44 protein-coding genes are annotated in these 49,644 nt (G+C 70.2%); 20 read left to right on the top strand and 24 right to left on the bottom strand.

Annotated elements, in window-relative coordinates; all coding sequences use genetic code 11:
* Window positions 1-61 precede the first annotated feature (61 nt).
* The 5 genes from ppdK to Q8S40_RS05205 all read right to left on the bottom strand — a co-directional run bounded on the left by ppdK (window position 62) and on the right by Q8S40_RS05205 (window position 6,528).
* Entirely contained in the window at window positions 62-2,734 is a 2,673-nt protein-coding gene (gene ppdK, locus Q8S40_RS05225) for a pyruvate, phosphate dikinase (protein WP_304814078.1), read from the bottom strand.
* Window positions 2,735-2,800: 66 nt separating this feature from the next.
* The gene (glyS, locus tag Q8S40_RS05220; protein ID WP_305669552.1) at window positions 2,801-4,942 is read right to left on the bottom strand and encodes a glycine--tRNA ligase subunit beta; all 2,142 of its coding nucleotides are present in this window, start codon (window positions 4,940-4,942) and stop codon (window positions 2,801-2,803) included.
* Window positions 4,942-5,331 carry a type II toxin-antitoxin system VapC family toxin gene (locus tag Q8S40_RS05215; protein ID WP_305669551.1) on the bottom strand — a complete coding sequence of 130 codons (390 nt, stop codon included), beginning with the start codon at window positions 5,329-5,331 and terminating at the stop codon, window positions 4,942-4,944. Before Q8S40_RS05215 ends, glyS begins: the two co-directional genes overlap by 1 nt.
* A complete protein-coding gene (locus tag Q8S40_RS05210; protein ID WP_304814081.1) occupies window positions 5,328-5,591 on the bottom strand; it encodes a type II toxin-antitoxin system VapB family antitoxin in 264 nt (87 codons plus the stop codon). Before Q8S40_RS05210 ends, Q8S40_RS05215 begins: the two co-directional genes overlap by 4 nt.
* A 52-nt stretch (window positions 5,592-5,643) precedes the next feature.
* The gene (locus Q8S40_RS05205; RefSeq protein WP_304814082.1) at window positions 5,644-6,528 is read right to left on the bottom strand and encodes a glycine--tRNA ligase subunit alpha; all 885 of its coding nucleotides are present in this window, start codon (window positions 6,526-6,528) and stop codon (window positions 5,644-5,646) included.
* Window positions 6,529-6,611: 83 nt separating this feature from the next.
* Here Q8S40_RS05205 and Q8S40_RS05200 point away from each other — a divergent pair, with 83 nt between their 5' ends.
* Window positions 6,612-7,016, top strand: a complete 405-nt coding sequence (locus Q8S40_RS05200) for a ketosteroid isomerase-related protein (protein WP_305669550.1) — start codon at window positions 6,612-6,614, stop codon at window positions 7,014-7,016.
* Here Q8S40_RS05200 and Q8S40_RS05195 read toward each other — a convergent pair.
* The 3 genes from Q8S40_RS05195 to Q8S40_RS05185 all read right to left on the bottom strand — a co-directional run bounded on the left by Q8S40_RS05195 (window position 7,001) and on the right by Q8S40_RS05185 (window position 10,504).
* Complete coding sequence (locus Q8S40_RS05195) at window positions 7,001-7,705, bottom strand: alpha/beta fold hydrolase (RefSeq protein ID WP_305669549.1); 705 nt, start codon at window positions 7,703-7,705, stop codon at window positions 7,001-7,003. The two genes, Q8S40_RS05200 and Q8S40_RS05195, sit on opposite strands and share 16 nt — an antisense overlap.
* Window positions 7,706-7,867: 162 nt before the next feature.
* Window positions 7,868-9,151 (bottom strand): nitrogen regulation protein NR(II), encoded by a 1,284-nt coding sequence (locus Q8S40_RS05190; protein WP_305669548.1) that lies wholly within the window; start codon window positions 9,149-9,151, stop codon window positions 7,868-7,870.
* Between the two features lie 534 nt (window positions 9,152-9,685).
* Complete coding sequence (locus Q8S40_RS05185) at window positions 9,686-10,504, bottom strand: S49 family peptidase (protein WP_305669547.1); 819 nt, start codon at window positions 10,502-10,504, stop codon at window positions 9,686-9,688.
* Window positions 10,505-10,599: 95 nt separating this feature from the next.
* On the opposite strand from Q8S40_RS05185, the gene Q8S40_RS05180 reads away from it, so the two are divergent.
* Both Q8S40_RS05180 and Q8S40_RS05175 read left to right on the top strand, forming a co-directional pair.
* A complete protein-coding gene (locus tag Q8S40_RS05180; protein ID WP_305669546.1) occupies window positions 10,600-11,799 on the top strand; it encodes an NAD(P)/FAD-dependent oxidoreductase in 1,200 nt (399 codons plus the stop codon).
* Window positions 11,796-12,419, top strand: coding sequence for an isochorismatase family protein (locus Q8S40_RS05175; protein WP_371136806.1), 624 nt, complete (start codon window positions 11,796-11,798; stop codon window positions 12,417-12,419). Before Q8S40_RS05180 ends, Q8S40_RS05175 begins: the two co-directional genes overlap by 4 nt.
* 3 nt (window positions 12,420-12,422) lie before the next feature.
* Here Q8S40_RS05175 and Q8S40_RS05170 read toward each other — a convergent pair whose 3' ends face one another.
* Entirely contained in the window at window positions 12,423-13,259 is an 837-nt protein-coding gene (locus Q8S40_RS05170; protein ID WP_305669545.1) for a folate-binding protein YgfZ, read from the bottom strand.
* A gap of 84 nt (window positions 13,260-13,343) precedes the next feature.
* Between Q8S40_RS05170 and Q8S40_RS05165 the strand changes: the two genes are divergently transcribed.
* Genes Q8S40_RS05165 through asnB form a run of 3 tightly spaced genes read left to right on the top strand, consistent with a single transcriptional unit; the run spans window position 13,344 to window position 17,067 of the window.
* Complete coding sequence (locus tag Q8S40_RS05165; RefSeq protein WP_305669544.1) at window positions 13,344-14,258, top strand: glycosyltransferase family 9 protein; 915 nt, start codon at window positions 13,344-13,346, stop codon at window positions 14,256-14,258.
* A 14-nt stretch (window positions 14,259-14,272) separates the two neighbouring features.
* Window positions 14,273-15,304, top strand: coding sequence for a glycosyltransferase (locus Q8S40_RS05160; protein ID WP_305669553.1), 1,032 nt, complete (start codon window positions 14,273-14,275; stop codon window positions 15,302-15,304).
* Entirely contained in the window at window positions 15,304-17,067 is a 1,764-nt protein-coding gene (gene asnB, locus Q8S40_RS05155) for an asparagine synthase (glutamine-hydrolyzing) (RefSeq protein WP_304814095.1), read from the top strand. Before Q8S40_RS05160 ends, asnB begins: the two co-directional genes overlap by 1 nt.
* 87 nt (window positions 17,068-17,154) lie before the next feature.
* On the opposite strand, the gene Q8S40_RS05150 is transcribed toward asnB, so the two are convergent.
* Window positions 17,155-18,762, bottom strand: a complete 1,608-nt coding sequence (locus Q8S40_RS05150) for a hypothetical protein (RefSeq protein ID WP_305669543.1) — start codon at window positions 18,760-18,762, stop codon at window positions 17,155-17,157.
* Between the two features lie 9 nt (window positions 18,763-18,771).
* Window positions 18,772-19,431: a hypothetical protein gene (locus Q8S40_RS05145; RefSeq protein ID WP_305669542.1), complete on the bottom strand. Its 660-nt coding sequence runs from the start codon at window positions 19,429-19,431 to the stop codon at window positions 18,772-18,774.
* A 353-nt stretch (window positions 19,432-19,784) separates the two neighbouring features.
* Between Q8S40_RS05145 and Q8S40_RS05140 the strand changes: the two genes are divergently transcribed.
* Entirely contained in the window at window positions 19,785-21,107 is a 1,323-nt protein-coding gene (locus Q8S40_RS05140; protein ID WP_305669541.1) for a dihydroorotase, read from the top strand.
* A gap of 1,480 nt (window positions 21,108-22,587) precedes the next feature.
* A complete protein-coding gene (locus Q8S40_RS05135) occupies window positions 22,588-23,244 on the top strand; it encodes a hypothetical protein (protein WP_305669540.1) in 657 nt (218 codons plus the stop codon).
* A 6-nt stretch (window positions 23,245-23,250) separates the two neighbouring features.
* Here the strand turns inward: Q8S40_RS05135 and Q8S40_RS05130 are convergent, their stop codons facing one another.
* The gene (locus tag Q8S40_RS05130) at window positions 23,251-23,571 is read right to left on the bottom strand and encodes a hypothetical protein (RefSeq protein WP_305669539.1); all 321 of its coding nucleotides are present in this window, start codon (window positions 23,569-23,571) and stop codon (window positions 23,251-23,253) included.
* Window positions 23,572-23,713: 142 nt separating this feature from the next.
* Between Q8S40_RS05130 and Q8S40_RS05125 the strand changes: the two genes are divergently transcribed.
* From Q8S40_RS05125 to der, 3 genes are all read left to right on the top strand, one after another.
* Entirely contained in the window at window positions 23,714-24,364 is a 651-nt protein-coding gene (locus tag Q8S40_RS05125) for a tetratricopeptide repeat protein (protein WP_304813439.1), read from the top strand.
* A gap of 8 nt (window positions 24,365-24,372) precedes the next feature.
* On the top strand, window positions 24,373-25,689 hold the full coding sequence (locus Q8S40_RS05120; RefSeq protein WP_305669538.1) for a PQQ-binding-like beta-propeller repeat protein: 1,317 nt from the start codon (window positions 24,373-24,375) through the stop codon (window positions 25,687-25,689).
* A 162-nt stretch (window positions 25,690-25,851) separates the two neighbouring features.
* A complete protein-coding gene (gene der, locus Q8S40_RS05115; RefSeq protein WP_304813436.1) occupies window positions 25,852-27,189 on the top strand; it encodes a ribosome biogenesis GTPase Der in 1,338 nt (445 codons plus the stop codon).
* An 18-nt stretch (window positions 27,190-27,207) separates the two neighbouring features.
* Here the strand turns inward: der and Q8S40_RS05110 are convergent, their stop codons facing one another.
* Together Q8S40_RS05110 and Q8S40_RS05105 are read right to left on the bottom strand one after the other, a co-directional pair.
* Window positions 27,208-28,068, bottom strand: a complete 861-nt coding sequence (locus tag Q8S40_RS05110; RefSeq protein WP_305669537.1) for an oxaloacetate decarboxylase — start codon at window positions 28,066-28,068, stop codon at window positions 27,208-27,210.
* Window positions 28,069-28,187: 119 nt separating this feature from the next.
* A complete protein-coding gene (locus tag Q8S40_RS05105; RefSeq protein WP_305669536.1) occupies window positions 28,188-29,765 on the bottom strand; it encodes a Do family serine endopeptidase in 1,578 nt (525 codons plus the stop codon).
* A 111-nt stretch (window positions 29,766-29,876) separates the two neighbouring features.
* Between Q8S40_RS05105 and Q8S40_RS05100 the strand changes: the two genes are divergently transcribed.
* A complete protein-coding gene (locus Q8S40_RS05100) occupies window positions 29,877-30,551 on the top strand; it encodes a response regulator transcription factor (RefSeq protein ID WP_304813431.1) in 675 nt (224 codons plus the stop codon).
* Entirely contained in the window at window positions 30,541-31,881 is a 1,341-nt protein-coding gene (locus Q8S40_RS05095; RefSeq protein ID WP_305669535.1) for a HAMP domain-containing sensor histidine kinase, read from the top strand. The genes Q8S40_RS05100 and Q8S40_RS05095 overlap by 11 nt, the downstream gene beginning before the upstream one ends.
* Window position 31,882: 1 nt before the next feature.
* On the opposite strand, the gene Q8S40_RS05090 is transcribed toward Q8S40_RS05095, so the two are convergent.
* Window positions 31,883-32,752: a branched-chain amino acid aminotransferase gene (locus Q8S40_RS05090; RefSeq protein WP_305669534.1), complete on the bottom strand. Its 870-nt coding sequence runs from the start codon at window positions 32,750-32,752 to the stop codon at window positions 31,883-31,885.
* Between the two features lie 117 nt (window positions 32,753-32,869).
* Between Q8S40_RS05090 and Q8S40_RS05085 the strand changes: the two genes are divergently transcribed.
* From Q8S40_RS05085 to Q8S40_RS05075, 3 genes are read left to right on the top strand one after another with little or no spacing between them, the layout of a single operon-like run.
* Window positions 32,870-33,154, top strand: a complete 285-nt coding sequence (locus tag Q8S40_RS05085) for a UxaA family hydrolase (protein WP_304813427.1) — start codon at window positions 32,870-32,872, stop codon at window positions 33,152-33,154.
* 13 nt (window positions 33,155-33,167) lie between these two features.
* Window positions 33,168-34,343 (top strand): UxaA family hydrolase, encoded by a 1,176-nt coding sequence (locus Q8S40_RS05080; RefSeq protein WP_304813425.1) that lies wholly within the window; start codon window positions 33,168-33,170, stop codon window positions 34,341-34,343.
* A gap of 55 nt (window positions 34,344-34,398) precedes the next feature.
* Window positions 34,399-34,983: a hypothetical protein gene (locus tag Q8S40_RS05075; RefSeq protein WP_305669533.1), complete on the top strand. Its 585-nt coding sequence runs from the start codon at window positions 34,399-34,401 to the stop codon at window positions 34,981-34,983.
* A gap of 63 nt (window positions 34,984-35,046) precedes the next feature.
* Here Q8S40_RS05075 and Q8S40_RS05070 read toward each other — a convergent pair whose 3' ends face one another.
* From Q8S40_RS05070 to Q8S40_RS05055, 4 genes are all read right to left on the bottom strand, one after another.
* On the bottom strand, window positions 35,047-35,880 hold the full coding sequence (locus Q8S40_RS05070) for a universal stress protein (protein WP_305669532.1): 834 nt from the start codon (window positions 35,878-35,880) through the stop codon (window positions 35,047-35,049).
* A 65-nt stretch (window positions 35,881-35,945) separates the two neighbouring features.
* On the bottom strand, window positions 35,946-36,080 hold the full coding sequence (locus Q8S40_RS05065; protein WP_304813420.1) for a hypothetical protein: 135 nt from the start codon (window positions 36,078-36,080) through the stop codon (window positions 35,946-35,948).
* Between the two features lie 75 nt (window positions 36,081-36,155).
* Complete coding sequence (locus tag Q8S40_RS05060; RefSeq protein ID WP_305669531.1) at window positions 36,156-37,373, bottom strand: MFS transporter; 1,218 nt, start codon at window positions 37,371-37,373, stop codon at window positions 36,156-36,158.
* Window positions 37,374-37,377: 4 nt separating this feature from the next.
* A complete protein-coding gene (locus Q8S40_RS05055; protein WP_305669530.1) occupies window positions 37,378-38,787 on the bottom strand; it encodes an FAD-binding oxidoreductase in 1,410 nt (469 codons plus the stop codon).
* Window positions 38,788-39,066: 279 nt separating this feature from the next.
* Here Q8S40_RS05055 and Q8S40_RS05050 point away from each other — a divergent pair, with 279 nt between their 5' ends.
* The 3 genes from Q8S40_RS05050 to Q8S40_RS05040 all read left to right on the top strand — a co-directional run bounded on the left by Q8S40_RS05050 (window position 39,067) and on the right by Q8S40_RS05040 (window position 41,521).
* Window positions 39,067-39,876, top strand: a complete 810-nt coding sequence (locus Q8S40_RS05050; RefSeq protein WP_304813415.1) for an O-methyltransferase — start codon at window positions 39,067-39,069, stop codon at window positions 39,874-39,876.
* 96 nt (window positions 39,877-39,972) lie between these two features.
* Window positions 39,973-40,728 (top strand): HpcH/HpaI aldolase/citrate lyase family protein, encoded by a 756-nt coding sequence (locus Q8S40_RS05045; RefSeq protein ID WP_304813413.1) that lies wholly within the window; start codon window positions 39,973-39,975, stop codon window positions 40,726-40,728.
* Window positions 40,729-40,900: 172 nt separating this feature from the next.
* Window positions 40,901-41,521, top strand: coding sequence for a trans-aconitate 2-methyltransferase (locus Q8S40_RS05040; RefSeq protein ID WP_305669529.1), 621 nt, complete (start codon window positions 40,901-40,903; stop codon window positions 41,519-41,521).
* 95 nt (window positions 41,522-41,616) lie between these two features.
* On the opposite strand, the gene Q8S40_RS05035 is transcribed toward Q8S40_RS05040, so the two are convergent.
* From Q8S40_RS05035 to Q8S40_RS05025, 3 genes are all read right to left on the bottom strand, one after another.
* Window positions 41,617-42,618, bottom strand: coding sequence for an SMP-30/gluconolactonase/LRE family protein (locus Q8S40_RS05035; protein ID WP_304813410.1), 1,002 nt, complete (start codon window positions 42,616-42,618; stop codon window positions 41,617-41,619).
* 181 nt (window positions 42,619-42,799) lie between these two features.
* Window positions 42,800-43,735: an ion transporter gene (locus tag Q8S40_RS05030; RefSeq protein WP_305669528.1), complete on the bottom strand. Its 936-nt coding sequence runs from the start codon at window positions 43,733-43,735 to the stop codon at window positions 42,800-42,802.
* A 31-nt stretch (window positions 43,736-43,766) separates the two neighbouring features.
* The gene (locus Q8S40_RS05025; protein WP_304813408.1) at window positions 43,767-44,672 is read right to left on the bottom strand and encodes a PfkB family carbohydrate kinase; all 906 of its coding nucleotides are present in this window, start codon (window positions 44,670-44,672) and stop codon (window positions 43,767-43,769) included.
* An 88-nt stretch (window positions 44,673-44,760) separates the two neighbouring features.
* On the opposite strand from Q8S40_RS05025, the gene Q8S40_RS05020 reads away from it, so the two are divergent.
* Complete coding sequence (locus Q8S40_RS05020) at window positions 44,761-45,444, top strand: RluA family pseudouridine synthase (protein WP_305669527.1); 684 nt, start codon at window positions 44,761-44,763, stop codon at window positions 45,442-45,444.
* Here the strand turns inward: Q8S40_RS05020 and pbpC are convergent.
* Both pbpC and Q8S40_RS05010 read right to left on the bottom strand, forming a co-directional pair.
* Window positions 45,389-47,305: a penicillin-binding protein 1C gene (gene pbpC, locus Q8S40_RS05015; protein WP_305669526.1), complete on the bottom strand. Its 1,917-nt coding sequence runs from the start codon at window positions 47,303-47,305 to the stop codon at window positions 45,389-45,391. The two genes, Q8S40_RS05020 and pbpC, sit on opposite strands and share 56 nt — an antisense overlap.
* 77 nt (window positions 47,306-47,382) lie before the next feature.
* The coding region (locus Q8S40_RS05010) for an alpha-2-macroglobulin (RefSeq protein WP_305669525.1) at window positions 47,383-49,644 on the bottom strand (2,262 nt) is incomplete at its 5' end.

Genomic DNA, 49,644 nt, shown 5'->3' with positions numbered 1-49,644 from the left:
GCGGGAGGGTGCAGGGAGGGCAGCGCCCTCCCTGCAATCACCAGCGCCGACTTCAGCCCTCTCAGGCCGTCCGGTCCCCACCCTGCCCTGTCAGTGCCGCCTGGGCCGCGGCGAGGCGGGCGACGGGGACGCGGTAGGGGGAGCAGGAGACGTAGTCGAGGCCGACGGAGCCGCAGAAGTGGATCGAGGCCGGGTCGCCGCCGTGTTCGCCGCAGATGCCGAGTTTCAGGTCCGGCTTGGTCTTGCGGCCTTTTTCGGCGGCGATCTGCACCAGGGCGCCGACGCCGTCGATGTCGATGGAGACGAAGGGGTCTTTCGGCAGGATGCCCTTTTCGACGTAGAAGGGCAGGAACTTGCCGGCGTCGTCGCGCGAGAGGCCGAAGACGGTCTGGGTCAGGTCGTTGGTGCCGAAGCTGAAGAAGTCAGCGGCTTCGGCGATGCTGTCGGCGATCAGGGCGGCGCGCGGCAGTTCGATCATCGTGCCGACCTGGTAGATGATGTGGTATTTCGTCTCGGCGAAGACTTCCTGGGCGACGCGATCGACCAGGGCGCGCAGGATTTCCAGCTCGCGGCGCAGCGCGACGAGCGGGATCATGATTTCCGGCACCGGCGCCTTGCCGGTTTCCTGGGCGATGGCGATGGCCGCTTCGAAGATGGCGCGGACCTGCATCTCGTAGATTTCGGGATAGGTCAGGCCGAGGCGGCAGCCGCGGTGGCCGAGCATCGGGTTGGCTTCCGAAAGGTCGGCGGCGCGGCGCTGCATGGCGGCGACATCGGCGCCGAGGCTGATCGCCACTTCGGCGATCTCGCTTTCCCGGTGCGGCAGGAATTCATGCAGCGGCGGGTCGAGCAGGCGGATCGTCACGGGCAGCCCCGCCATGATCCGGAACAGCTTGAGGAAATCCTCGCGCTGGAAGGGCAGCAGGCGGGACAGGGCGTCGCGGCGGCCGTCCTCGGTGTCCGCCATGATCATCTGGCGGACGGCGCCGATGCGCTCCGGGTCGAAGAACATGTGTTCGGTACGGCAGAGGCCGATGCCCTCGGCGCCGAACTTCCGGGCGGTCTCCGCATCCAGCGGGGTTTCGGCGTTGGCGCGCACCTTCATCTTGCGCACGCCATCGGCCCATTCCATCAGGGTCGCGAAGTCGCCGGAGAGTTGCGGCTCGATCATCGGCACGGTGCCGGCGAAGACCTCGCCGGTGGCGCCATCGAGCGTGATGGTCTCGCCCGCGTTCAGGCGCTTGCCGCCGGCGGTCAGCGTCTGGCCGGCATAGTCCACGGTGACGGAGCCGGCGCCGGCGACGCAGGGCCGGCCCATGCCGCGGGCGACCACGGCGGCGTGGCTGGTCATGCCGCCGCGGGTGGTGAGGATGCCCTTGGCGGCGTGCATGCCGTGGATGTCCTCGGGGCTGGTCTCGATGCGGACCAGGATGACCGCCTCGCCCTTCGCGGCGCGGGCTTCCGCCTCATCGGCCGAGAAGACGATAACGCCGCAGGCCGCGCCGGGGCTGGCGGGCAGGCCTTTTGCCAAGGCCTTGCGCGGCGCCTTGGGATCGAGGGTGGGGTGCAGGAGCTGGTCGAGCGCCTTGGGGTCGACGCGCTTGATGGCCTCCGTCCGGTCGATCAGCCCTTCGCGGGCCATGTCGACCGCGATCTTCAGGCTGGCGGCGGCGGTGCGTTTTCCGTTGCGGGTCTGCAGCATGTACAGCTTGTTCTGCTGCACGGTGAATTCGATGTCCTGCATGTCCGCATAGTGCTTTTCCAGCTTGGCGCGGACTTCGACGAGTTCCGCGTAAGCCTTCGGCATGACGGTTTCCATGCTGCGCTCACCTGGCTTGGCGCGGGATTCGGCCATGGGCTGCGGCGTGCGGATGCCGGCCACCACGTCCTCGCCCTGCGCATTCACCAGGTATTCGCCGTAGAAGAAATTCTCGCCGGTGGAGGGGTCGCGCGTGAAGCAGACGCCGGTGGCGCAATCCAGGCCCATATTGCCGAAGACCATCGCCTGGACGTTCACGGCGGTGCCCCATTTGGCGGGGATGTCGTGCAGGCGGCGATAGGTGTTGGCGCGCGGGTTCATCCAGCTGCCGAAGACGGCGCCGATCGCGGCCCAGAGCTGGGCGTGCGGGTCCTGCGGGAAGGGCTTGCCGATGACTTCCTCGACCATGTCCTTGTAGCCGGCAACCACGCGGTGCCAGTCCTGGGCGGTGAGGTCGGTGTCCTCGGTGACGCCGGCATCGAGCTTCACATGCTCGATGATCTCCTCGAAGCGGTGATGGTCCACGCCGAGCACGACGGAGCCGAACATCTGGATGAAGCGGCGGTAGCTGTCCCAGGCGAAGCGCGCATCGCCCGAAGCAGCCGCCAGGCCATCCACCGTCGCGTCGTTCAGGCCAAGGTTCAGCACCGTATCCATCATGCCGGGCATGGAGACGCGGGCGCCGGAGCGGACGGAGACCAGCAGCGGCTTGTGGTGGTCGCCGAATTTGGCGCCCACCGCCTGTTCCACCCGGGCCAGGGCCTCGGCGACGGCGCTGCGGAGTTCCGGCGGGTAGGACTGGCCGTGGTCGTAGTAGTAGGTGCAGACCTCGGTGGTGATGGTGAAGCCGGGGGGAACCGGCAGGCCGATGCTGGCCATCTCGGCCAAATTGGCGCCCTTGCCGCCCAGGAGATTCCGCATATCCGCGCGGCCCTCATTGTGGCCGGCGCCGAAGCTGTAGACCCATTGAGTCATGGAACGGCGTTCTCCTGTTTGGACTGTGACGGAGCCCCCAGGGGAGTGGGGGGAGGGCGCCGTGGCTCAGCCTTCGATCCTGGAAAAGTCTGCGACGGTATCCATGCCGCCCCTGAGCCGTGCGAGCAAGCGCAGCCGGTTGGCGCGGGTTGCCGGATCGGCGTCGTTGACGATGACCTTCTCGAAAAACGCGTCGAGCGGGGCGCGGAGTGCGGCCAGCGCCGACATGGCGGCGGCGAAGTTTTCGGCGGCCAGGGCCTGGGCGACGGCGGGTTCGGCCTGGCCGAGCGCGGCGGCGAGCGCCTGTTCCTCCGGCGCCGTCAGCAAGGCCGGGTCCACCGGGCCGACATGGGGACCGTCCTTCTTGTCCTCGATTCGCAGGATGTTGGCGGCGCGCTTGGCGGCGGCGAGCAGGTTGGGGCCATCCGCGCCTTCCACCAGCGCCTGCAGCGCCTCGGCGCGGGCCAACAGGCGCAGCAGGTCGTCCTCCTCCCCGCGCCCGAAGGCGGCGGCGACCAGGTCGTGGCGCGCACCCTCGGCGCGCAGCTGGACGCGGAGGCGTTCGGCGAGGAAGTCGAGCAGCCCGGCGGCAAAGGCGGCGACCATCGGCGGATGGGCGCCGCGGGGGGCGGGCTGCCAGCCGGTCTTCAGCTTGTCCTGCGCCACGGCCATGCCGAATTCCGGATTGGCGGTTTCGCCGAGCGCCTGGGGGAAGCCGAAGAAGGCCTCGGCCAGCGCATCCTCCAACCGCAGCCGCAGCCGGTTTTCCCGGATGATGCGGATGGTGCCGAGAGCCGCACGGCGCAGCGCGAAGGGGTCGCCGGAGCCGGTGGGGCGTTCATCGACCGCGAAGAAGCCGGCCAGCGTGTCCAGCTTGTCGGCCAGGGCGACCGCGATGGCGACAGGTTCCGCCGGCACCGCATCGCCCGGGCCCATCGGCCGGTACTGCGTGCCGATCGCCTCGGCCACCGCCGTGGTCTCGCCCTGGTGCAGCGCGTAGTAGCGGCCGATGGTGCCCTGCAATTCGGGGAATTCACCGACCAGGCCGGAGGCGAGGTCCGCCTTGGCCAGCTTCGCGGCGCGGGCGGCCAATGCCGGGTCGGCGCCCACATGCGGCGCCAGCCAGCGCGCCAGCCGCTCCAGCCGCGCCACGCGCTGTCCCTGGGTGCCGAGCTTCGCGTGGAACACCACGGAGTCCAGCTTCGGCAGGAAGTCCTCCAGCCGCTGCTTGCGGTCCTGGTCCCAGAAGAACCGCGCATCGGACAGGCGCGCCCGCAGCACGCGCTCGTTGCCCGCGATCAGCGTCGCGCCGCCATCGGTGGCGGCAATATTCGCCACCAGCCCGAAGAAGGGCGCCGCTCCGCCATCCGGCTTGACCAGCGAGAAGTAGCGCTGGTTCACCCGCATGGTGGTGCGCATCAGCTCCGGCGGCAGGTCCATGAAGGCGGCATCGATGCGGCCGAGCAGCGGCACCGGCCATTCGACCAGCCCGGCCACCTCCTCCAGCAGCCCGCGATCAGGCACCACGGCGACGCCCTGTTCGGCGGCGAGCTTGGCCAGGCCCTGTTCGATCAGCGCCATGCGCGCGGCGGCGTCCGGCTCCACGAAGCGGGCGCGCAGGCCGGCTTCGTAATCGGCGAGGCCGGTCACGGTGAAGACGCGGTCGGCCGCGGCCATGATGCGATGGCCCTCGGTGAGGTTGCCGCTCGTCATGCCCGGCAGCGCCTCGATGGCAAAGGGCACCACGGCGCCGTCGAGCAGGCACAGGATGCGATGCAGCGGGCGGACCCAGGTGAAGGGGCCGTTCCAGCGCATGGATTTCGGCCAACCGAAGCCGCCGATCAACCCGGGCAGCACCTGCGCCAGCAGCGTGGCGGCGGCGATGGTCTCGCCCGGCTTCTGCAGCACCCAGAAGCCGTTCTGCTCGACCAGCTGTTCCCGCGTGGCGCCGTGCTTGCGGAGGAAACCGTCCAGCGCGGCCGGCGGCGCGGCGGTGCGTGGGCCGCGTTCCTCCTTGCCTTCCGTCGTGACTTCGGCGCGCAGCGTGGCGGACAGGCCGATGCGGCGCGGGCCGTAGAACGGCTTCGGCGCGCCTTCCAGCAGCGGCGCGGCGGCGGAGGCGAAGGCCTTCGCCAGATCCTCGGCACCGCGCGCTTGCATGCGCGCCGGAATCTCCTCGGAGAAGAGTTCGAGCAGAAACTCCGGCATCAGATCGCGGCCTTCACATCGGTCTCGGAAAAATCGGTGCCCTTGAACAGCAGCGGCGCATTGCGCTCCCGCGCCAGGGCATAGGCGAAGCAATCGCCAAAATTCAGCGCGGCCTTATGGCGGCCCTTGCCGAAGCGGTGCCAGCCATCAAAAGCTGCCTGGGCGGCCCGCTCCGTCACCGGCACCACCTCGGCGCGGAGCTCAGCCAGAAGCCCCCGCAGATCAGCAGCCCCCTGGTCCCCATCACGGCCGGTCACCACGATGGTGGCCTCCACCAACGTCGCGGCGGATATCGCCACATGGTCAGCCTGCGTCATGGCATGGCCAAAGGCCTCGAAATCCCGCTCCTTGAAGAGCACCGCCATCAGCGCCGAGGTGTCGAGGATCACTTGGGCAGGCCATTCTCATCATAGAGATCGGAGTGATCGCTCGTGCGGAGATGGGCCGGCGTCCGCGCGGCCACGCGGTCGGCGATCGCCATGATGGCTGCGTAGCGCTGGCGCGCCCTGTCTTCCCTGGCCGCGCGTTCGCTGGCCAGGCGGCTCTGCACCGCCTCCCGCAGCGCCGCGGTGGTGCTGGTGCCCAGAAGCTCCGCCAGCGCCTTCGCATCGGCGATCAGCGCATCATCCTTGATGTTCAACTGGCCCATGGCGCCCTCATGGTAGAATGGCAGGGCATCATGGTAGAAAACGGCCTCAAAGTCACGCGGTCTCGCCCGCGACCCAGGCCTCGCAGCAGCCTTTTGCCAATGCCCGGACGCGGCCGATATAGGCGGCGCGTTCCGTCACGCTGATGGCGCCGCGGGCGTCGAGCAGGTTGAAGCGGTGGGACGCCTTGATGCATTGGTCGTAGGCCGGCAGGGCCAGCGGCGGGTCATAGGCCAGCAGGGACTGGCATTCCTTTTCGGCGTCCGCGAAATGCTGGAACAGCATGGCGGTGTCGGCGCCGGTGAAGTTGTGGTGGCTGTATTCGACCTCGGCGCGGCGGAACACCTCGCCGTACTTCACGCCCCCCCTGCCTTCAACGGCACCGTTGAAATCCAGTTCGTACACATCGTCCACGTCCTGGATGAACATCGCCAGGCGTTCCAGGCCGTAGGTCATCTCGAAGGACGGCACCTCGCAGGTGATGCCGCCGACCTGTTGGAAATAGGTGAACTGGCCCACCTCCATCCCGTCGCACCAGATCTCCCACCCCAGGCCCCAGGCGCCGAGCGTCGGGCTTTCCCAGTCATCCTCGACGAAGCGGAAATCATGCTTCATCGGGTCGAGGCCGAGGTCGCGATAGCTGGCCAGCAGCAGATCCTGCGCATCGGCCGGGCTCGGCTTCATGATGACCTGGTACTGGTAGTAGTGCTGCAGCCGGTTCGGATTCTCGCCATAGCGACCGTCCGAGGGCCGGCGGGACGGCTGCACATAGGCGGCCGACCAGGGCTTCGACCCCAGCGCCCGCAGCGTCGTCGCCGGGTGGAAGGTGCCGGCGCCGACTTCCATGTCGTAGGGCTGCAGGATCAGGCAGCCCTGCGCGCTCCAGAAATTATGGAGGCGCAGGATGATGTCCTGGAAGGAAGGGGGTTTTGCGGACATGCCGGGTACGGGTCTTGCCGGGGAGGTTGCGGCTGTTTCAATACCCCCGCGCCGCCTCCCCCGGCAAGCAAGGGACCCCCGCCATGACCGATGCCGAGCGCCTGATCCGCGCCTATTACGCCGCCTTCAATGCCGGCGACCGCGCCGCCATGCTGGCGTTGCTGACGGATGACGTGATCCATGACCCGAACCAGGGCGCCCGCCGCACCGGCAAACCCGCCTTCACCGCCTTCCTGGCGCAGATGGACGCGGCCTATTCCGAACAGATCGAGGATCTGGTGGTGATGCTGGACGCCACCGGCACCCGCGCCGCGGTGGAATTCACCGTTCGCGGCCAGTATCTGCGGACCGAGGACGGCCTGCCGGAGGCGCGCGGCCAGCGCTACACCCTGCCCGCCGGCGCCTTCCTGGCGATCCGGGACGGCCGGATCGCCCGAATCGCCACGCAGTACAACCTGCCGGAATGGGTCCGTCAGGTCTCCGCCTGAGGGACCGGCTGAGCCACGAAATCCAGGATCAGCCGGGCGAGTTCTCCCGGCGCCTCGATCGGCATCATGTGGCCGCTGCCCTCGATGACGTGCAGCCGGGCGCCGGGGATACCGGTGGCGAGTTCCTCGGATTCCGCCACGCTGCGCAGCGCATCCTGCGCCGCGGCCACCACCAGGGTGGGGCAGGTGATCTCGGCCAGGCGCGTGTCGAAGGCCGGGCGGGACAGATTGGACTGGCGCAGGAACACCGCGCCGCCCAGCCGGTTGCCCATGCCGCGAAGCCGGTCCACCAGCGCCGTGTCGCCGGCGCGGTCCGGGTGCAGGCCGCGGGCGATGGCGGCGCGGCTCATCCCCCGGAAGGCCTGGTCCGGCGCGCGGCCCGCAATGGCGTGGCGGCGGGCCTGCTGGGACGCGCTGTCGCCACGGGCGGAGGTGCCGACCAGCACCAGTGCCCGGACGCGCGCGGGCGCCATCCGCACCACCTCCCGCGCCACGAAGCCGCCCATGGAGAAGCCGATCAGGACGAAACGCTCCGGCGCCTGCGCCAGCACGCGGGCCGCCATGGCCTGCATCGAATCGTCCTGGAACAGGTCGCCATGGTGGATCGGGCCGAGCGGGGCGAGCAGCGGCGCCATCTCGTCCCACAACCCGGCATCCAGCATGAAGCCGGGCAGCAGAACCAGGCTCATGCGCCTGGCCGCTGAGGCTGGGCGGGGCCGGAGGGGAAGCGTGGGAACGTCATGCCCGAGATCATCATCCAATGCATTGCGGGCGGCACAACCGGCCAAAATCGCGGCCCGGTCAAGCGTTCGGGCTGCTGCATTTCGGCCCGGTATTTCAGCCCGGCGCATTCAACCCGGCGGATCGGCCTCCGGCACCCGCGGCAGGTACAGCGTCACGCGGGTTCCGGCGCCGGGGCTGCTTGCCAGTTCCATGCCGCCGCCGACCTCCCGCAGCATGCCATGGACCATGCTGAGGCCGAGCCCGCTGCCCTGGCTCGGCGGCTTGGTGGTGAAGAAGGGCTCCAGCGCCCGCGCCAGCACCTCGGCCGTCATGCCCTGCCCGTTATCGGCCAGATCGATGGCGACATGCGCGCCCGGCGCCACCCCCGGCACCGGCGGCGTGGTGACCTGAAGGTTGCGCGTGGTGATGGTCAGCTGGCCGCCCTGGGGCATGGCGTCGCGCGCATTGAGCGCCAGGTTCAGGATCGCGAGCTCCAGTTGATTACGGTTGGCCCGGGCCAGCCAGAGATCGGCCGCCGCCACGGTGATGACGCGCACGCCCCGGCCCAGGGTGCGGCCCAGCAGCGCCGCCATCTCCGCCAGCGACCGGTTCACATCCACCGGCTCCAGCGCCATCGGCTGTTGCCGGGCAAAGCCCAGCAGCCGGGCGGTCAGGGCGGAACCGCGTTCCACGCTGCGATGCGCCTCGGCCAGCAGGGCCATGGCGTCGGCACCGTTGGTCTGGCGGCCGAGCAGCCTGAGGCAGCCCGCCATGGCCAGGAGCACATTGTTGAAGTCATGCGCCACGCCGCCCGCCAGCTGGCCCAGCGCCTCCATCTTCTGCGCCTGCAGGAGGGAGGCTTCCAGCTGCCGGCGCTGCGTGATGTCCAGCGCCCGGCCGAGAATGCCCTGAACGGTGCCGTCCGCCCCCCGCAGCGTCAGATACACGGCCTCATAGGTCAGGGTTTCGCCGCCATAGGTGATGGTCGGCTCATAGGCATAAGGCTGGCCGCTGGCGCGCACGCGCTCCAGCCCCTCGGTGATGAGGCCGCCGAACGACTCACCCAGCACCTGCACCGGCGTCCTGCCGCGAACATCCTCGAGCCTGACCCCGACGCGGGCCAGTCCGGCCGGATTGATCGCCTCATAGACGAAGCTCCGGTCCGGCGTGACGCGGACCTGGAACAGGCATTCGGGCGAATGGTCGAAAAAGGCTTGCAGGGCGAGGTCGGTGGAACTGCCGTTCGCGGCCGGACCACTTGCCCCGCCCGGTGTCGAGGACTGCGCCCTCGGCCGCGGCGGCTTGGCGGGCCGGGTGGCCAGGAGTGGCCGGAAGGCCTGAAGCGGCCGGAACGCCTGGGGCGGCTGGGGGGCCTGGGGCGGCCGGACCAGCCGGGCCGCAGGCGGCGGCAAGGGTCGCTGCCCGGCTGGGCACCACCGGCCCTCGGCTTCGCAGGCGGCCCGCAACGCCTCCATCCTGGCGGGGGCGCCTGCTCCTTCCGAACCGATTCCCGCCGCATTGCCTGTGATGAGCCGGCGCATGGCGAAACCCGAAGACGTTGAGCAACGAAAGTAGCGTCGCTCCGTTACGATATAAGAATATAAACTTCAGCAGCCCGCCTCAAATTGTTGTGATTCGTACATGGTGCACCCTTCGCCGGACCGTCTTCCGTTCGTCCTGGAACACCGCCACGGGTCCAACTGTCTGTTCCGGCGTGTTTTCCGAGATGTCACGCGAATGTCCCTGGCTTGAACCTGTCCCGGCCGTGGCGGCCAGGGCGTCCGGCGGGGTCGTCTCCTCAACCCTGTAGCGGTCGTCCAGCGCCCCGCTGACCGGCTCAAAAACCTGGACTGTCTCGCCCGCGACCACTGTCTTCCTCTCGGATCAACTCAAGAGTGAACGAGACGTTAATGCGGCACAGGTCGCCGCAGACGGAATGGACCCGCCTACAGCCCCAGCCGCCCCCAGGCCGCCCGGTCCTCCACCGCCGCCATCGCGCCTTCCGCCAGTGCCGCGCCGGAGAATAGCCGCAGCGGCCAGGGCGGGCGGCGGGCGTCGATCGGGACGATCTGCGCCTTGTCGCCATGCCGCGCGCGCAGCTCCGCCGTCACCTCCCCAAGCCGGTCGGCCAGGCCGAGTTCCACCGCGCGCCGGCCGATCCAGAAGCGGCCGCTGAACAATTCGGCCTCCGGCGCCTTCAGCCTCGCCCCGCGCCGCGTGCGGACCCAGTCGCGGAACACCTCGTGCAGTTCGCCCAGCAGCGCCTCCAGCCGCGCCACATCCTCCGGCCGTTCGGGCCGGAACGGGTCGAGGAAGCTTTTCTCGGTGCCTGCGGTGTACATCCGCCGCTGCACACCGATGCGGCCGATCGCCTCCTCCAGCCCGAAGCCGGCGCTGATCACCCCGATGGAGCCCAGGATGCTGGCGGGGTCCGCCACGATCTCATCCGCCGCGCAGGCCAGCCAATAGCCGCCCGACGCCGCGGCATCCTCGACATAGGCGGTGACCTTCACCTTTTTCTTGTCCGCCAGCCGGCGGATGCGCTGCGCCACCAGGCTGGATTGCACCGGCGACCCGCCGGGCGAATTGATCACCAGCGCCACCTCCGCCAGGCGCTTCATGCCGAAGGCACGGTCGATCAGCGGGCCGCTGGCCTGGGCGCTGATGCCCTGGGCGGCGAAGGGGCTGGTGCCGCGGGCGGCGATGGCACCGGACAGGCGCAGCAGGGCGATGCGGGGCGGCTTGGACAGGAAGGGGAGGTTCATGCCCGATAGATGCGCCGCCGCGACAGCCACACAAGCGCCCCCTTCCAAGGGCGCCCCCCGCACGCCATTGTCCCGCCGACATCAGCGAGACACCGATGCCCAAGCCACTCCCCGTTCTGATTGCCGGCGCCGGCCCGGTCGGCATGGTCGCCGCCGCCTATCTGGCGGGGGAAGGCATACCCGTCACCATCGTCGAACAGGCCGAGGCGCTGCCGACCGATCTGCGCGCCTCCACCTTCCACCCGCCGACGCTCGACATGCTGGGCCGCTTCGGCGTGGTGGACAGCCTGATCGAACAGGGCCTGGTCTGCCCGCATTGGCAGTTCCGCGACCGCGCCACCGGCCCGATCGCCACTTTCGACATGGGCGTGCTCTCGGCCGATACGAACCACCCCTATCGCCTGCAATGCGAGCAGTGGCGGCTGACGCAGATGCTGCGGGACCGCATGGCGGCGAACCCGGATGTCACCTTCATCTACGATGCCCGCGCCGCGGATGTGGCGCAGGACGCCGACAGCGTGACGCTGACCATCGAGCGCATGGATGGCAGCACGGAAAGGCTGGCCGGGTCCTACCTGATCGGCGCCGATGGTGCGCGCAGCGCGGTGCGGCGCGCGGTCGGCACGGAGTTCCGCGGCCAGACGATTCCCGAAATCTTCCTGTCGCTGTCCACCACCTTCCCCTTCCATGAGGCGATCCCCGACCTCGCCGACATCTGCTACATCTCGGACCCGGAGGAATGGTTCGTACTGCTGCGCACCGCCTCGCTCTGGCGCGTGCTGTTCCCGACCGATCCGAATGAAACGGACGAGGCGATGACGGCGCCGGCGCGGATGGAGGCGCGGCTGCAGGCGGTGGTGCCGAACCCGAAGGGGTATGAGGTGGTGCACCGCACCGGCTACCGGGTGCATGAGCGCGTGGTGGACGAATACGTCCATGGCCGCGTCTTCCTGGCCGGCGATGCCGCCCACATCAACAACCCGCTCGGCGGCATGGGCATGAATGGCGGCATCCATGATGCCTTCAACCTGGCGGAGAAGCTGGCCGCGGTCTGGCGCGGCGCGCCGCTGGAGACCATGGGCCGCTACGGCCGCCAGCGCCGCAAGGTGGCGCTCGATGTCGTGCAGCAGCAGGCGCTGCGGAACCGGCAGATCCTCAACCAGCGCGACCCCGCCGCCCGCAGCGCCTTCCACGACGAGCTGCGCGCCACCGTCGCCGACCCGGCCCGGCACCGCGCCTATCTGCTGCGCTCCTCGATGATCCAATCCCTGGCAGACCTGGAGACGGTGGCATGAGCGGGCATCCCGAGGCCGAGATCTATCACCGCCAGGGCATGGGCCAGGCCGCCGGCATGGGGAACCGCCCGGCGCTGGTGATCGTGGATTTCGTGGTGGGCTTCGCCGACCCGGCGCATTTCGGCGGCGGCAACATCGCGCCCGCCATCGAACAGACGGTGCATCTGCTGGCCTTCGCGCGCCGCCACCGCTGGCCTGTGGCGCATACCCGCGTGGTCTATGCCGAGGATGGCTCCGATGCCGGCGTCTTCACCCTGAAGGCGCCGTCCCTGCTGAAGCTGACGGAGGCCTCGCCACTGTCGCAGATCGTGCCGGAACTGGCGCCGCGTGCCGGGGAGCATATCGTCCGCAAGCAGGGCGCCAGCGGTTTCTTCGATACCAACCTGGCCAGCTGGCTGCGCTTCCAGGGCGCGGATACGGTGGTTGTGGCGGGCTGCACGACCTCCGGCTGCGTGCGGGCGACGGTGGTGGACAGCCTGCAGCACAATTTCCGCACCATCGTCGCGACGGATTGCGTCGGCGACCGCGCGCTCGGCCCGCATGAGGCCAACCTGTTCGACATGGGCCAGAAATACGCGGATCTGAAGACCCGCGCCGAGATCGAGAAAGCGGCCGGCTGACGATCAGGCCGCGGAGGGCAGGTTCATCCAGCCCGGCACGCGCGGCGTCAGCACGGCACCACCGGCCGAGAGCGTGCCGCCGGCGGCCAGGATATCCAGCCGCAGCAGCGCCAGGCCATGGCCATCCCGGGCCGAGCGCATCTCGCCCACTTCCACGCCATCCCGCAACACGGGCGTGCCGGCCGGCGGCAGGCCACCCTCGACCGTCACCGGAATGATGCGCCGCTTGAGCAGGCCGCGGTATTTGGTGCGGGCCGTCAGCTCCTGCCCCATGTAGCAGCCCTTGGTCCAGGACACGCCGCCGAGCTCATCGAAGGGGCCTTCCAGCAGCACGGACTTCTCCGGCAGCAGGTCGCGCGAGCCATCGGGCAGCCCAAGGCGCAGCCGATGCAGATCGTAATCCGCCTCCGTCGCGTCGGTCAGCACCGATCCGCCGACCAGATGCGTCGCCACCAGCGCGCGCCAGCCGGCTTCCGGCAGCCGGGGGTCGCGCGCAGCAAGCGTGCCGGCTGGCGGGATCGCGCCGCCCCATCCGGCGAGCACCGACAGATCGCTGCAGGCATCGCGCAGCGTCACCTTGGCGCGCAGCTTGAAGCGCGACAGGCGCTGCACCAGCATCGGCACCTGCGCGGCCTCGGCATCCAGCAACAGGCGCTCATCCTCGGCCAGGATGAAGAAATCGGCCAGCCACTTGCCCTGCGGCGTCAGCAGCGCAGCCCAGACCGCCTGGCCCGGGCCGGCAGCGGTGACATCATTGGACACCAGGCCCTGCAGAAAGCCGACCCGGTCCGGGCCCGCCACTTCCACAACGCCGCGTCCGGTCAGGAGAGTGATCGGCATGTCCGCCACATGGGCAAGATGCGACGGCGTTGCAACCGGCATCCGCTTGGGGCGATTCCGGCCGCCGTGCTAGGCAGCGCCGGCATGCGCATCCTTTTCGTCACCGCCACCCGGATCGGCGATGCGGTCCTGACCACCGGGCTGCTCGACCATCTTCTGCGCGCCCATCCGGGCGCCCGCATCACGGTGGCCTGTGGCCCAGCCGCGGCCGGGGTCTTTGCCCGCATGCCGGGGCTGGAACGGCTGATCGTGGTGACGAAGAAGCGCTTCGAACTGCATTGGCTGGATCTTTGGTGGCAGGTGGCGCGCACCCGCTGGGATCTGGTGGTGGATCTGCGGGCCTCGGCGCTGGCCTGGATGGTGCCGGCGGGCCAGCGCCTGACCGGCAAGGGTGGCCGCCGGCCCGGGCACCGGCTGACCCATCTCGGCGCGCTGATGGGGCTGGCGCCGCCGCCGCTGCCCGTCGCCTGGACCGCACCGGCCGATGAGGCGCGCGCCGCCGCCCTGCTGCCGGGCGGGCCGTGGCTGGTGCTCGGGCCGACTGCCAACTGGTCCGAGAAGGTCTGGCCGGCGGAGCGCTTCATCCATGTGGCGCGGGCGCTGACCGCACCCGGCGGCGCGCTGGCGGGCGCGCGCATCGCCATCCTCGGCGGCCCGGGCACGATGGAGCGCGCGATGGCGGCCCCGCTGCTGGACGCCTTCCCGGATGCGGTCGATCTGGTCGGCAACCTGGCGCTGCCGGAGGTGGCGGCGGTGCTGCGCCGGGCGGCGCTGTTCCTCGGCAATGATTCGGGCCTGATGCACCTGGCCGCCGCCACCGGGGCGCCCACCATCGGGTTGTTCGGCCGCAGCAGCGCCGCCGAATACGGCCCCTGCGGCCAGCGCGCCGTGGCGGTGGAGGCCGATGGCCCGCGCTTCGAGGCACCGATGACCGCGCTGCCCGAATCGCGCGTGCTCGCGGCCGCGAACCGCCTGCTCGCCGCGCCGGTACCCGCGTGAGGGTCGCGCATGTCATGGCCGGCGCCGCGCAGGGTGGGGCGGAGGCCTTCTTCGAACGCCTGGTCCTCGCGCAGCATCGCACCGGCATGGAGGTGCTGGCGGTCATCCGGCGCGAACCCGGCCGCGCCGCAAGGCTGGCGGCGGGCGGGGTGACGCCCGTGCAGCTTGGCTTCGGCGGGCCGCTGGATTGGCTGACCGCCCCGCGGCTGCGTGCCGCGCTGCGCGGCTTCGGGCCGCAGGTGGTGGTGGCCTGGATGAACCGCGCCGCCGGTTTCGCCCGCGCCGCCAGCGACGCGCGCGATGGCTGGGCGATGACCGGGCGGCTCGGTGGCGCCTATGCGCTGAAGCACTACCGCGGCTGCGACCTGCTGGCCGCCAACACCCAGGGGCTGTGCGACTGGATCGCGCTTCAGGGCTGGCCGGCCGATCGGGTGCGTCTGGTGCCGAACTTCGCCGCCGACCTGGCCGACACGCCGCCCGCCACCCTGCCCTTCCCGCCAGGCGCGGTGCCCCTGCTGGCCATGGGCCGGCTGCACCCGAACAAGGATTTTTCCACATTGCTGCGCGCCATGGCGCTGCTGCCGCCGGCGGTTCATCTCGCCTTGGCCGGCGAGGGACCGGAGCGGGCGATGCTGGAGGCGCTGGTGCGGCAGCTCGGCCTCGGCGACCGCGTGGCCTTTCTCGGCTGGCGCCAGGATGTCGGCGCGCTGCTCGCCGCCTGTCGCCTGCTGGTGGTGCCGTCGCGCATCGAGCCGCTGGGCAATGTGGTGCTGGAAGGGTTTTCGGCCGCGCGCGCGGTGGTGGCGACCGCGGCGGACGGACCGCGGGAAGTGATGCGCCACGGCGAGACCGGCCTGCTGGTGCCGATCGGCGACCACGCCGCCCTGGCCGCCACCCTCGCACAGGTGCTGGACGACCCAGCACGGGCTGAGGCGCTGGCCACCGCCGGCCGCGCCGCCTTCCTGGCGCGGCATGCGGAAGCCCCGGTGCTGGCCGCCTGGGCACAGTTTCTCGGCGAAGCCGCCGCGCGAAAGGGACAGGCCTGATGTGCGGCATTGCCGGCCTCGCCCTGAAGCAGGGCCTGACGCCCGATCCCGCCATCCTGCACGCCATGCTCGCCGCGCTGGCGCATCGCGGGCCGGATGGGCAGGGCGTGCACATCGCGGACAATGTCGGGCTGGCGCATAACCGCCTGGCGATCATCGACCTGGCCACCGGCGACCAGCCGCTTTTCGCCGGCCCGACCACGCTGGTCGCCAATGGCGAGGTCTACAACTACCTGGAACTGCGGGAGGCGCATGCGCTGGTCTGCGCCACGGGATCGGATTGCGAACCGCCGCTGCACCTCTATCGCCGCGATGGCGCGGCGGCGACGGCGCTGGCGCTGCGCGGCATGTACGCCATGGCGCTGCATGACCGCGCCACGCGCCGCCTGGTGCTGACGCGCGACCCCTTCGGCATCAAGCCGATGTACCTGGCCGAGGTGCCGGGCGGCATCGCCTTCGCCTCGGAACCGCAGGCGCTGCTCGCCGCCGGGCTGGTGCGGCCGGTGGTGCGGGCGGAGGCGCGGGACGAACTGCTGCAGATCCAGTTCACCACCGGCGCCGAGACGATTTTTGCGGGCATCACCCGCGTGCTGCCGGGAGAAACGGTGGTGATCGCCGATGGCGCCATCGTCGAACGCCACCGTCGCGCCGCGCTGCCCGAGGGCGGCCCGGTGCCGGTGACGGAGGAGGACGCGCTGGCCCGCCTCGATGCTGCCTTCGAGGACAGCGTCCGCCTGCACCAGCGCAGCGACGTGCCCTATGGCCTGTTCCTGTCGGGCGGCATCGATTCCGGTGCCGTGCTGGCGATGATGGCCCGGCTGAACAGCCAGCCGGTGCGCGCCTTCACCGCCAGCTTCGACGTGCCGGGTGCCGCGGATGAACGCGCCGCGGCGGAAGCCGCCGCCAAGGCCCACGGCGCCATCCACACTACCATCACGGTGACCGAGGCCGAGGTCTGGCGCGAGTTGCCAAAAATCGTCGCGGCGATGGACGACCCGGCGGCGGATTACGCCATCATCCCCACCTGGTTCCTCGCCCGCCGGGCGCGGCAGGATGTGAAGGTGGTGCTGTCCGGCGAGGGCGGGGATGAGCTGTTCGGCGGCTATGGCCGCTACCGCAGCGCCATGCGGCCGCTCTGGCTGTGGGGCCGCCGGCCGCGCGCCACCGGCGCCTTCGACCATGTGAAGGATGTGCTGCGGGAAGCGCCGCGCGCCTGGCGGGACGGCATCGCCGCGGCCGAGGCCGCCACCGCCCTGCCCGGCCGCACCCGCCTGCAGGCCGCCCAGGCCGCCGATATCGCCGATTGGCTGCCGAATGACCTTCTGGCCAAGCTCGACCGCTGCCTGATGGCGCATGGGCTGGAAGGCCGCACGCCGTTCCTGGACCCGGAAGTCGCCGCCTGCGCCTTCCGACTGCCGGACAACCTGAAGGTGCGCCGCCGCACCGGCAAATGGCTTTTGCGCGCCTGGACCGCCCGGCATGTGCCGGGCGCGCAACCCTTCGCCGCCAAGCAGGGTTTTACGGTCCCCGTCGCTGCCTGGATTGGCGGCGTGGGGGAACGCCTCGGCCCGCTTGTGGCGGCGCAGCCGGGGGTGGCGGAGGTGGCGAAGCCCGACCGCGTGGCGGCGCTGTTCCGCCACGCCGGCGGCGACAAGCACCGCGGCTTCGCCGCCTGGCACCTGCTGTTTTACGCGCTGTGGCACCGTGCGCATGTGGAACGGCGGGATGTGGCGGGGGATGTGTGGCAGGTGCTGGGGGGGTGAGTGGGTGCCGCCGAATGCGGGGCGGAATGTCTCCTCTCGATCCAAATTGGACACCTGGAGATTGACATCAAACAACCGAAACCGGCGCTAGCCAGAGAGGTATTCGAGAACGGCCGCGACTGCTGCGTTCCGCATGCGTCGGGCGCGGACATCGCCTACATAGGACGCCTCTTTAAGCTTCTGCTCAGTCGCATTCAGAACATCCCCGATGGTGTGTAAGCTAAGCTCGAGAAGTTTCCCACGCTGCCACTCGGAAAGATCAAGAACCGAAATAGATTTCGCGAGCTGGCCGGCTAAGGCATATCCGCCGATCTGGGCCGGCGCTTTATCTACCTGCTCGACAAGAGATCTGTAATAAGCGTGATGAGCACCGAATTCGGTCATCCTCTTGGGGGTTAGGCCCCTAGCAATATCAAAAGCCGTCGACGCAGGAGCGGCCTCGAGCGAAAATAAACAACCTAGGTTCACAATGTACCGGGTCCCAATCTCGCCTCGACTCGCCTTGATTCCCGACGACTGTTCACTGAGGACTCCAGTATATGATAAAACTCTCAGCGCTTCCTTCACCGCGGCCGGTGCGTCGCGATGTATCCATAGATAGGCACTAGTATTTTTGTCGGCCGCCAAATATGATTCGTTTTTTGATTTTATGTCCGGCAGAACTTGACTTTCTATGAATTGCCTCCCCCAATCCGTCACCTCTCGATGTCCGGCATATTTTTCAGCAAGCACAGAATGCTCAGACCATATTTCGACCCGATAAAACTCCCTGACGGTTTCGTTAACCTGATTGGAATTAACCTTCGAGGCCGCAGCAAGCGTCTTCAAGAGAAGTCGAGGGTTTCCAGACGCCGCATACGCTAAAACTGCGAAATTACGACCATACTGAGCGATGTTTTTAAGGGTTGCGGCATCAGCCTGCTTCTCGACGATCTCACGCATGTTTTCTATGTAGTCTTGCGCAAGCACATCCCGATCAAGCGAAAGCATAGTAGCGTCATGAGCGGGTTGAAATGTATCCCCAAAACTCGTCACCCCTGGGTAGACAGCAGCATTACACGTCACACAATGGCTTCTGAGATCTCTAAATAGAGTGAAGAACTGACGCTGCTGCTCAGGCACGAAGATATGCGCGGCCTCATCGATCAAGAGAACGAATCTTTTTACATTTAGCTCGTCAGCTAAGTCCTCAAGCGCCTCCTTCAGCGCGTCAACGGGCGGCACCTGTGAACTATTAATCGTTGCCGTGGGGTCTCGCCACGAGTTTTCGTATGCCTCCGCCACGGATTCGATCGCCGTGAGATGAGCGTCCGTAACCTCACCTCCGGCAAGACGCTGAGCAGCTTTGGGAAGCGAGGTAAGCAGCCCCTGCTTTTGAAGTCCGCGAATGATCGCGGAGCTAATCTTAGCCAGCATCCAATGCTTGAAACGCTCCGGATCGCTGGATTGAAGCAACGAACTCCGGACAAAACTCAAATAGACAGGGAAAACACGCTCCCGATCAAAGACATCCACAAGTTCCTTTTGCGCCACCCGGAGGAGAAATGATTTTCCCACACCGCGGCTTCCTATCAGAATTGTCGGATTCCTGTTTTTGAGGGCATCCACAATGCGTCGATCATGTCGACTCTCGACGAAATACTGGCCCACCTCCTCGGGTCGAATATCTTCAGTTCTAAAAAAGAAATCAGCCATCTTGTCTTCCTATGAATAGGCCGCACGAACGGCGGGGAGGTGACCCAGATTCTCAGTCATGATGCTCTCTATTTGGTTACGTCTAGTGTTTTCGAGAAGCGCCAAATAGCGTCCCGCAAAGGCAAATATTATGCATATTCGTGCCGCCTTTACACGATCAGCCCAACCTCGGAGAAGGTCGGCATTATATTCTATCGGCCTTCCTATGCTGCCGTGTGTCTGCACATTTCCATGAACAAATTCGGAGCATTCTCTGTAAACCTTCAGCGCCACTACTTGGTACTGTTTTGCAGATGAAGAAAGTTCGGAATTAAAGGATCTGACGAAGAACGTCGAAAATATGCCGGTCTCCGGGTGGGTGATCTGCCCCCAGTTCACATCGCTATTCTCAGCCCCAGAAAGCCAATTTCGAAGTTTAATCTCGTGCGCAGAAAATAAGACCCCCGCGCTAAATAATTCGAAACACAAACGCAAACTGATGTGCGCGTGACGGTAACTTCCTCCGGCTGCTGCGTATAAAGAGAATTGAAATTCCTGAAGAGCGTGCTCGTACACGACGAGTTCCGGCCTATTGTTTACAGCACGCACTAGTGTCTCAAGTTCATTTGCAATGTTGTGGACGCTCGTGAATTCAGCAAGTTGATCGCTCTCGGCGGTCAGACTTTCCAACGCGGCTCCCGCCTGAGCGAACAAACCTCGGTAGTGATCCTCTAGGCCCATGCTCCCCCCATTGTCCCGTCACCAACCAAATCTTAATGCAAACTAGACTGCGCCTTTGGGCCTACCGTGTCACCCCTTGGGTGACAGGCTTCGCAAGCTCAGCTCTGTAGGGTCGGTCGGCAAAGCTTCACCGTTTCGTACCAAGCTCACTGTTACGACATGTCGCCGTAGCTTTTTGACAGCAGCTTGGCCGCTCCCACCCTTTCCGCCCTCCCGCCATCATCCGCAGACAGCCTTTACGTGGCTGGGCCGCGCGCCACCGGACGCTTATAGAAACCCCGACAGCAGAGGACAGCGCCGCCATGACCCAGACCTACGACCTCGTCCTGCGCAGCGGCACCGTGGTCCTGCCCTGGGGGATGGAGGCCACCGATGTGGGCGTCCGCGCCGGCCGCATCGCCGCGATCGGCGATCTGCGCACCGCCACGGCGGCGGAGACCATCGACTGCGCCGGCCTGCATGTGCTGCCCGGCCTGATCGACAGCCATGTGCATCTGCGCGAGCCGGGCGATGCGGCGGTGGAGACCATCGCCACGGGCACCAAGGCCGCGGTGCTCGGCGGGCTGACCACGGTGTTCGACATGCCCAACACCAACCCCTCCATCACGACGCGGGAGAGGCTGGACTGGAAGCGGGATTTCATCGCCGGCCGCGCCTGGTGCGACATGGGCTTCTATGTCGGCGCCGCGAAATCCAACATCGCCGAACTCGCGGCGCTCGAAGCCGAGCCGAATGTCTGCGGCGTGAAGGTCTTCGCCGGCAGCTCCACCGGCGACCTGCTGGTGGAGGATGATGCCAGCCTGGAGGCCGTGATGCGCAGCGGCCGGCGCCGCATCAGCTACCACTCCGAGGATGAATACCGCCTGCAGGCCCGCAAGGGCGCCTACACCACCGGCATGCCGCACCGGATGCATGCCGAATGGCGCGACGTGGAATGCGCCTTCCTCGGCACGCGGCGGTTGATGGCGATCGCGCGCAAGACCGGCCGGCCGGCGCATATCCTGCACGTCTCGACCGCCGAGGAACTGAACTACCTGAAGGATTTCCGCGACGTCTGCACGGTGGAGGTGCTGCTGAACCACCTTACCCAGACGGATGAGGTCTATGACCGCCTCGGCGGCTACGGCGTGATGAACCCGCCGATCCGCGACGCGCGCCACATGGCGGCGGCGTGGGAGGCGGTGGCGAATGGCACGGTGGACAGCGTGGGGTCGGACCACGCGCCGCATAGCCGGGCGTCGAAGGAAAAGCCCTGGCCGGAATGCGGCGCCGGGCTCACGGGCGTGCAGACGCTGGTGCCGGTGATGCTGGACCATGTCAGCGCCGGCCGGCTTTCCCTGCCGCGGCTGGTGGACCTGATGAATGCCGGGCCGGCGCGGGTCTTCGGCCTGGTCGGCAAGGGCCGCATGGCCGCCGGCTACGATGCCGATTTCACCGTCGTGGACATGAAGAAGACCCGCATCATCGAGGAAAGCTGGATCGCCTCCCCCTGCGGCTGGACGCCCTTCGCCGGGTATTCCTGCACCGGCTGGCCGGTGATGACCATCATCCGCGGCCAGGCGGTGATGCGCGACGATGCGGTGCTGGGCGAGCCCACCGGCGCCCCGGCCCGCTTCGCCCCCTGAGCGGGGGGCTGCTTCCATCAGCGGTTGAGGCGCCCCGTCGCGGCTGGTAGACGCCGGAAGGCGGGATGGGGAGGCGGTGATGGCGCAGCAGGACAAGGGTGTCGTGGATTGGGCGGCCCGGCTGCGTGCCTCACTGGCGCCGCGCCAGGGGTTGCTGGCGCCTGTGACCGAGGTCGTGGCGCAGCCCCCCCCCGGCGCGCAGACCAGAGACCCGACCGATGGCCATACCGATTGCCAGAACGGGGACCCGGCCCAGATCGGCGCGCAGGCCGCCACGGCGCCTGCGGCAGACGGCGCCCGGGCCCGGACGGCCGAGGCCCTGACGCCGGAGGTCGCGGACCCGGTGCCGCAGGCCCCGGCGCCGCAGGCCCCGGCGCCGCTGGCCAGGGACGCGCCGCCAGCGGGGCTCGGACCCCTGGCCGCATTGCTTTCCACCGCACCGCCCGCCCCGGCCCTGCCACCCCCGCTGCTGATGGCGCCCCCGGCCCCGCCGCCGGAGCTCGCTGCGCCGCAGCCCACGGCCGGCCTGCTGTCTTTCCTGGCCACCACCGCGCCGGCCCGGCCCGCGACCCCGATCTGGGCCAGCCCGCTGCTGGCATCGCTTGGCGGGAACCCCGCCGAGCCGGGCGAGCCCGGCCCCTCGGCGCCACCGCTGGCGGAAGGCACCCCGCCGCAGCCGGCCCCGCGGGAGACCGGCTTGCCGGCCACGGAGTGGGGCAAGACCGGCCTGCTGGCGGCACCGCCCGCCGCGGCAACCGATGCGCCTGCGCAGACCGCGGCCCCGGCATCGACGCCGCAGACCATTCTTTCCAGCCGGCCGGTCCTGAAGGCGGCGCCCGCATCCGCGACGGAACCGCCCCCGGCGCGCCCCGCGGCAACCGATGCGCCTTTGGCAAAGCCGGCCGCTGCGGCAACGGCGCCCCCGTCGCAGCCCAAGGCTGCCACGCCCCCCACCGAGAAGCCCCCCGCGCCGCCGCCCGCAGCGGCAGCGCCCCCTTCGCCGAAGCCGGTCGTGGCAGCGCCCCCCGCGCCGAAGCCGGCCGCGGCCGCGTCTCCCGCACCGAATCCGGCCCCGGCCGCGCCCCCTGCGCCGAAACCAGCCGCGGCAGCACCCTCCGCGCCGAAGCCCGCCGCGGCAGCGCCCCCTGCGCCGAATCCGGCCCCGGCCGCGCCCCCTGTGCCGAAACCAGCCGCGGCAGCGCCCCCTGCGCCGAATCCGGCCCCGGCCGCGCCCCCTGCGCCGAAACCAGCCGCGGCAGCGCCACCCGCGCCGAAGCCGGCCGTGGCAGCGTCCCCCGCACCGAATCCGGCCCCGGCAGCGCCCCCTGCGCCGAAACCGGCCGCGGCAGCACCCTCCGCACCGAACCCCACACCGGCATCGCCCCCCGCGCCGAAGCCGGCCGCGGCCGCGTCGCCTCCGCCAAACCCCACACCGGCAGCGCCCCCCGCGCCGAAACCCGCGGCTCCGAAGCCCGCGCCCGTGGCGGCGGCGGCGGAGGACCCGCTTGGTGCGGCGCAGGTGGCGGCAGCGCGGGAGGCGGTGTGCGGCACCGCCATGCCGGCCGGGGCGACCGAGGAAGGCGCCGAATGGGTTGGCCTCGCGCGCAGCCTGGACGGGGCACGGGACAGTTGGCGGGCGCTGTTCCTCGGCGCTGCGCAACCCGACCTGCCGCTCGCCGCGGCGCTGGCCAGCCGCCGGCGCGGGCTGACGCCAGTGCTGCACGCCACGGAATCCGACCCCGGCCGCTTTGGCCGGCTGCTCACCGCGCTGCAGACGGCGGGGCTGGACGGCGAGACCACGCTTCTGCAAGCCGCGGTCGGCTCGGACCCGGACAAGCTTCCGCCACGCGGCGCGCTGGCACAGGATCTGCTGACCCGGGAGGAAAGCTGGGACTACCTCCGCGTCGGCATCCCCCGCCTGCTGGTCGGCCTGACCTCCCGCGGGCTGCCGGCGCTGCAGGAAAGGGTGCGCTGGCTGATGCTGGCCCCGCTGAACCGCGCGGAGGAAAACGCCGCCATCAGGATGCTGTCCGAGAAGTGGCGACTGGTGGCGGAACGCCCGGCCGCGCTGCAACTGGCGGACCCCCGGGCCGCTTCGCGCCCGGGCATCCAGCTCTGGCGCGGCCCCCTGGCCTGAGGCCGCTCAGGGCGCCGGCGGGTCGGCCACCTGGCGGCCGGCATTGAAGGGGCGCGTGGTCCAGCAATCGGCGCTGCCGAGCGAACGGGTGCAATAGGCGGCCGGCGCCGGCGGGGTGGGCGGCGGGGCGCACCAGCCCTCGCGCCGCTCCAGCCGCACCACGGAACAGTCCCGCCCCGTCACCAGGCTCGCCACATGGTCCACCGGGGTTCGCCCGGTCAGCACCAGGGCGGCGCCGCTGGCCACCAGCACCGGTCCCGCCGCCGCCCCCATCGTCTGCTCGATCTGGCAACCGCCGAGCCCCAGAAGCAGGGGCGGCAGCAGCATCAACCGGCGGCGGCCGGGGCGGGCCGGATGCGCGATTCCGGGGTGAGGTGGCGGGGGCATGGGCGGGAGGCTAAGGTCCCGGGCTTAACGTGACCTGTACGGACCGCTATGGTCCGGCCCCCTGCGGACCGAAGGATTGCCCGTGCCCGATATCTTCGACGAGATCGAAGAGGATTTCCGCGCCGATCGCACCCGCCGCCTGGCCAAGCGCTGGGGCGGCGTCGCGCTCGGCGTGGCGCTGCTGGTGCTGGCCGCTTTCGGTGGCTGGCAGGCCTGGCGCTGGAATGATGAGCGGCAGGCCGCCACCGCCGCCGAGACCTACCTGGCCCTGCACCGCACCGCCGAAGCACGCGGGGCGGACCTGCCTGCGGTGGCGGAGGGGTTCAGCACGCTGGCGCAGTCCGCCCCGGATGGCTACCGCACCCTGGCCCGGTTGCGCGCCGCGGCGCTGAAGGCGGAGACCGGCGATATCCAGGCCGCGCTGGCGCTGTGGGACGCGGTGGCCCGCGACAGCGCGGCGGAGGCGCTGTACCGCGACCTCGCCGCGCTGCTGTATGTCGGCCACGGGCTTGAAACCGTGGACCCGGCGCAGCTCGCGGCACGCATCGGGCCGCTGACCCAGCCGGGCAATGCCTGGCAGGCCCCGGCGCGGGAGATGGCGGCGCTGGTGGCCATCCGCCGCGGCGATATGGCGGAGGCGCGGCAGCAATTGCAGGCGCTGGCCGCGGATACGGCGGCAACACCCGGGCTGCGCGAACGTGCGCAGCGGCTGGCGGCAGGGCTCGGCTCATGATGAAGAACATGGTTTCCCGCCGCGCCGCGCTGCTCGGGGCGGCCGCGTTGCTGCCGGGCTGCTCCAGCCTCGATGGGTTGATGGGCAGCCGCAAGGTGCCGCTGCCCGGCGAACGCCGCAGCGTGCTGAGCGCCGATCCGCCGCTCGCGGCCGATTCGGGAGCGGCGGGCACGGTTTCGCTGCCGCCGGCCTCGGCGCTGGCGGAATGGCCGCAGGCCGGTGGCCCGCCGAGCCATGCGCCGGGCCACGCCGAATTCACCGCGGAGCCGCGCCAGGCCTGGCGGGCCTCGATCGGCGGCGGCTCCGGCTACCGGTCCCAGCTGACCGCCGGGCCGATCATCGCCGGCGATACCGTCTATGCCGTCGATGCCTCCGGCCAGGTTTCCGCCTTCGCGCTGGCCGATGGCGGCCGCCGCTGGCGGGTGGAGACGACGCCGGAGAATGAGAGCGCCGGCACCGTCGGCGGCGGCGCCGCCTTCGCCGATGGCGTGCTGTATGTGGCGACCGGCATGGCGGAGGTGCTGGCCCTGTCGCCGGAGGATGGCGCGGTGCGCTGGCGTGTCCGCACGCCTTCCCCCACCCGCGGCGCGCCGACCGTCGCCGGCGGGCGGATCTTCGTGGTGACGCTGGAGAACCACCTGCTCGCCCTGTCCACGGAAGACGGGCGCCGGCTGTGGACGCATCGCGCCGGGGCGGCCAGCACCCTGCCGCTCGGCCTGCCCGCTCCGGCGGTGGAGGGCGAGGCCGTGGTGGCCGGTTTCGGCACCGGTGAGCTTGCCGCGGTGCGAACCTCCGACGGGCGGCTGCTGTGGTCCGAGGGGCTCGGCACCATCGGTGCCACCAGCCTGGCCGATATCGTCGGCATCACCGGCCTGCCGGTGATCGACCGCGGCCGCGTGCTGGCGGCGGGCATGGCGAACACCACCATCGCGGTGGACCTCCGCAGCGGCCGGCGGCTGTGGGAACGGACCTTCGGCGGCGGCACCGGCGTGGCTTCGGCCGGCGACTGGGTGTTCTCCGTCACCCGCGCCGGGGAAGCGGTGGCGGTGGGGCGGGAGGATGGCCGCATCCGCTGGGTCTCCGAGCTCGATCCCTCCCCGGCCGGCGGCCGGCGGGGGGAGGCGGCGCGCTTCGGCCCGCCGATCCTGGCCGGCGGCTTCGTGATGATCCCCTCCAGCCAGCGCGAATTGCTGCTGCTGGCGCCGGGCGATGGCAGCATCGCCGGCCGCGTGCCGCTATCCTCCGGCAGCACCCTGCCAGCCGCCCTGGCGCAGGGCACGATGGTGCTGCTGGGCGATGACGGGACGCTGATGGCGCTGCGGTAGGGCACGGCCCCGCCGCTCTCGCCCCACCTCTCGCCCCGCCGGGGGGAGAGGACCCTTTGGGGCGCCGGGGCGCCATGACGAGCGAGCGCGCGCAACTTGGCGCGTGCGGTGCTATGAGGAGGCCGGCCGCGCGCATCGCCTGGCCGGGACCTTTGGAATATCATGCAGACCGTCGCCATCCTCGGCCGGCCCAATGTGGGCAAATCCTCGCTGTTCAACCGCCTGGCCGGGCGGAAGATCGCGCTGGTGGACGACACCCCCGGCGTTACCCGTGACCGCAAGGAAGTCGAAGCCGAGATCGGTGGCATCCCCGTCCGGCTGATCGACACGGCCGGGCTGGAGGAAGCGGCGCCGGATACGCTGGCCGGGCGGATGACCGCGAGCAGCGAGGGCGCGCTGCGCCAGGCCGACCTGGTGCTGTTCGTGGTCGATGTCCGCACCGGGCTGACCGCGGCGGATCGCGCCTTTGCCCAATGGCTGCGCAAGGCGCCCTGCACGGTGCTGCTGGTGGCGAACAAGGCCGAGGGCCGGCTCGGCATGCAATCCGCCATGGAAGCCTACGAACTCGGCCTCGGCGACCCCATCGCGGTCTCCGCCGAACATGGCGACGGTTTTGGCAATCTGCATGACGAGGTGCGGGACCGCTTGCAGGCCGAACCGCGGCGGGGACGCGGCGAGGAACGGGAAAGGCCGCTGCGGCTGGCCATCCTGGGCCGCCCGAATGCCGGTAAATCCACCCTGCTGAACACGCTGGTCGGCGAGGAACGCATGATTACCGGGCCGGAGCCGGGGCTGACGCGGGATGCGATCAGCGTCGAATTCCGCGATGCCGAGGGGCCGATCCGGCTGGTCGATACCGCCGGCCTGCGCAAGAAGGCCCGCATCGAGAAGCATCTGGAGAAGATCTCCACCGAGGCCAGCATCGCCGCGCTGAAGGAGGCGGAGGTGGTGATCCTGGTGGTGGATGCCCTCCAGGGCATGGATGAACAGGACCTTCGCATCGGCCGGCTGGCGGAGCGCGAGGGCCGCGCCCTGGTGATCGCCTTCAACAAGTGGGACGCGGTGGAGGATCGCACCGCGACTCGCCGCAAGCTGGAGGACACGCTGACCGCCAGCTTCGCGCAGATGAAGGGCATCGCGGTGGTGCCGCTTTCGGCCGCCAATGGACGCGGGCTTGAGAAGCTGATGCCGACGGTCCGCACCGTCTATGAATTGTGGAACCGCCGCGTGCCGACCGGCGAGCTGAACCGCTGGTTCGAGATCATGAAGGACCGCCACCAGCCGCCGCTGGTGGAGGGCAAGCGCATCAAGCTGCGCTACGCCACCATGCCTAAGGCCCGCCCGCCCACCATCACCGTCTTCGGCACCCGCGCCGAGCAACTGCCCGAGGATTACCGCCGCTACCTGGTGAACAGCTTCCGGGAGAAGTTCGACATGCCGGGCGTGCCGATCCGCCTGCATCTGCGCGGCACGGAGAATCCCTACGGCGAGGAGGATTGACCCTCCCCGCCTCGGCGTTCACCCGCCGAGGAAATCGCGGATCGCGGCGTCGTACTGCTCATCCCGCTGCCAGCGCCTGGTCGCCGCCGCATCCGGCAACCCGCGCAGATCCTTGGGTGCGGTGCCCTCGCGCAGCGCCTTCAGCGTGTCATGCACCGCCTGCATCGCCGCCGGGAAGGTGGCATGGCCCTGCAAGGCCACCCGCACCCCATGCGCCGCGAAGGAAGCAGCCCCGCCGAGGCCGGGCTTCGCATTGCCCAGGATGACCGGCAGCCCCGTCGCCTCCCGCAGCGCATCGAGCTGGGCGAGGTCCGTCAGACCCGTGATGAAGATGCCGTCGGCGCCCGCCTCGGCATAGGCGCGGGCGCGGGCCACGGCATCCTCCGTCGAGGTCACCGACAGGGCGGAGGTGCGGGCGATGATGACCAGGGAAGGATCGACCCGCGCGGCCAGCGCCGCGCGGATCTTGCCCAGCCCCTCCGCCAGCGGCAGCAGCGCGGGCTTGTCGGGGCCATAGGGGCGCGGCAGCAGCGTATCCTCGATGGTCAGGGCGGCGACGCCGGCTGCCTCCAGTTCCTCCACCGTCCGCATCACGGACAGCGCATTGCCGTAGCCGTGGTCGGCATCGACGATCAGCGGCGGCGCGCCGCCGCGGGTGATGCGGCGGATCAGGTCGGCGAATTCGGTCAGCGTCAGGATGATGTGGTCCGGCGCGCCGAGCACGGCGAGCGAGGCGACGGAGCCGCCGAGGATGGCCGTCTCGAAGCCGAGATCGGCGGCGATGCGGCCGGAAATGGCGTCGAAGACGCTGGCCGGATGCACGCAGGCGGTGCCGGAAAGCACCGCCCGGAAGGCCTGTCGCCGCTCAGTCGCATTCATTGATAAGGGTCCCGTCCGCGTCCAGCGGCGCAGGGTAGCGCGCCGCCGGGTGGCTGACAGCCCACCCGGCGGCGCCTCTCCCGCCCGACCCGCCGATAGCGGCGCTGGGCGGCGTTCGGTCAGCCCTGGCCGGCGAGCGGCAGCGCCACGAAGGCGTTGCCCGATTCGCGGGAGAGCTGCAGGGCGATGGCCGGCCGGCCCTCACGCCGCGCCGCGGCCACCGCCTCCATCACATCGCGCGGGCTGCTGACCTCGCGGCCACCGGCGCGCAGGATGATGTCGCCGGGGCGCACGCCGCGGGTGGCGGCGACGCTGCCGGGATCGACACCGGCCACCTGCACGCCCTGCGCTTCAGCCCCAGCCGGGGCCTTGCTGTTGGGCAGGGCGCGCTGCGCGGGGGCCAGGCGCAGGCCGAGCGAATCGGGGCGCTCGGCCTCGGTCTGCGCTTCCGCCTGCTGCTGCGGCTGCTCGCGCAGGCCGATGGTCACCGCCTGTTCGGTGCGTGCGCCATCGCGCAGCAGGGCGAAGGTGGCGCGGCTTTCGGGCTCCAGCTCCGCCACCGCGATCGCCAGCTCGCGCGGCGTGGCGATCTCCCGGCCTTGCAGGCCCACCACCACGTCGCCGGGGCGCAGGCCGGCGCGGGCGGCAGGGCTGTTCGGCTCCACGCCCGCCACCAGCGCGCCACGCTGGTTCGGCAGGCCCAGGGCGGCGGCCAGTTCGGCGTCGATCGGCTGCATCGCCACGCCGAGCCAGCCGCGCGCCACCACGCCATCCCGCTGCAGGTCCGCGATCACGTTGCGCGCCATGCGGGACGGCACGGCGAAGCCGATGCCGACATTGCCGCCGCCGGGCGCGTAGATGGCGGTGTTGATGCCCACCACCTCCCCATTGCCGTTGAACAGCGGGCCGCCGGAATTGCCGGGGTTGATCGGCGCATCGGTCTGGATGAAGTCGTCATACGGCCCGGCACCGATCTGCCGGCCGCGGGCGGAGACGATGCCCGCCGTCACCGACCCGCCGAGGCCGAAGGGGTTGCCCATGGCCACCACCCAGTCACCCACGCGCGTCGCATCGCTGTCGCCCCAGACCAGCGTCGGCAGCGGGGACCCGGCCTCCACCTTCAGCAGCGCCAGGTCGGTCTGCTGGTCGCGGCCGACCACGCGCGCCGGCAATTCGCGGCCATCGGCGAGTTCCACGCGCACGCTGGCGGCATCGCCCACCACATGGTTGTTGGTGACGATGTAGCCGGCGGCATCGATGATGAAGCCGCTGCCCTGGCCCATGCGGGCGCGGCCCTGCGGCGGCTGGCCCTGCGGCGGCTGGCCGGGGCGCTGGCCCTGGCGTGCATCAGGCCGCGCGCCGGGGCGCTGCTGTTCCTGGAAGCGGCGGAAGAAGGGCTCCAGCGGGGTGCCGCGCAGTTCGGGCGGAATCTCCGCCACCGCCGCGGCCGGGGCCTGGCCGGTCACGGATACCCGCACCACGGCGGGCGCCACGCGGGCGGCAAGGTCGGCAAAGCCCACCGGGCCGGCCTGGCGCGGCAGGGTGATGGCGGTATCCGGCGTCGTCTGGCCCGGCGTCGTCTGCGCCTGGCCGGTGAAGGGCAGCACGGTCAGCGCGCTGGTGCCGAGCGCAAGGGACAGCAGGCCCGCGGCCAGCATGGTCCGGCTGCGCGGGGTGGTCTTCGGGGTGTTGCTCATGGCGTGGTCCTCTGCGATGCGGGATCGGTCCGTGGTGGTGATCTGGGGGGGCTGGCTCACAGGCGCCTCGCGGCCGGGCTACGGATTGGTAAGGTTGAAGGAGCAGCCGCCTTGCGGATCCTGCTGGTGGAGGATGATGCCGGCACCGCCGCGGAAATCGCGCGCGGGCTGACCGGCGCCGGGCATCTGGTGAACCATGTGGCGGATGGCCGCGCCGGGCTGATGGAGGCGATCGGCGGCGGCCATGACGTGCTGGTGGTGGACCGCATGCTGCCGGGCCTCGATGGGCTGGGGCTGGTGCGCGCCCTGCGCGGCGCGGGAATCGCCACCCCTGTCCTGATGCTGACCGCCCGCGCCGGGTTGGGTGACCGGGTGGAGGGGCTGGATTCCGGCGCCGATGACTATCTGGCCAAACCCTTCGCCTTCGCGGAGCTTCTGGCGCGGGTGCATGCGCTCGGCCGCCGCCCGGCGCTCAATGCGGAGCCCAGCCTGTTGCGGGTGGCCGATCTGGAGATGGACCTGCTGCGCCGCAGCGTGACCCGCGCCGGCCAGCGGATCGACCTGCAACCGCGGGAATTCCGGCTGCTGGAGGTGCTGCTGCGCCAGGCCGGGCGGGTGGTGACGCGCAACATGCTGCTGGAACAGGTGTGGGACATCCATTTCGACCCGCGCACCAGCGTGGTCGAGACCCATATCAGCCGCCTGCGCGCAAAGCTGGGGGAGCCGAGCCTGATCCATACCCTGCGCGGCGCCGGCTATGTGGCGCGGCCACCCGATGGGGCATGATGTGATGCCGGGCGAAAAGCCCGCCCGCTGGTGGGCCACCACCGGCTTCCGCATCACCCTGCTGCACCTGGTGCTGACGCTGCTGGGCACGGTGCTGCTGGCAGGCATCGGCTTCTGGGCGTCCTCCCGCTTCGCGGGCCAGCAGATCCAGGCGGAGATCGAGCGCGATGCCGGGGTGCTGCTGAATGCCGGCAGGCTCGGCGGGGCGGCCTCCATCGCGCTGTCGATCGAGGCGCGGATAGCTGCCGACCGCAGCGGAACGCAATATTTCCTGCTGTCGGGGCCGGATGGCGGGCGGATCGCGGGCAACCTCTCCACCGCCCCGCGCAGCGCCGGCTGGGCGACCATGGGCCTCGATGCCGCGACGCAGGACAGCGTGCTGCTGGCGCTCGGCACGCCGCTGCCGGCCGGGCATTTCCTGCTGGTCGGCCGCGACCTGGCGCCGGTGCGGGAGCTGGAGGCGCAACTGCTCGGCGCCGCCGGCTGGGTGGGGGGCGCGGCGCTGCTGCTGGCGCTGGGCGGTGGGCTGGTGGTGGGGCGCAGCGTGGTGCGCCGCGCGGCGGAGATGGAGCGCGCCTTGGCGGAGGTGGAGCAGGGCCGGCTCGGCACCCGCCTGCTGGCGCGGCCCGGCGGCGACGAATTCGACCGGCTGGCCCGGCGCGTGAACGCCACGCTGGACCGGCTGGAAGGCACCATGGCCGCGCTGCGCCAGGTGACGGATGACATCGCGCATGACCTGCGCACCCCGCTGACCCGGCTGCGCCAAAGGCTGGAAGCGCTGGAGGGGCCGGAGGCGGAGGCGGCGGTGGCCGAATGCGACCGCATCCTGGAAATTTTCGCGGCCCTGCTGCGCATCGCCCAGATCGAAAGCGGCGCAAGGCGGGCCGCGTTTTCGCATGTCGACCTGAATGCGGTGATGGAGACGGTGGCGGAGCTTTACGCGAGCGCCGCCGCCGAACGCGGGCAGGTGCTGGAAACGGCGCTGGCGCCCGGCGTGACCATGCAGGGCGACCGCGACCTGCTGACGCAGATGCTGGCCAATCTGGTGGAGAACGCCATCCGCCATGGGCGGGAAGGTGGCCGCGTTTCGCTGGCGCTGCGGCCCGGCCCCGAGATCATCGTGGCGGATGACGGGCCGGGCATTCCGGATGCCGAAAAATCGCTGGTGTTCCGCCGCTTCCACCGGCTGGACGCCGCCCGCAGCACCCAGGGTGCCGGCCTCGGCCTGGCGCTGGTGGCGGCGGTGGCGGAGCTGCACGGGCTGGCGGTGACGCTGGAGGATGCCAGCGCCACATCGCCCCCGGGCTTGCGGGTGCGGCTGAAAGCGTAGGCTACGCCGCGACCTTGGGCAGGATGCGCCACTTGGCCTCGGCCCAGTCGAAATACAGCGTCCGCGCCTTCTGACACATCGGCCCGGGCTGCATGGCGCGGCCCTGCCAGTTCGAGCAGGGCAGCACCTTGCCGTAATTGCCGGTCGAGAAGATCTCGTCCGCCGTCTCCAATTCCTCCGGCTTCACGGCGCGTTCCTCGACCGTCACGCCCGCTTCGCGGAGCAGGGTGATGACGCGGTGGCGGGTGATGCCGGCCAGGAAGGTGCCGTTCTCGGCCGGGGTGATGACCTTGCCATCCTTGGCGAACATCAGGTTGGCATGGGCGAATTCCGCGACATGGCCGATCGGGTCGCAGACCACCGCCGCCTCGAAGCCCTTCGCATGCGCGAAGGCGGAGGCGCGGGACCCGTTGGGATAGAGGCAGGCGGCCTTGGCGTCGGTGGGCGCCTGGTCTGGCGCTGGGCGGCGCTGCGGCGCCAGGCAGGCGGAGAAGCCTTTGTAGTCCGGCAGCGGCGCGTCGTAGATCGCCAGGATGAAATCCGTGCTGTCCGGGTCCGGCCGCGCCGCGCCCAGGCCGCGGCGGATGAAGAACATCGGGCGGATATACAGCTCCGCCTGCGGGCCCATGCGGCTTATGCCCTCGCGGCACAGTTCCTCGATCTCGGCCGGGGTCTTGGTCGGCTTCATCAGCATGTTGCGGGCGGATTGCACGGCGCGGGCGCAATGCAGGTCGAGGTCCGGCGCCACGCCGCCGAAGGACCGGCCACCATCGAAGATCACGCTGCCGAGCCAGAAGGCGTGGTCCATCGGGCCGATGATCTTCGGCTCCTCGGTCGACCAGTTGCCGGCATACCAGTAGACGCCCGCCATGGTGGCAGCCCCCTCTTTCCGTGTTTGCGCCGCCTTGAATGGCACGTTGTTGGGGGCGGTTGAAGGGGGCGGTCCGGGGGCCTAGGGTGCCGCTTCCAAAGGTCACCGGGGGGATCGATGCAAATCCATTTCGTCGTCCATGATGAGGGCGACAGCGTGGGCGTGGTAGTGGTGGAAGGCCTGAAGGCCGGCACCAGGCTGAATGGCTGGATCATGGACCAGGACAAGATGATGGAGTTCGACGCCAAGTCGGACATCCCGATCGGTCACAAGCTGGCCATCCGGTCCATCGCCAAGGGCGACACCATCATGAAGTACGGCACGGATATCGGCCGCGCGGTGGCCGATATCGGCGCCGGCGAGCATCTGCACGTGCACAACGTCAAGACCAAGCGCTGGTAAGGGAACGCATCCGATGGGCCTGAACCTGAGAGATGCCAGCTTCGAAGGCTGGCGGCGCGAGAATGGCCGGATGGGCGTGCGCAACCACGTCATCATCCTGCCGGTGGACGACCTGTCCAATGCCGCGGCGGAAGCCGTCGCCAACAACATCAAGGGCGCGCTGGCGATTCCGCACGCCTATGGCCGCCTGCAGTTCGGCGCCGACCTGGAATTGCATTTCCGCACCCTGATCGGCACCGGCACCAACCCGAATGTCGCGGGCGTCATCGTCATCGGCATCGAGCCCGGCTGGACCGGCAAGATCGTCGAGGGCATCGCCAAGTCGGGCAAGCCGGTGGAGGGTTTCGCCATCGAGCAGAATGGCGATATCAACACCATCGCCAGCGCATCGCGCGCCGCCTACCGGCTGGTGAAGCACGCTTCGAAACTGAAGAAGACCAAGGCGCCGCTGGTGGAGCTCTGGGTCTCGACCAAGTGTGGCGAAAGCGACACCACTTCGGGCCTCGCTTCCTGCCCGACGGTCGGCAATTCCTATGACAAGCTCTGGGCCAACGGCAACACGCTGGTCTTCGGCGAGACCACGGAGCTGACCGGCGGCGAGCATCTGGTGGCAGCGCGCTGCAAGACGCCGGAGATCCGGGCGCAGTTCCAGGCGATGTTCGACCGCTACCAGCGCGTGGTGGAGGTGAACAAGACCAGCGACCTGTCGGACAGCCAGCCGACCAAGGGCAACATCGAGGGTGGGCTGACCACCATCGAGGAAAAGGCGCTCGGCAACATCACCAAGATCGGCAAGAAGTGCACGGTCGATGGCGTGCTGGACAAGGCCGAGGTGCCGACCCATGCCGGGCTCTGGTTCATGGACAGCTCCTCCGCCGCCGCCGAGATGGTGACGCTCTGCGCAGCCTCCGGCTTCGCGGTGCACACCTTCCCGACCGGCCAGGGCAATGTCATCGGCAACCCGATCCTGCCGGTGATCAAGCTGACCGCGAACCCGCGCACCCAGCGCACCATGTCCGAGCATATCGACGTCGATGTGACCGGCCTGCTGCAGAAGCAGATGAACATGGATGAGGCCGGGGAGGCGCTGCTGGACTGCATCCTGCGCACCGCCGATGGCGAGCTGACGGCGGCCGAATTGCTCGGCCACCGCGAATTCAGCCTGACGCGGCTTTACGAAAGCGCCTGAGCCTTCCGGCGCCGGGCCTTGGCCCGGCGCCGAAGCGCGGAGATGAGCAAACGCCGTGACCCCGGCCATCTTCGCCGACCTGCAGCACCGCCACGCGGAACCGCATCGCGCGCATCATGACTGGGCGCGCATCTCCGCCATGCTGGCCATGGCGGAGGAGATCTCCCACGCGCTGTCGGACAAGCCGGCCTTCATCCTGGCCATCCTGTTCCACACCGCCGTCTTCGACCGTGCCAACCCGGAGGCCGAGGCGCAGAGCATCCGCGTGCTGCACCGCCATCTCGGCCGCGCCCTGCCGCGCCACATGCTGGCGCGGGCGGAGGCGCTGATCCACGCCGTTCTGCGCCAGGAACCGCCCGACACGGAAGACCCCGGCCTACGCGCCGATGCCGCCCTGCTGCTCGACATGGACCAGGCGGTGCTGGGCGAGACGCCCGCGCGCTTTGCCGCCTTCGAGGCCGCGAACCGCCGCGAATACGCGCATCTGCCGGATGATCGCTACCGCGCCGGCCGCATCGCGGCGCTTCAGATGCTGCTGTGGCGCGACCGCATCTACCACACCGACCGCTTCTACCTGGAGCGGGAGAAGCAGGCGCGGCGCAACATCCAGGCCGCGCTGGACAAGCTCGAAGGGCGCTGACGCCCGACCGCCGCTTCTGCGGCGAGCCCAGGCTGCGGCGCGGCCGCCCGGCACCTCACGGCATCAATGAAAAATGAACACCGGGCAGCGGGCGCGTTGCAGCAGGGCGTGGGTGGCGCTGCCGGTAAGGAAGCGGCGCAGGCCGCTTTCCTCGAAGGACCCCACCACCAGCATCCGCGCCTGCAGCGCATCCGCCTCCGCCAGCAGCAGATCGGCCGGGTGGTCGCCGACCATGGCGAGCGGCGTCGCCTCCAGCCCATGATGGCGCAGGTAGAGGCAGGCCTCCTCCGCCATGGCCAGCGCGGCCTCCCGCGTATCGGCAGCGGAGGCGACGCGCACCGGCGCGCCCTCGGCCAGGCCGAGCAGGGCAAAAAGCTGCAGGGTCGCCATGACGGGGATGGACGCATCATAGCCCACCAGCACCGGACCCTCGGCCCGCACCGGCTCCGGCGGCACCACCAGCAGCGGGCGAGCGCCGTCCAGCAGCAGGCGCTCGATCACCGGGGCGACGCCATCCTGCGTCTCCTCCAGGCCCAACGTGCTATCGCGGCCGATCACCAGCAGGTCATGCGTCGCGCCGGCGCGTAGCAGGGCGGGCTCCGGCGCGTCCTCCAGCTGCAGTTCGGCATAGGGGTGGCCGGCGGCAACGGCGGCGCAGGCGGCCAGCGCCATCTGCGCTTCCTCCTGCGCCCGCTGCACCCGCGCGGCGTCGCGCCGCGCCTTGAAGGCGGCGCCGCCGAGCGGCACGGGCTCATACACGCTTTCGGTATGCGGGCGGTCCAGCACCACCGCGACGGTCAGCGCGGCGCCGCTGCGGCGCGACAGCGCAATCGCGGCATCCCGCGCCGCCCTGGCCCCGGGCGTGTCATCCAAAGCGACCAGAATGCTGCGCAGCATCGGCAATCCTCCTGCGCCAACACTCTAGCGCAGGCGCGGGCCGTGCGGCAGCCGGGGGCGTGCGATCAGTGGCAGGCGGCGCAGCTGCGCGTCGCCAGGCGGCCGACCTCGCCGGGGGCCTGCATGCCCTGCACCAGCAGCCAATGCCCGCCCAGCGCGATACCCGCCACCACCACCAGCAGCCCGATCAGCCTGAGCATGGCCATGCCCCCGATTGAAGCGGCACAGGCTACGCGCGCCGCGTCGCGCCCGGCCAGTTCCGACAGCGGGAAGCGTCAGCGCGGGCGCAGCGCCAGGAAGGCAAGCGAGCACACGAACAGCCCCACCGCGAAGGTGGCCAGCGCCGCGGCCGGCCCACCCCAGCCGGCCATCACCCCCGACAGCGCCTGGAACACCGCGGCGCCCAGGAAGAAGAACAGATTGGCCGCCGACAGCGCCCGCCCCGCCTGCTGCGGCGGCACGGCCGATCGCACGATGGAGAAGGCCAGCACCTGGAAGGAGATGATCGCCCCGAAGGCAACCAGCAGCGCCGCATCCCAGGCCACCGGCAGCATCGGCCGCCCCATCGCCTCGGCCAGCCAGCCGCCCGGCCCGCCGCCGATGATCAGCAGGATGAAGCCGGCACATAGCAGGTGGCTGCCGGCCAGCAGCGCCCGCGCATGGCCGATGCGGCGCAGCACCAGCCCGGCCAGCAGCGGCCCGATGGTCAGCGCCACGGTGCAGGCCAGCAGAACGTTGCCGGCGGCGACGCGGTCCAGCCCCTTGCCCTCCATCAGCCAGGGCCCGCCCCACAATCCGCGCAGCCCGAGCACGGCGGCGAAGGAGGCGAAGACGAAGACCATCACGCCGCGCAGCGCAGGCTGGGCCGCCATGCGCGCCACATCGCGCACATCCTCCGCCAGGCTGCGCGGCGGCTGCGCTTCGGGGCGGTCCCGCGGCACCAGCAGCGCCACCAGCGGCAGGGCCAGCGCCGCGATGCCGGCGCAGGCCCAGAAGCCGGCGCGCCAATCCACCGCCTCCACCAGCAAGGCGAGCGGGCTGGCCGAGAGCAGCATGCCGGTATTGCCGACCGCCTGGATCACCCCGGACCACACCGCGAAGCGGGCGGTGGAAAGCCCCCGCGCGGCGAAGGTGATCGGGCACATCAGCATCCCCGAACACCCCGCCCCCAGCACCACCTGCGCCAGCAGCATGGACCACGGCCCGGTGGCGACCGCGCCGAGCACCGCGCCAAAGCCCGCCACCACCAGCAGGCCGAGCGCCACGCGCTGCACACCGAAGCGATCGAGTGCGATGCCGACCGGGATCATCACCGCGGCGAAGGCCAGCGGGAAGGCGCCGGTGATCTGCGCCAGCGCCTCGGCGCTCAGGCCGAGGTCGCGCATCAGCACATCGGCCGCCATGGCGGGGATCGTCCGCACGGCGTTGGAGAAGATGTGGCCGAGGCACAGCACCAGGATCGGCAGCGCCATCCCGGCCTGGGCGGGACTCATGTCTTCAATTCCGGAACATTTTCCCCGGGTTCATGATGCCCTTCGGGTCCAGCGTCACCTTCAGGCTGCGCATCACGGCCAGTGCCTCCGCGCCATGTTCCGTCTCCAGGAATTCCCGCTTGCCTAGGCCGATGCCGTGTTCGCCGGAACAGGTGCCACCCAGGGACAGGCCCCGCGCCACCACGCGCCGGTCCATGTCCCAGGCGCCTTCCAGCCCCTTCGGATCCTCCGGATCGTAGAGGATCATCTGGTGAAAGTTGCCATCGCCGACATGGCCGACGATGCAGGTGGTGTGGCCGCGTTCGGTGGCTTCCTGCTTGGCGCCGACCAGCGCCTCCGCCAGCCGGGAGATCGGCACGCAGACATCGGTGGTCAGCGCGCGGCGGCCCGGCTTCCAGGCAATGCCGGCCCAGTAGCTGTCATGCCGCGCCTTCCACAGCTTTGTGCGTTCGGCGGGGTCGGTCGCCCAGCGGAAGCCGCTGCCGCCATGCTCCGTGGTGATCGCCTCGACCATCTCGGCCTGCTCCTTCACGCCCGCCTCGGTGCCGTGGAATTCCAGGAACAGGGTGGTGAGCGGTGCAAAACCCTCCAGCTTCGAGAAGGCGATGGAGGCGGCCATCATGTCATCGTCCAGCAGCTCGATCCGCGCCACGGGAATGCCGAGCTGCATGACCTGGATGGTGCTTTCCACCGCGCCGGCCAGGGTCGGGAATTGCACCACGGCGGAGCTCATCGCCTCCGGAATGCCGGTCAGCCGCAGCCGCACCTTGGTGACGACACCGAGCGTGCCCTCGCTGCCGATGAACAGGCGCGTCAGGTCGTAGCCATTGGCGGCCTTGCGGGTGCGGCCGCCGGTGTTGATGACGCGGCCATCGGCCAGCACCACCTCCAGCCCCAGCACATTCTCCCGCATCGTGCCGTAGCGCACGGCGTTGGTGCCGGAAGCGCGCGTCGCGACCATGCCGCCCAGCGTGCAATGGCTGCCGGGATCGACCGGGAAGAACAGGCCCTTGTCGCGCAGGAACTCGTTGAGTTGCTGGCGCGTCACGCCCGGCTGCAGCAGGCAGTCCATGTCCTGCTCGTTCACTTCCAGCACGGACGTCATGCGCGACAGATCCAGGCTGATGCCGGCGCGCACCGGGTTCACATGGCCTTCCAGGCTGGTGCCGGCGCCGAAGGGCACCACGGGCACGGCATGCTGGTGGCACAGCGCCAGAAGTTGGCTGACCTCCTCCGTCGTCGCCACGAAGGCCACCGCATCCGGCAGCGTCGGCGTGGAGCTGTCCTCGCCATGGCTGTGCTGCTCGCGCAGCGCCGCATTGGTGGTGATGCGATCGCCCAGGAACTGGCTGGCCGCGGCGATGACGGCATCGACCGGACGGGGGAAGACCGGGCGGGGGGAGATGGTGTTCATGCGGCTCCGGCGGGTTGGGCTTGGTGCCCCGATCCAGACTGCCATGGCCGGGGAGCCTCCGCAAAGCGCGCCGGGGCCGGGCGCTCGCGCATTCGTGGCCTGGCCGATGCAACTTGCGGCGCCGCCCTGTCTTCCACCGGGACAGATGAGCGGAAGATGGACGAATTCTGTCCAGATGTTCATCGTATGAGTTGCCTGCCCTGGCCGCAGGCCGCCTCGGCGATGCGGGGCGCTCCAGACCCGCGCAACGACTGCAACGGAAAACAGGAGAAGCCGCGCGTGAACATCGTGCTGAAAAACGACACCCCTGATGCGTCATCCGGCACCGACACCATCGAGGCCTTCGAGCAGCTCTATGACCCCGCGACCGGTGGCTGGTACATGCCCGAATGGATGGACCGGCCGTTCGACGCCTCCCAGGTCGAGGAATGGCGCGCCACCAGGCCGCTCTGGTATTCGCCGGTGGAGCGTGAGGTGGGCCAGTTCTATCGCGCCCTGACCGCGATGCTGCGCCCGCGAACGGTGCTGGAGACCGGGACCAATGCCGGCTACTCGGCCGCCTGCATCGCCCGCGGGCTGGCCGATGCGGGCGGCACCGGCCGGCTGGTCACGGTGGACCTGCGCGATACGCCGCACATCTTCCGCGGCACCGCGCTGGAAAAGCTGATCCGTTTCGTCAACGCACATTCGCTGTATGTCGGCACGGATACGCTGCTGCAGGCGGCCGGCGATGCCACGCAGTTCGACATGCTGGTGCTGGATGCGGACCATCGCTACGGGTCCCTGGTCGGTGAGATCAACCGCTTCGCGCCGCTGCTCCCGCTTGGCGGCATCATGGTTCTGCACGACACCATGGTCTATGACGGGCTCGGCCTGGTGGTGCGCGACCTGGTCGCCTCCGGCGCGTTCGAGGTGGTGAACCTGCCGACACCGCGCACCCACGGCAACCCGCGCGGCCGCCGGCCCGGCATCACCGTGGCGCGCAAGAAGCTGGTGGTGCCACCCGGTTTCCTGGTCGCCAATCCGGCGCTGCTGGAGGTCGAGACCAACCTTCCCGGCCGCACCAGCGACGATCCGCCGCTGATCTGAACCTGCCCGCCAAACGCGGGTGGCCGCGTTGACGCCTCGCGCCCCCGGGCCTAGCGTTCAGTCATCATACAACCACCCGCGGGGGGAACGGATAAAATGGCAAACGGCGTCAAGGCGGCCTGGGCAGCAGGCAAGCCGGTGGTGAATGGGTGGCTTGCCATCCCGAGTGGCTTCACCGCCGAAGTGATGGCCCTGGCCGGCTGGGACAGCCTGACGGTGGATATCCAGCACGGCCTGCAGGACTACATGTCCATGGTCGCCTGCTTCCAGGGCATGCAGCCGCATGGCGTGACGCCGATGGTGCGCGTGCCGTGGAACGAGCCGGGCATCATCGGCAAGGTGCTGGATGGTGGGGCCAAGGGCGTGATCTGCCCGATGGTGAACACCGAGGCCGAGGCGCGCGCGCTGGTGTCCTACTGCCGCTATCCGAACAAGGGCACGCGCAGCTTCGGCCCGATCCGGTCCGGCATGTACGGCGCCGCGGCGGACACCAATGCGGCGAATGAGGACGTGCTGGTGATCCCGATGATCGAGACCAAGACGGCGGTCGACAATCTGGAAGCCATCGTCAATGTGCCCGGCGTGGACGCCATCTATATCGGCCCGTCCGACCTCAGCCTGTCGCTCGGCATGGCGCCGCTGCAGGACCGGCAGGAGCCGGAATTCCTCGCCGTGCTGGACAAGATCCGCAACACCGCCCAGGCGGCGGGCGTGAAGGTGGGCATCCACACCATGACGGGTGCCTATTCCAAGCAGATGTTCGAGCGGGGCTTCAACCTGGCGACCATCATGAACGACAGCGGCCTGATGCTGACCGCGGCCAAGGCGCAGGTCGCCATCGCGCGGGGCTGATTTCTGGTTACGGGGACGGGGGTTTCGGCCCCTGTCCCTGGCGGCTTCCTCCTTGCTGACGCGTCAGCCTGGCGCATCTGGCACCTGGTGGATCGATACAAGGATCCAGCGGAGACCTGAATGCGGATTGATGCCGTTTGTAGCGGCTTCGACCGGGCGGAGGACCAACATCATGCAGTCCAAAGACCCGCTGGCGCACTGGCAATCCACCTATGCTGCAAAGGGCGAGGACGAGGTCAGCTGGTTCCAGGACAACCCGCAGCCATCGCTGGCCCTGATTGAGGAAATCGCCACGCCGTCGTCCGCCGTCATCGACATTGGCGCCGGTGCCTCGCGCCTGGCCGACGCCTTGCTGCAACGGGGCTTCAGTGACCTGACGGTCCTGGACCTTTCATCCTCGGCTCTGGCGGCGGCCAAGGCACGGATCGGCGATTCGGGCGACCAGATCAAATGGATCGTGGCAGACGTCACCACCTGGGAGCCAACGCGGACCTATGATGTTTGGCACGACCGTGCGGCGTTCCACTTCCTCATCACCGAGCCCGACCGCAAGGCCTATCTCGCTCGACTGGAGCGGGCCCTCAAGCCCGGCGGCCACGCCATCATCGCGACCTTTGCTCTGGACGGGCCGGAGCGGTGCAGCGGTCTTCCAGTGATGCGCTATGATGCCGACAGCCTCGCCCGGACGCTTGGCGCGGCGTTCCTGTCGGTGGGTGCCCGGCGGCACGATCACGTCACGCCCTGGGGCACATCACAGGCGTTCCAGTTCGGCGTCTTCCGGTACGGGCCTTAGCCAGCGGCTTGATGCCCGATGCATGGCTGAATGTCTGAGCACGGCTTCAATCTGCCAAAGCCCCTCCCCCGCTTGCACGGGGGAGGGTTGTGCGCTCAGCCGTAGGGCGTGCCCTGCGTGTTCACATACAGGCTATACAGCGACTTGCTCGCCGGCATGAACAGCCGGTTCCGGAAGCGCCCACCGAAGGCGACATTGGCGCAGCGTTCCGGCAGGCGGATATGGCCGATCGGCGCGCCATCCTTGTTGATCACCCGCACGCCATCCAGCTCCGGCGTGCCCATGCCCCAGCCGCACCACAGATTGCCATCGACATCGACGCGGAAGCCATCCGGCGTCTCACCCTCCCGGCACTGGTAGAAGGTGCGGCTGTTGGACAGGCGTCCGTCATCGCCGACATCGAAGGCGCGTATGACGCGCGGCGTTACCGCCGCCTCCACCACATACAGGATGCGTTCATCCGGTGAGAAAGCCAGGCCGTTGGGCCGGCCGACATCGCCGGTGGCGACGCTGATCTGCCCATCCGGGGCCACGCGATAAAGGTTGGTCGGCAGCTCCGGCTCCGCCCGCTCACCCTCGTAGAAGCCGAGGATGCCGAAGGGCGGATCGGTGAACCAGATCGAGCCGTCGGACTTCACCACGATGTCGTTCGGGCTGTTCAGCCGCTTGCCGTCGTAGCGGTCGGCGATGACGGTGATGCGGCCATCGGGTTCGGTGCGCGTCACGCGCCGGGTCAGATGCTCGCAGGTCAGCAGGCGGCCCTGGCGGTCGCGCGTATTGCCGTTGCTGTTGTTGGACGGCTCGCGGAACGTATCCACCCGGCCGGTCGTCTCGCTCCAGCGCAGCATCTTGTTGGAGGGGATGTCGGACCAGATCAGGCAGCGCTGGTCACCGAGCCAGACCGGCCCCTCGCTCCAGCGGAAGCCGGTGGCCAGGCGTTCCACCGCGGCGAGCACCAGGCGGTAGCGGTTGAAGGAGGGGTCGAGCACCTCGATCGCCGGATCGGGGTAGCGTCCGGGCGCCTCGCGTTGCGCGAAGGCGGGCGTGGCGAGCACGGCCCCGGCGGCGCCCAGCAGGGCGCGGCGGCTGGCATGCATGATTTCGGTTTCCTTCCCTTTGCCGCCAGCCTCTGCGGGCCGGCCGGAAAGGCTGGCATGGTCGCGCGCGATGGGACCACCCCGGCGCGGTGCCGCGGCCCCGCAACGTCGCGTGATGGCGCATACCAAGATCCGCGGCATGCGACCTGCGCCCGCGGGTGCGGGCGTAAATCCTTTGCACTCAACTCTCGTTTGGCGAAGCTGGTTCTGCGCTGAGGGATTGCGCTGGCAGCAGCCGTTGCAGTTCTTCGCGCAGCGCCGCGATATCGGCGCGCAGGTCCGAGATCTCGCGGGCGCCGGCAACCTCTCCATCTGGTGCCGCCGCATCCTGCCCGATGAAGAAGGTGGCGAAGCTGGCGGTGATGTAGCCGAAGACCGCCAGGCCGTAGAGGGACAGAAGCAGCGCGAGGAGCCGGCCTTCGGACGTCTCTGGCCAGAAGCCCGAGCCCATGGTCGAGACCAACATCGCCGTCCACCACAGCGCATCGCCGTAGCTTGAAAATCCGCCGTTGATTTCACCCGCGGGTTCGAAGGCCAGCATCCCCCCGCCGCCGAGCAGGATGACGACGCCGGTCGTGGCGAGCACATAGCCGAGCCCCCGCCGGTCGAAGCTTTTGCGCAGCGCGTTCAGGCCGCGATTGGCCGTGCCGACGATCCTGACGAGCCGCAGCCCGCGGCCGAGCCGCAGGAAGCGCAGCACGCGAAGGAACCGGAATGCCGGCGCGGCCAACGCGATGATGGTGATAGGATTGCGCCGCAGGAACCGCATCTTCTGCGGCGCGAGCGCGAAACGCAGCACGAATTCCAGGATGAAGATGATCCAGATGATCGTGCCCAGCAGTTCGAACAGGCCCGAGGTGGTCCAGATCAATTCGACCAGAACCAGGCTCAGCCAGATGAAGGACAGCACCAGCATCGGTCGCTCGAGCCAGTCTTCCATCTGGCCCAGGACCTGCCAGCGTTCCTGTTCGGTTTCAGGCCCATCGACCTGCGGATCGGGGTCTTGCGTCATGGGCCTCTCCCTTTCCCGGTATAAGAAGCCCCATCCTGAATCGTTGATCCGAAAGCCTCGCAACACATGGTGCGCCGCGCGAATTCCCCGGGGCGGCGCTTCCATGCACGTTGCGTGATGACCGTCGGGAGGTGTCTCAGCTGCGCAGCAATTCCTCCACCATCGCCCGCGTCGGCGTCGCGCCATCGCGTGCCCGCAGGCCGCCAGCGGCGGAGGCGAAGCGCATGGCCTGCGCCACGCTCTGGCGCTCCGCCATCGCCAGCGCATAGGCGCCGTGGAACACATCGCCGGCGCCGGTGGTGTTGGTGGCCTGGACGCGGAAGGCGGGGGTGATGCGGGGTTCGGGGTCCTCCGCCGTCAGCCACAGCGTGCCCTTCTCCCCGCGCGTCACGGCGGCGGCGCGGCAGCCATCGGCAATCGCCTTCCGCAGCCCCTCCACCGGCCGCGCGCCCGGGGCGTAGTTGGCCAGGCCGGGTTCGGAGAACACCGCATGGTCGCAGCGCGGCACCAGATCCAGCAGCAGGCGGGTCTCGCTTTTCTCGCCATCGATCACGCTCGGCACGCCGCGGGCGCGGGCATAATCCAGCGCCCGGGCGCTGCCCTCCGGCCAGCGCGGATCGCACAGGAAGGCCTGCGCCTTATCCAGCAGATGCAGCGGCAGCCAGTGCGGATCGATGCCGAGGTTGTCGCCGCGATAGGAATAAATGCTACGTTCCCCAACCGGGTCCACCAGCACGGCGGAAACCGGTGTCCGCGCCTCCGGCGCCACATGGCAGTGGGAGACATCGACCCCCTGCGCGCCCAGTGCTTCCAGCAGCGGTGGGCCGTTCAGGTCATCCCCGACGCGCCCCCAGAAGATGCAGCGCCCGCCGAGGCGCGCCACGCCGACGGAGGCATTGGCCGCCAACCCGCCCGCGCCCAGGCTGTAGCCGGTGGCGCGGTTCTTCGACGGCGGCTGCACGATATCCTGCACGAGGAAAGTGTGGTCCATGACAACACTGCCGAGGCAGACGACAATTGGTCGGAGATCAGGCTCGTTCATGCCACCCAGGGTTCCATCAGCGGGCAGGTTTCGCCAAGCGAAGATTGCTGCACCGCCCAATCTTCCGCCCCAAGTCCTTCCCGAATGGTTGCAGGCCCGCATCCTGCATCTGGGGCCGGAGCTGCTGGTGCTGGACAAACCGGCCGGGATGCCCGTCTCCGCCCGGCAGGGGGAGACGCTGGAGAATTGGCTGCCGGCGTTGCGCCTGGGGAAGAAGCGCCTGCCGCAGCCGGCGCACCGGCTGGATACGGATACCGCCGGCTGCCTGGTGCTGGGCCGCACCGCGCCGATGCTGGCGCGGCTGAATGCCCTGTTCGCGGCGCGGCAGGTGGGCAAGGCCTATTGGGCCGTGGTCCGCGGCGGCCCGGCGGGCGAATCGGGCATGGTGGAGGCGCCACTGGCCAAGATCAGCAGCGCCGCGCGCGGCTGGCGGATGCAGGTGGATGCGAAGGGCGATCCGGCCCGCAGCGCCTGGCGGGTGCTCGGGCGAGGGGCGGGGCTCACCTGGCTGGAACTGGTGCCGGAAACCGGGCGGACGCATCAGCTGCGGGTGCATTGCGCGCATCTCGGCTGCCCGATCCTGGGCGATGCGATGTATGGCGGCGGCGATGCGGGGGGGCTGCACCTGCTGGCGCGGTCCCTGACCCTGCCGCTGGACCCGGCGCTGCATGTGGAGGCGCCGGTGCCCGACCACATGCGGGCGGCGATCGCGGGCCTCAGCGCACCCGCAGCTCCGCCCCCGCCGCCACCCCATCCGCATCCAGCACGGTGACCCGGTAGAAGCCGGGTCCCGGCGGCACCCAGGCGGCCTCGCGCCGCGCCCGGTGATGCGCCAGCGGCGCGCCATCCACCAGGAAGACCAGCGGGCGGCGCCCCCCGGCGGCGCGCAGCGTGATGGGTCCGCCCTCCGCCAGCACCGCGCCCGGCATGGGAAAGACCAGCCGCAGCCGGTCCGCGGCCTCGGCGAAGGGGCGGGGCGTCGGGCGCACGGCCAGGGGCTGGCGCGGCGCGGCGGGCAGCCGCGCAAAAAGGGCGGCCAGCGCCGGCAGCGCCGCGCCGCGCCCGGTGAGGCCCGGAACCGGCGTGCCATCCGGCCGGCCCACCCAGACCCCGGCGACATGCCGCGCATCCAGCCCCAACGCCCAGCCATCCCGCCCGCCCCAGGATGTGCCGGTCTTCCACGCCACCCCCTGCGGCCCGCCGCCCGGGAAGGGATTCACCAGGATTCCGGCCACCGCCGCCGCGGCGCGCGGCAGCACGATTTCAGGCCGCGTGGCCGGCGGGCCCGGCACCGCCACCAGCGGCGCGGCGCGGCCGGCATCGCCCAGCAGCGCATAGAGCGCGACCAGCTCCCGCAGCGTGGTCCCGGCCCCGCCGAGCGCCAGCGGCAGGGATGGCTCCGCCCCCGGCGCCAGCCGCGGCGGACTACCGGCCAGCTTCAAGGCGGTGGCGTAGCGCAGCACGCCCAGCTCGCTCAGCAGCACCACGGCCGGCAGGTTCAGCGATTGGCGCAGCGCATCGGCGGCGGTGATGCGGCCGGCGAAATCGCGCGAGAAATTCTCCGGCGCATAGCTGCCGAAGCGGAAGGGCAAATCCGCCACCAGTGTTTCGGGCCGCGCCACGCCCGCCTCGAAGGCCAGCGCGTACAGGAAGGGCTTCTGGGCTGAGCCGGGGGAGCGGATGGCGCGGGTCAGATCCAGCATCCCCGCGCGGGTCTCCACACCGAAACTGCCACCGACCAGGGCACGGATTTCGCGCGTCTCGATCTCCGCCACCAGCATCGCCATGGCGGCGTGGTCGGACAGCGCAAGCAGGCGGTCCTCGGCCAAGGCCTCCGCCGCGCGTTGCAGATCCCGGTCCAGCGTGGTGGCGATGCGCGCACCCGGCGCGGCATCGCGGGCCAGTTGGCGGGACAGGTGCGGCGCCAGGCGGGGCATCGGGTGGCGTGCCGTGGGCACCGGGGTGTCCAGCGCCAGATCGCGCTCCGCCGCGCTGACCTGGCCGGCGCCGGGGGCGCGCTGGCGCAGCATGGCATCCCGCGCCGCGCGCGCAGCCCCTGGGTGCCGGTCCGGCCGCAACGCCTCCGGCCGCCGGGCCAGCGCCACCAGCAGCGCGGATTCGGCCGCATCGAGCTGGCCGGGCGGGCGGCCGAACCAGGCGAAGGCGCCGGCGCGCAGCCCCTCCAGATTGCCGCCTTGGGGCGCGAGGGTGAGCCAGATGGCGAGGATCTCGTCCTTGCTGAAGCGCGCCTCCAATTGCAGGGCGCGCAGCATTTCCAGGGCCTTGCTGCGGAGGGTGCGCGGGCGGGGCTCCAGCAGGCGGGCCGCCTGCATGGTCAGCGTCGAACCGCCGGAAACCACCCGCCCGGCGCGGAGCCACTGGAAGGCGGCGCGGGCCAGCGCCAGCGGATCGACACCCGGATGCCAGCGGAACCGCGCATCCTCCGCGGCGACCAGCATGGCGAGGAGATGCGGCGGCACATCGGCCGCAGCGGTCGGCAAGCGCCAGATGCCGCCCGGGGCCGGCAGGATGGACAGGGTGCGGCCGTGGCGGTCCAGAACCTCCACCCCGGCCTGGAGGCGGGAGAGGTCCGGCGGCAGGGCGCGGTCGAGGGCGACGACAGCGAGCGCCAAGGCTGCGGCAGCCAATACAAGGCGCCTCCCTCGCCCCCCTCGGGGGGGGGAGGGAGGGCTTTCAGCCCCCGCCCCCATCACTCGCCCGGCAGCACCGTGATGCGCGCCGCGTTCTGCCGCGCGAAGATGCCGGGCCGGTACATGTCCTGCGCCTCCATCCCCGGCAGTTCGAAGCTGCCCGCCGTCACCGCCCGCACCCGCACGGCAAAGCGCGCCAGCGGGCGTTCCGGGGTCAGTTCCAGCGCGGCGGCGTAGCGGTCATCCCGCGCCGGCTGCGCGTCCGGTTCGGTCAGCGTGCCGAGCCAGGGCATGCCCTGCACCTCACCCGGGCCGAGCCGCCCGGCAATCTCCCAACCCGCGGGCAGGCCCTGGATCACCATGGCCAAATGGCGTTCGTTGCTGGTGGCGCGCGCCTCCATCAGCAGCACGAAGCCGGTGCCGGCGCGCAGCGTGTCGAGGTTCAGCGGCTGGCCATCCAGCGCGAAGAAGCGCCGCGCCACCCGCATGCCCTGGCTGGCCGCCGGCAGCGGGGAGGTCGGCACCCCGGCGATGGACACCGCCTGCACCACCGGCGCATCGCCGCGGTTGCGCGCCTCGCCGGCCGCCATCAGCGGCACGGTCACCACCGGGGCCACCGGCAGATCCCGGCCATCCAGCGTGATCCGCGCCGGGCGGCCATCGCGGCCCAGCACGAAGGCGGCGGCGACCGCCCAGGCCTGTTCCTGGGTGTTGCTGACGGCCGGGGTGAACTCCGCCCCCGGCAGGCGGGCGAGCAGCGCCGGCAGCTGGTCCTGCGCCACGCCGGATTCGCGCAGCAGCAGGGCGGTGGCCAGCGCATCCCGCGCCGCGCTGCCGAAATCACCGTACCAGACCTGGCGCGCCGGGCTGGCGAGGCTGGCGGCGAAGATCGCCTGCGCCCGGTCCCGGTCACCGGCCCGCGCGAAGGCGCTGGCGAGCTGCGCCTTGGCCAGCGGCGTCGGCAGTTGATCCAGCTGTTCCGCCAGCCGCCGGGCGGCACCCAGCCGGTTGCGCCCGGCCAGCGCGAGCACATGCACGCGATAGGCCTGGGCGGCGAGATACTCCGGCGAATCGCCGCTGCTCTCCAGATCATCCTCCGCCGCCTGCAACGCCGCATCCAGCGCCGCTTCCGGCACCGGGGCGCCATTGGCGCGCGCCCGCAGCAGCGCCTCGGTGGCATAAAGGCTGGCCCAGTTCTGGACATTGCCCTCCGCGCTCCAATAGCCGAAGCGGCCGGAATAGGTCTGCCGGTCGAGCACGGAGGAGATCGCCTGGCCGAGCAGCGCCGCATCCTCCTGCGCCGTATCCGGATTGGCCGGGGCATAGGACAGCGCCAGCAGGCGGGACCCGGCCTGTTCCACGCAATCCAGCGGGAAGCGGCGCAGACCGGCCAGCAACGCCTGCGGATCGTAGCGCACCGGCGCGCCCCAGCTGGCCGTGGCCCGCCAACTGCCGCCCAGAAAGCGGGAAGACGGCAGCGGCACGGGCGCGGTGGCGCCCGGCGCGAGGGTGCTGATGGCGACCTCGCTGATGGCGGGGCGGGAGGAGCGGACGGTGATCTCCGCCTCCCTTTCCGTGCGGAAGCCGCCCGGGCCGGTGACGGCCAGGCGCAGCGTGCCCTGCCCGACCGTGACGCCGCGCAGGCTGGTGGCCGGCACGGCGCGCGCCCCGGCGGCGAGCTTGACGTCCAGCGTCGCCGGTCCGGCCAGCGCGATGGCGCCCGTGGCGGTCAGCGTGGCGCGGAAATCGCCGGCCGGCAGTTCCACATTGTGCAGCAGCACGGGCAGCCGCACCTCATCGCCCGGCGCCAGGAAGCGCGGCAGCAGCGCCTCCGCCACTGCCTGTTCGCGGATCGTCATCGGCCGGGCGGCCGCGCCGATGCGGGCACCGTCCCAGGCCACCACCATCAGCCGCACCTCGCCGGCGAAATCCGGCAGGTCGAGCGGGATGGTCGCCGTGCCATCGGCGGCCACCGCGACCGGCCCCTGGAACAGCGCCACCACGCGCTGCGGCACCTGCAGCAGCGCGCCGTCCTCCATGCCGTCGCCGCCCTGGCGCAGCACCGCGGCCTCACCCTCGGCCGGGGCTATCAGCCGGCCGTAATCATCGCGGATATCGAGGCCCAGCCGGCGCCGCGCCAGGAAATGCGCCACCGGGTCGGGCGAGGCGAAGTTGGTGATGCGCAAAATGCCCTCATCCACCGCCGCCAGCGTCACCATGGCGGTGGCGCCCGCACCGGCGATCCGCAGCGGCACCTCGATGCGCGTGCGCGGCCGGGCCAGCGGCGGGGCTTCGATCGCCACCTCCAGCCGCCGCGCCGC

This window comes from Falsiroseomonas sp. (assembly GCF_030695085.1).
Classification (GTDB): Bacteria; Pseudomonadota; Alphaproteobacteria; order Acetobacterales; family Acetobacteraceae; genus Falsiroseomonas.
Note: the sequence above shows the minus strand (reverse complement) of the source record. Positions and strands in the feature narration are given on the sequence as shown.

What these genes read in the sequence shown, in the direction of transcription:
- Q8S40_RS05070 (WP_305669532.1), bottom strand. Translation starts at nt 35,880, where the DNA reads ATGCTGCGCAGCATTCTGGTCGCTTTGGATGACACGCCCGGGGCCAGG.
- Q8S40_RS05165 (WP_305669544.1), top strand. Translation starts at nt 13,344, where the DNA reads ATGCGCATCCTTTTCGTCACCGCCACCCGGATCGGCGATGCGGTCCTG.
- asnB (WP_304814095.1), top strand. Translation starts at nt 15,304, where the DNA reads ATGTGCGGCATTGCCGGCCTCGCCCTGAAGCAGGGCCTGACGCCCGAT.
- Q8S40_RS05110 (WP_305669537.1), bottom strand. Translation starts at nt 28,068, where the DNA reads ATGAATGCGACTGAGCGGCGACAGGCCTTCCGGGCGGTGCTTTCCGGC.
- Q8S40_RS05140 (WP_305669541.1), top strand. Translation starts at nt 19,785, where the DNA reads ATGACCCAGACCTACGACCTCGTCCTGCGCAGCGGCACCGTGGTCCTG.
- Q8S40_RS05105 (WP_305669536.1), bottom strand. Translation starts at nt 29,765, where the DNA reads ATGAGCAACACCCCGAAGACCACCCCGCGCAGCCGGACCATGCTGGCC.
- Q8S40_RS05045 (WP_304813413.1), top strand. Translation starts at nt 39,973, where the DNA reads ATGGCAAACGGCGTCAAGGCGGCCTGGGCAGCAGGCAAGCCGGTGGTG.
- Q8S40_RS05085 (WP_304813427.1), top strand. Translation starts at nt 32,870, where the DNA reads ATGCAAATCCATTTCGTCGTCCATGATGAGGGCGACAGCGTGGGCGTG.
- Q8S40_RS05185 (WP_305669547.1), bottom strand. Translation starts at nt 10,504, where the DNA reads ATGAACCTCCCCTTCCTGTCCAAGCCGCCCCGCATCGCCCTGCTGCGC.
- Q8S40_RS05175 (WP_371136806.1), top strand. Translation starts at nt 11,796, where the DNA reads ATGAGCGGGCATCCCGAGGCCGAGATCTATCACCGCCAGGGCATGGGC.
- glyS (WP_305669552.1), bottom strand. Translation starts at nt 4,942, where the DNA reads ATGCCGGAGTTTCTGCTCGAACTCTTCTCCGAGGAGATTCCGGCGCGC.
- Q8S40_RS05160 (WP_305669553.1), top strand. Translation starts at nt 14,273, where the DNA reads ATGGCCGGCGCCGCGCAGGGTGGGGCGGAGGCCTTCTTCGAACGCCTG.
- der (WP_304813436.1), top strand. Translation starts at nt 25,852, where the DNA reads ATGCAGACCGTCGCCATCCTCGGCCGGCCCAATGTGGGCAAATCCTCG.
- Q8S40_RS05210 (WP_304814081.1), bottom strand. Translation starts at nt 5,591, where the DNA reads ATGGGCCAGTTGAACATCAAGGATGATGCGCTGATCGCCGATGCGAAG.
- Q8S40_RS05120 (WP_305669538.1), top strand. Translation starts at nt 24,373, where the DNA reads ATGGTTTCCCGCCGCGCCGCGCTGCTCGGGGCGGCCGCGTTGCTGCCG.
- Q8S40_RS05040 (WP_305669529.1), top strand. Translation starts at nt 40,901, where the DNA reads ATGCAGTCCAAAGACCCGCTGGCGCACTGGCAATCCACCTATGCTGCA.
- Q8S40_RS05205 (WP_304814082.1), bottom strand. Translation starts at nt 6,528, where the DNA reads ATGTCCGCAAAACCCCCTTCCTTCCAGGACATCATCCTGCGCCTCCAT.
- Q8S40_RS05025 (WP_304813408.1), bottom strand. Translation starts at nt 44,672, where the DNA reads ATGAACGAGCCTGATCTCCGACCAATTGTCGTCTGCCTCGGCAGTGTT.
- Q8S40_RS05095 (WP_305669535.1), top strand. Translation starts at nt 30,541, where the DNA reads ATGGGGCATGATGTGATGCCGGGCGAAAAGCCCGCCCGCTGGTGGGCC.
- Q8S40_RS05180 (WP_305669546.1), top strand. Translation starts at nt 10,600, where the DNA reads ATGCCCAAGCCACTCCCCGTTCTGATTGCCGGCGCCGGCCCGGTCGGC.
- Q8S40_RS05200 (WP_305669550.1), top strand. Translation starts at nt 6,612, where the DNA reads ATGACCGATGCCGAGCGCCTGATCCGCGCCTATTACGCCGCCTTCAAT.
- Q8S40_RS05150 (WP_305669543.1), bottom strand. Translation starts at nt 18,762, where the DNA reads ATGGCTGATTTCTTTTTTAGAACTGAAGATATTCGACCCGAGGAGGTG.
- Q8S40_RS05065 (WP_304813420.1), bottom strand. Translation starts at nt 36,080, where the DNA reads ATGCTCAGGCTGATCGGGCTGCTGGTGGTGGTGGCGGGTATCGCGCTG.
- Q8S40_RS05090 (WP_305669534.1), bottom strand. Translation starts at nt 32,752, where the DNA reads ATGGCGGGCGTCTACTGGTATGCCGGCAACTGGTCGACCGAGGAGCCG.
- Q8S40_RS05035 (WP_304813410.1), bottom strand. Translation starts at nt 42,618, where the DNA reads ATGCATGCCAGCCGCCGCGCCCTGCTGGGCGCCGCCGGGGCCGTGCTC.
- Q8S40_RS05130 (WP_305669539.1), bottom strand. Translation starts at nt 23,571, where the DNA reads ATGCTGCTGCCGCCCCTGCTTCTGGGGCTCGGCGGTTGCCAGATCGAG.
- Q8S40_RS05080 (WP_304813425.1), top strand. Translation starts at nt 33,168, where the DNA reads ATGGGCCTGAACCTGAGAGATGCCAGCTTCGAAGGCTGGCGGCGCGAG.
- Q8S40_RS05030 (WP_305669528.1), bottom strand. Translation starts at nt 43,735, where the DNA reads ATGGAAGCGCCGCCCCGGGGAATTCGCGCGGCGCACCATGTGTTGCGA.
- ppdK (WP_304814078.1), bottom strand. Translation starts at nt 2,734, where the DNA reads ATGACTCAATGGGTCTACAGCTTCGGCGCCGGCCACAATGAGGGCCGC.
- Q8S40_RS05195 (WP_305669549.1), bottom strand. Translation starts at nt 7,705, where the DNA reads ATGAGCCTGGTTCTGCTGCCCGGCTTCATGCTGGATGCCGGGTTGTGG.
- Q8S40_RS05170 (WP_305669545.1), bottom strand. Translation starts at nt 13,259, where the DNA reads ATGCCGATCACTCTCCTGACCGGACGCGGCGTTGTGGAAGTGGCGGGC.
- Q8S40_RS05055 (WP_305669530.1), bottom strand. Translation starts at nt 38,787, where the DNA reads ATGAACACCATCTCCCCCCGCCCGGTCTTCCCCCGTCCGGTCGATGCC.
- Q8S40_RS05060 (WP_305669531.1), bottom strand. Translation starts at nt 37,373, where the DNA reads ATGAGTCCCGCCCAGGCCGGGATGGCGCTGCCGATCCTGGTGCTGTGC.